Below are 57,671 nucleotides of genomic sequence, written 5' to 3'. Positions count from 1 at the left end.
AGCGCGTGTCCCGCCGCGACACGCCGCACATTCGGCGGTGGGACGATGAAAGCCGTGCACAAAGCCGCGCACGACGGCACGGCCGGAGAGGACGGGCCGGAGAGGACGGGCCGGAGAGGACGGGCCGGAGAGGAAGGGCCGGAGGGGACGGGTGTCAGGCGAAGGTGCGGCCCGTCAGGCGCTCGTACGCCTCGATGTAGCGGGCGCGGGTGCGCTCGACGACGTCGGCGGGCAGGGCCGGGGGTTCCGACCGCCGGTCCCAGCCGGCGGCGTCGGAGGTCAGCCAGTCCCGGACGAACTGCTTGTCGAACGAGGGCTGTGCCTGCCCGGGCGCGTACAGGGCGGCGTCCCAGAAGCGTGAGGAGTCCGGCGTGAGCACCTCGTCGCCCAGGGTGATGCGGCCGGTGGACGGATCGAGGCCGAATTCCACCTTCGTGTCGGCGAGGATGATGCCGCGCTCGCGGGCGATCGCCTCCGCCGCGGTGTAGATGTCGAGGGTGAGGGAGCGCAGCTGGGCCGCGGTGTCGTCGCCCACGGTCATGACGACGGCGTCGTAGGTGATGTTCTCGTCGTGTTCGCCCACCTCCGCCTTGGCCGACGGCGTGAAGAGCGGCGGGTCGAGCCGGGACCCGTCCACGAGGCCCTCGGGCAGCGGCAGGGAGCAGACGGTCCGGGACTGCCGGTACTCCAGCAGCCCGCTCCCGGTCAGGTAGCCGCGCGCGATGCACTCGATGGGGTACATGACGAGCCGGCGGCAGATCATCGCCCGGCCCTCGACGGCGGCGGGCACGCCCCCGGCGGTGTCGGAGGCGAGCACGTGGTTCGGGACCCCGGCGAGCCGCTCGAACCACCAGAGGCTCAGCTGCGTGAGCACGCGGCCCTTGTCGGGGATCTCCGTGGCCAGGACGTGGTCGTAGGCACTGATGCGGTCGCTGGCCACCACGAGCACGACGTCGTCCCGTCCGTCCTCCGGCTCGTACAGGTCCCGGACCTTGCCGGAGTAGACGTGGCGCCAGCCCGGCAGGTCCGGGTGCGCCGGCGCGAAGGTGCTCATGCCGTGGCCGCGGCGGGGCCGACGACCCTGATCCCCGACCGGGAGGCCTTCAGGGCGATGTCCGTGCGGGACTGCCCGCCCGCGAGGTCGATCCGGCCCAGGCTCTCGTAGGCGGTGGCCCGCGCGTCCTCCAGCGAGTCCCCGAGCCCGACGACGGCGAGCACGCGGCCCCCGGAGCTCACCACCTTGCCGTCCCGCAGGGCGGTGCCGGCGTGCAGGATATGCGCACCCTCCACCTGTGCCGCCCGCTTCAGTCCGCGCACGCGCCGGCCGGTGATGGGGGTGTCGGGATAGTTCTCGGAGGCGAGGACGACGGCGACGGCGGTCTGGGGCGACCAGTTGAGCGGGTCGATCTGGTCGAGGGTGCCCTTCGCGGCGGCCAGCAGCACCCCGCCCAGCGGCGTGGTGAGGCGCGCGAGGACGGCCTGCGTCTCCGGGTCCCCGAAGCGTGCGTTGAACTCGATGACGCGCAGGCCGCGCGCGGTGAGCGCCAGGCCCACGTAGAGGACACCGGCGAAGGGCGTGCCGCGGTGCGCCATCTCGTCGATCACGGGCTGCGCCACGCGGGTGAGAACCTCCTCCACGAGCCCGGCCGGCACCCACTCGAGCGGCGAATATGCGCCCATGCCGCCCGTGTTGGGGCCCTCGTCGCCGTCATGGATGCGTTTGAAGTCCTGGGCGGGCGCCAGCGGGACCACGGTGCGGCCGTCGGAGAGCACGAACAGGGAGACCTCGGGACCGTCCAGGTACTCCTCGATGACCACGGTACCCCCCGCCGCGAAGCACGCGGACGCGTGGGCGCGGGCCTCGGCGAGGTCGTCCGTGACCACTACTCCCTTGCCGGCGGCGAGGCCGTCGTCCTTCACCACGTAGGGGGCGCCGAACGTGCAGAGCGCCTCGTCGGCCTCCTCGTCCGTGGCGGCGACGCGGGCCATAGCGGTCGGCACGCCGGCGGCGGCCATGACCTGCTTGGCGAAGGCCTTGGAGGCCTCGAGCTGCGCGGCGGCGCGCGTCGGCCCGAAGACGGGGATGTCGGCGTCGAGCAGGGCGTCCGCCACGCCGGCCGCGAGCGGGGCCTCGGGTCCGATCACCACGAGACTGGATCCCAGCCGGCGGGCCAGCCCGACGACGGCGGCGGGATCGTCCGCGTCGATGTCGTGGGTGGGCACGTCCTGGGCGATGCCGGCATTGCCGGGCGCCGCATGCACCTCCCGGACGAAGGGGTCGGCCACCAGGGCCCGGACGATGGCGTGTTCGCGGCCGCCGGGGCCCAGTACAAGAACCTTCACAGTCCACCAGCGTACTGGAGGGGCTCACGACCGGACACAGGAATCGCGCCTGTTACGGCACACGGTGCGACCCATACGGCCCCCGCGCCTCTCCGAATACGTCGCATGAGCAACCTTCCCTCGCCCGGCCGCGGCGCCACCCCGCTCGCGGCGCTCGCCGGCATCGTCGCCGCCGGCGTGGTGCTCGGCGTCGCCGAACTCGTCGGCGCCTTCTTCCGGGCGAGCGCCACCCCCGTCATCGCCATGGGCTCCACCTTCATCGACTTCACCCCGCCCTGGCTGAAGGACTTCGCGATCGCGACGTTCGGGACCAACGACAAGACGGCGCTGCTCGTCGGCATGGGCATCACCATCGCGCTGCTGGCGGCCGTCCTCGGCATCGTGGCGTTCCGACGGTGGGCGCTCGGCGTCGCCGGGGTGCTGTTCATGGGCGCCGTCATCCTGGCCTGCGTCCTCACCCGGGCCGGCGCCTCCCTGCCCGACGGCCTCCCGACGGTCGTCGGCACGGCCGCGGGACTGCTGGCGCTGCGCGGGCTGATCGGCCGCCTGCGGCGCACCGCGGTGGGCCCCGCGGCCGGGAGCGCAGGGACGGACGATGCCGGCGCCCGGACGGGTGCGGGCATCCGGGAGGTCGCCGGGACCGACGCCGCCGGATCCGGCGCGACGGCGCTGCGGACCCCCGGTGCACCGGCGGGCACGACGTCGCGCCGCAGGTTCTTCGCCGCCGCGGGGGTCACCGCCGTCGTCGCCGCTGCCGCTGCCGGCGGGGGCCGGCTGCTGGCGCAGGCACGCAACGACGTCGCCGCGCTCCGCGAGGGCCTCCGGCTGCCCGCTCCGGCCAGTCCCGCACCGGCGCTGCCCGCCGGGGTGCAGTCGCCCGTGGCGGGCGTGACGCCCTTCGTCACCCCGAACGACGACTTCTACCGGATCGACACGGCGCTCAGGGTCCCGCAGCTCACGACCGACGACTGGGTGCTCAGGGTGCACGGCATGGTGGAGGAGGAGTTCGAGCTCTCCTTCCAGGACCTCCTGGACGCCGACCTCGTCGAACGCCACATCACCCTCACCTGCGTCTCCAACCCGGTGGGCGGCTACCTCGCCGGGACCGCGAAGTGGCTCGGCTATCCGCTGCGCGAGGTCCTCGCGCGGGCTCGCCCCCTCGACGGCGCGGACATGGTCCTGTCCACGAGCTCGGACGGCTTCAGCGCCTCCACGCCCCTGCCCGTGCTGCAGGACGACCGCGACGCCCTCCTTGCCGTCGCCATGAACGACGAGCCGCTGCCAGCGGAGCACGGCTTCCCGGTCCGCATGGTGGTGCCCGGGCTGTACGGGTACGTCTCGGCGACCAAGTGGGTGGTGGACCTCGAGGTCACGCGCTTCGCCGACCGGACGGCGTACTGGACGGACCGCGGCTGGGCGGAGAAGGGCCCCATCAAGACGATGGCGCGCGTGGAGGTCCCGCAGTCCTTCGCACGGGTGGACGGCGGGACCGTGATGCTCGGCGGCGTCGCCTGGTCCCAGCAGCGGGGCATCACGGCAGTGGAGGTCTCGGTCGACGGCGGCGCGTGGGAACCGGTGACACTCGCCACCGAGGCCTCGGTGGACACCTGGCGCCAGTGGTCGCACGAGGTCGCGCTCGAGCCCGGACTGCACACGGTCAGGGCGCGGGCCACGGACGCCGTGGACGGCCTCCAGACCGAGGAACGCGCGGACACCGTCCCGGACGGCGCGTCCGGATGGCAGTCCGTGCAGTTCACCGTGGCGTAGCGTCCGTCCCCTCGGACCTCGCAGCGGATGGGGGATACTGGCATCATGCCCTCCACCTTCACTACGGCCGACGCCGTGGACTTCGCCGTCCTGGAACGCAACGGTTTCATCGAGTCCCGCCACGTGGGGGCCGCCGTCGTCCTCGCCGCCGACGGCTCCATGGTGACCGAACTCGGGGACGTCACGAGCCCGATCTTCCCGCGCTCCACGCTCAAGCCGTTCCAGGCCCTGGCCAGCATGAAGGCCGGGGTCCCGCTGCGCGGCCCGCAGGTCGCCCTCGCGGCGGCCAGCCACGTGGCCAGCAGGGAGCACATGGACGTGGTGCGGACCATGCTCGACGCCGCCGGCGTCACCGAGGACCACCTGCAGTGCCCGGAGGACTGGCCGCAGGACGAGGACGCCCGCAACGAGCTCGTCCGCAGCGGCACGGGCAAGCAGCGCATCGCGTTCAACTGCTCCGGCAAGCACGCGGCGTTCCTGTGGGCGTGCACGGAGAACGGCTGGGACACCGACACCTACCTCGAGCCCACGCACCCGCTGCAGCGCTCCGTGGCCTCCGTCATCGAGGAGTACACGGAGGAGTCCGTGGCCGCCTGGGGCGTGGACGGCTGTGGCGCGCCCGTCGCCGCCGTGTCGCTGACCGGCCTCGCCCGCGGGATCGGGAAGATCGCGAAGGCCCCCTCCGACAAGCACGCCGACGCCCGCGCGGCGACGATCGCGACCGCGATGCTGGACTACCCCTGGGCCGTCCACGGCCACGGCATGGAGAACTCCGTGGTCATGGAGGACCTCGGCGTGCTCACCAAGAGCGGGGCCGAGGGCGTCCTCGTCCTCGCCGCCCCGACCGGCGCCTGCCTGGCCCTGAAGGTCCTCGACGGCAACGCCCGCGCCGCGACCCTCGTGGGCCTCACGCTCCTCGCGGCGTCCGGCGCGATCGATGCCGACAGGGTCGGGGCCACCCTCGAGAAGGTCGTCTCCCCGGTCCTGGGCGGCGGCCGCTCCGTGGGCAGCCTGCGTCTCGCGGCCCCCGTCCTGGCCCTCCTCGACTAGGGGCGGCGCATGGCACGACGACGCATCGCCGGCGAGGACGGCCACCGCGCCCTGGCACGGGTGGCCGACGGCTCGGCCGGCCGGCCCGACCTCGCCATGGCGGTGCGGTTCACCCTCGAGGAGCTCGCGGAGCTCGCCCCCGGGAACAGCGTCGAGGTGCGGGTCCCCCCGTTCGGCGTCACCCAGTGCGTGGAGGGGCCACGCCACACCCGTGGCACGCCGCCGAACGTGGTGGAGACCGACGCCGCCACGTGGCTCGCGCTGGCCACCGGGGCCACCGCCTGGCCGGACGCCGTCGCCGCCGGCAAGGTGGCGGCCTCCGGCCAGCGCGCAGACCTCAGCGCCTGGCTGCCCCTCGTCGGGCGCCGCCGGTGACCGGTGATGCGGGCGCGGACCTGACGCGGTCGGGCTCCGCGGCCGCGTCGGCACCGGAGCGGGCGCCCGCCGCCGCACCCGGGGGTCCGACGCCGGCCTCCCGCCGGCGAGGGGCGGACAGCCCCGACCGGACGGCGCGGGACCGCTCCTCCACGCCCTCCTCCCTGCGGAACCGTAGGGCCGCGGCGGTGCTCCGGCAGCCGCCCGCCGCGTGGCTCACCGGTGTCGCGGCCGCCCTCCTCTACACCGTCTTCTCGGTCACGCAGTGGAACCGGCTGGACGCGCCGTCCTGGGACCTCGGGATCTTCACGCAGCTCGCGAAGGCCTACGCCGGCCCCGGCGCCCCGATCGTCCCCATCAAGGGCGAGGACTTCAACCTCCTGGGCGACCACTTCCACCCGCTGCTCGTGCTGCTGGGACCCGCCTACGCGCTCGCGCCGTCGGGCCTGACCCTCCTGATCGTGCAGAACCTGCTCTTCGGGCTGTCCGTGGCGGTCGTCGCCCGCACCGGCATGCGCATCCTCGGGTCCGCCGCCGGGCTCGCCGTCGGCATCGCCTACGCGCTGTCCTGGGGCCTGCAGTCGGCCGTCGCGGCGCAGTTCCACGAGATCGCGTTCGCCGTGCCGCTGCTGGCCCTGAGCCTGGAGGCGGTGCTGGCGCGGCGTGTGCTGCCCGCCGTCCTGTGGGGCGGGCTGCTCGTCTTCGTGAAGGAGGACCTCGGGGTCACCGTCGTGGCCCTCGGGCTGGTCCTCGCCTGGCGGCTCCGGAGCGTGGCCGGCCTGTGGCTCGCGGCCTGGGGTGCGCTGTGGCTGGTCCTCTCGGTGCGCGTGATCCTGCCGGCGCTCAACACCGCCGGGCAGTACGACTACGCGGACCGGATCGACGCCGGCGCGATGATCGCGGACCCCGCGGGCGCCGTCGTCGGCCTCCTCACCGGCACCGCGAAGCACGAGACGCTCCTGCTGCTCCTGCTCGCCGGCGGCGTCCTGTTCCTCCGGTCGCCGCTCGGCCTCGTCCTCCTGCCCACGCTGCTGTGGCGGTTCGCGTCCGGCCAGGAGGTGTACTGGGGGCCCGAGTGGCATTACAGTGCGGTCCTCATGCCCGTGCTCTTCCTCGGCCTGGTGGACGGCGTGCACTCCCTCCGGACGAGCCGCCGCCGCTGGGTGCGGTCCGCCGCGCTGCTGGGAGTCCCTACCGCCGTCGCCGCCTGCCTCGTCCTGCTGCCGGGCCGGGCGTTCGCCGTCCTCGCCGACCCGGCCACGTACCGGCAGTCCGACCGCTGGGGTGCCGCCCACCGCATGATGGACCTCGTCCCCGAGGGCTCCACGGTGGAGAGCGGCGTGGTCCTCATGGCCTACCTGGTGCCGGAGACCCGCGTGTACTGGCTCGGCAACACCAATCCCCCGCCCGACTACCTCGTCGTCGACGCCGAGGACTGGAGCTGGGGCGCGACCCGCCCGGCCGACGCCGAGGCCCACGCCGAGCAGCGGTTCCCGGGAACCGACTACACCGTGGTGTTCGACGAGGCGGGCTACCAGCTCGTCCGGCTGGAACGCTGACGCCCGGTAGCCTTAAAGCATGACCCCCGAGCAGCCCGCGCCGCCTCCCTCCCCCGACCAGCCGGATCCGCGGCGCGAGGATCCGGTGCCCGCCGAGGGCGCACGTCCCGCGGAGGCCGCACCCGCCACGCCGCCCGTCCGCGAGGTGACCGTCCGCCGGGCGCCGAAGTTCGTGCCCTTCATGATGCTCGGCGCCGTCCTCGGGTTCCTCGTGGCCCTGGTGCTCGCCTACACCGGGCCGGTGGACCCGACCCTCACGCGCGAATCGGTCCTCGGGTTCTTCACCGTGGCCTTCGCCCTGCCCGGCGTCCTGCTCGCCGCGCTGCTGGTGCTCGTCATCGACCGCCGCAGCGTCAGGCGTGCCGAGCGCGCGCGGGCGGAGCGCACGGACGACTCCGCCTGAGGTCCTCCGCCGGACACTGCTTACAGCGCGGCCCCGGGTGACGACAGTAGGGACCGATGGGGGCCATCGAGCCGGAGAAGAGGACTGTGCCATGAAGGCATTCGCATGTGGAGATGTTGTACCGGGCTGCGAGGCCCGCTGGGTCTGCAGCACCGAGGACGAGGTGCTCGCCCAGGTCGGCGCGCACGCGGCGTCGGCGCACGGCCTGACGGAGATCACGCCCGAGCTCGTCGGCGCGGTCCGCGGCAGCATCGTCGCCGTCTGATCCCCCTCCCGATGGCGGCCCCGGGCCAGGCGACGGCCGCGCAGGAGGTCTCCGAGCTCGCCGCCGCGTGCCTCGGTGAGGGCATCACCTCCGCCTACCAGCCCATCATCGACACCGTCCGCGGCACGGTGGTCGGCTACGAGGCGCTCGTGCGCTTCCCCGGATACGCGGAGAGGAATCCCGAGGTGTGGTTCGCGCGTGCGCGGCGGCAGGGGTGCGCGGCGGCACTCGAGGCGGCAGCGCTCCGCAGCGCCTTCGTGCACCGGGCGGCCCTCCCGGCGAACTGCTTCCTCACCGTCAACGTCTCCCCCGCCCTGCTCTCCTCGCCCCTGGTGCGGCAGGTCTGGGCCGAGCAGGGGAACCTCGCGGGCGTCGTCGTGGAACTGACCGAGCAGTCGCCCATCGAGTCCTACCTCGCCCTGGAACCCCACCTGGACGCGCTGCGTGCGTCCGGCGCCCTGATCGCGGTCGACGACGCCGGGTCCGGCTACGCGGGCCTGCAGCACCTGCTCGCCCTGCGGCCCGCCATCATCAAGATGGACCGGGAGCTCGTACGCGACATCGACACGGACGAGGCCAAGCGTGCCCTGATGGAGATGATCGGGCTTTTCGCCGGCCGGGTGGACGCCTGGCTGCTCGCCGAGGGCATCGAGCGGGTCGAGGAACTCGACACCCTCGCGGCCCTCGGGGTCCCCCTCGTGCAGGGATACCTCCTGGGCCGGCCGGCGCCGCCCTGGCAGGACCTCGACCCCGACCTCGCGCTCCGCCTGGCCGCCCGGGAGCGCGGGACCACCGCGTCGACGGTGCGCGGCGTCGTCGAACCGGCGGCGACGGCGCCCTCCCCGGGCGCGGCGGCGGCCCTGTTCGACGGGAACCCGCACCTCACCGACGTCGTCCTCCTCGACGGGCGGAGGCCGCAGGCGGTCCTCACCGAGGACGCGGCGCGCCTCGGCGTCGTCACCACCGGCCTGGTCGTCAACGTGGACACCCCGATCGGCGAGGCCCTCACGCGCTCCGTCACCCGGGAGGCGGCCTCCCGCTTCGCCCCGCTGCTCGTGACGGACAACGCGGGACGGTTCGTCGGGATCGCCCGGATGGAACGGCTGATCGGGAAGCTGGCCGGCACGCAATAGGCGCACCCGGAAGAGGGGCGGCCGACCGCGTCGTGAGAGAATGGCGGCATGCTGCGCGGCGACGGACAACTCTCCCACGATCTTCTTCCCGGCGAAAAAGGGCCGCAGGACGCCTGTGGCGTGTTCGGCGTCTGGGCCCCGGGCGAGGAGGTGGCCAAGCTCGCCTACTACGGTCTGTACGCGCTGCAGCACCGCGGCCAGGAGTCGGCGGGCATCGCCACGAGCGACGGCCGCCGCATCAACGTCTACAAGGACATGGGCCTCGTGTCCCAGGTCTTCGACGAGGCCACGCTCAACACCCTGACCGGCCACATCGCCGTCGGCCACTGCCGCTACTCCACGACCGGCTCCTCCCACTGGGCCAACGCGCAGCCGACCCTCGGCGCCACCGCGGCGGGCACCGTGGCCCTCGCCCACAACGGCAACCTCACCAACTCGGCCGAGCTCTACGAGATGGTCCTCGCACGCCACGGCAAGCCGCGCGCCGGCGAGATGGCGCAGGGCAACACCACGGACACCGCCCTCGTCACCGCGCTCCTCGACGGCGACGACGACCGCTCCCTCGAACAGACGGCCCTCGCCCTGCTGCCGAGCATCCGCGGCGCGTTCTGCTTCGTCTTCATGGACGAGGGGACGCTCTACGCGGCACGGGACACCTACGGCGTGCGCCCCCTCGTCCTCGGCCGCCTCGAGCGAGGGTGGGTGGTCGCCTCGGAGCAGGCCGCGCTCGCCACCGTCGGCGCGAGCTTCATCCGCGAGATCGAGCCCGGCGAGTTCATCGCGATCGACGAGGACGGCGTGCGCAGCAGCCGCTTCGGTGCCCCCACCCCCGCCGGGTGCGTCTTCGAGTACGTGTACCTGGCGCGGCCCGACGCCGCCATCGCCGGGCGCTCCGTGTACGACGCCCGCGTGGAGATGGGCCGTCAGCTCGCCCGCGAGAACACGGCCGACGCCGACGTCGTGATCCCGGTCCCCGAGTCCGGGACGCCGGCCGCCGTCGGCTTCGCGGAGGAGTCCGGGATCCCCTTCGCGCACGGCTTCGTGAAGAACGCGTACGTGGGCCGCACCTTCATCCAGCCCAGTCAGACGCTCCGCCAGCTCGGCATCCGGCTCAAGCTCAACGCCCTGGAGTCCGTCATCCGCGGCAAACGCATCATCGTGGTGGACGATTCGATCGTCCGCGGCAACACGCAGCGCGCCGTCGTCCGGATGCTGCGCGAAGCCGGCGCCGCGGAGGTCCACGTCAAGATCTCCTCGCCGCCCGTGCGCTGGCCCTGCTTCTACGGCATCGACTTCGCGTCCCGGGCCGAGCTCATCGCGAACGGTGCGGCGATCGACGAGATCAGCAAGTCCGTGGGCGCCGACAGCCTCGCCTACATCTCCGAGGACGGCATGATCGACGCCACGCAGCAGCCCCGCGAGCGCCTGTGCACGGCCTGCTTCACCGGGACGTACCCGATCGAGCTGCCCGGCGGCGACCGCCTGGGCAAGAACCTGCTCGAGCGCACGGACCCCGCCGACCGCTCCGGCGCCGTGGGCTGCGATCCGGGGCCGGACGCCGAATTCGAAGCCGTACTGACCGTCGACGACAAGAAAGAGCGGGTATGAGCGCCCCCAACCCCATCACGTACGCCAGCGCAGGAGTGGACGTCGAGGCGGGTGACCGCGCCGTCGAGCTCATGAAGGACGCCGTCCGGGCCACGCACGGCGAGCAGGTCATCGGCGGGGTCGGCGGTTTCGCCGGGCTCTTCGACGTCTCCCGCCTCCTCACCTACACCCGGCCGCTGCTCGCGACGTCGACCGACGGCGTGGGCACCAAGGTGGCCATCGCGCAGGCCCTGGACATCCACGACACCATCGGGTTCGATCTCGTGGGCATGGTCGTGGACGACATCGTGGTGGTCGGCGCGGAGCCGCTGTTCATGACGGACTACATCGCGTGCGGGAAGGTGGTCCCGGAGCGCATCGCGGACATCGTCCGCGGCATCGCGGCCGCCTGCTCGGTGGCCGGCACCGCCCTGGTGGGCGGGGAGACGGCGGAGCACCCGGGGCTGCTCGGTGAGCACGAGTACGACGTCGCCGGCGCGGCGACGGGCGTCGTCGAGGCGGACCGCGTCCTCGGACCCGAGCGTGTCCGGGCCGGCGACGTCGTGATCGGCATGGCCTCCTCCGGCCTGCACTCCAACGGCTACTCCCTGGTCCGCCGCGTCATCGGCGAGGCCGGGTGGGCGCTGGACCGCCACGTCCCCGAGTTCGGGCGGACGCTCGGCGAGGAACTGCTCGAGCCCACGCGGGTCTACGCCTCGGACTGCCTCGCCCTCGCGCGGGACGACGCCGCGCAGGTGCACGGGTTCAGCCACGTCACCGGCGGCGGCCTCGCCGCGAACCTCGCCCGCGTGCTGCCCCGCGGGCTGGAGGCCACCGTGGACCGCTCCACCTGGGGCTTGCCGCCGGTCTTCACGACCGTCTCCCGGCTCGGCTCCGTCCCCCTGCCGGACCTCGAGCGCACCCTCAACCTCGGCGTCGGCATGGTCGCGATCGTGGGGGCCGCGGGCGCCGACGCCGCCCTGGCGCGGCTGGACGCGGCCGGCGTGCCGTCCTGGGTCATGGGCGGCGTGCAGGTCGCGGACGGCGGGAGCACCGACGGACCCGACTACGTCCAGGGCGCCAAGGGCGTGGACGGCGGCTCGGTGCGGCTCGTCGGCGGCTACGCCTCCTGATCCACATCGCCGACGACGAAGCCCCTGCCCTCCGGAGAGGACAGGGGCTTCGCTGCTGCCGGGGTGGCGCGGGACGGGTCACGGCCTCCCGGGCTGCTTGCGGGTCACGACGACGTCGAACGAGCTGGTCCGGGTGTTGCCGGCTTCGTCCGTGGCGGTGCACGTGACCGTGGTCGTGCCGATGACGAAGCGCGAGCCCGGTGCCGGAGCGCAGTCCAGCGGCACCTCACCGTCGAGGGTGTCGATGGCGGACGGTAGCGAATACTTCACCTTCGCGCCGCTGACGCCGTTCGAGACGGCCTGGACGTCCGACCGGTCGGCGATCCGGGGCGGCAGGACGTCCGCAGGCCGGGCCGGCAGGCGGGACGGGTCCACGATGCCCCAGTAGGCCGGGGTGGCCTGCAGCGCGTCGTCGAACGGGAGGGGCTGTTCCCAGGGGCGTGCCATGGGCCAGGTGCGCAGCCAGGTGCGGGCGTTGCTGATGCCCCAGAAGGTCACCGAGTCCACGGATTCGTCATGGTCCCGCAGCATCGCGAACAGGTCGCGGTAGTAGTAGCCCACCTCGGCCGCCGCATCCGCGTCGTCCTCGAACGCCGGACTGTACGGGTCCTGGGGGGCACCGCTGACATCGGCGCCCGTATTCTCCGTCGAGGCGTTCACGTCGAGTTCGGTGATGGCCTGCAGCAGCTCCGGGTCCAGACGCTCCACCGCCACGATGGAGTCCTCGAGCCACTCCACCGGCCGGGCGACGTCCACGTGGGCCTGGTGGCCCACCCCGTCGATCGGCACGTCGCGTGCCTGGAGGGCGCCGATCAGCGAGAGGTAGTCGGCGCGCTTCTCCGGCATCTCGGTGTTGTAGTCGTTGATGAACAGGGCCGCGTCGGGGAAGTAGCGGTCGGCGAGGCGGAAGGCCTCGTCCACGAATCCCTCCCCCAGGACCTGGAACCACCGGCTGTCCCGCATGTCGTGCGGGTTGGCGGTGTCGCCGTCGGCGATGACCTCGTTGACGACGTCCCATGCCCAGACGGGGCTGTCCCCGTCGGGGTAGCGGGCATCGATGTGGTCGGCGATGCCCTTGATGTGGGCTTCCATGCGGGCCTTCAGCAGGGCCTGGTCTGCGGGACTGTTCGTCAGGTCGCGGGTGCCGTCCTTGAAGAACCAGGCCGGGGTCTGCGAGTGCCAGGCGAGCACATGGCCGTAGACCTTCACGTCGTTCGCGTCGGCGAAGTCCAGGAGCTGGTCCAGCTGGGTGAAGGCGAACCGGCCTTCGACCGGCTGCACGCTCTCGGGCTTGCCCGCGTTCTCGGGGGTGATGGCGTTGTAGTGCTGCCGGAGGAGGTCGGCCGCCGTCCCGACGGTCTCGCGCGCGTCGACGGCGACCCCGACGTGTTCGATCCCGTCGGACCCGAGCACATCCTTCAGCCCAGGGAGGTCGGCCTGGACCGGCGTCTCGACGATCGGCGCGAGGCTGAAGTCGTCCAGCAGGAAGTCCGTTCCGGCCGGGCCCTCGACGTACACCTGGGCCCTGTCGGCCGCTGCGCCGAGCGTGTAGGTGCCCCTGAGCTGCGTCCAGGCGTCGGCCGAGACGGACGCGCCCGCACCGGCCACGCCCTCGTAGGCGCTTCCCGTGCCGTTGTCGCGCTGCACGGAGACCTTGAGGGAGGCGGGCGCCTCCCCCGGAGCGAGTTTCGCCCAGACGGACACCTCCACCGCCGTGCCGACGGGCAGGTCCGCCGTGACGTCGAGGGCGGCGCCGTGCCAGGGCTGGGTGCGTCCGGTGACGAGCAGGCTGCCCGTTCCCGTGCGCGCATCGGTATCGGGGGTCACCCGGACGCCGTCGCCCCGGGCCGTCCAGCCGTCCGTCCCGGCCTCGAAGCCGGAGGTGATCCCCGCCGGCGCGTCGGTCGTCCCGCCGCGCGGCAGGGTGAACGTCCAGCCCTCGGCCAGCTTCTCCTCGACGACGGTGGTGACCGCCTTGACGGTGTTCGAGCGGTCCCCGCCGCCGTCGTGCGCGAGCACCACGGCACCCGGGGTGAACGCCCTCCGGAGGTTCGCGGTCAGCGTCGCTTCGCTGAGGTCGTTGCCGTCCCAGTCGGCGATGACATTGCCGAGACCCAGGGGCTGCATGCCGAGCGCGGCCGCGACCTCACCCGTGGCGCCCCAGCTGCCGTTCGGCGCCCGGAAGTAGGGCACCGGCAGGGCGGGATCGCCCGCTGCGTCACGGATGATGCGGAGGTTCTCCTTCAGGTCGGTCTCCACCTGCGCCTGCGTCCACGAGCCCATGTCGGCGAAGGACGTGCCGTGGTTGCAGAGCGTGTGCCCCTCGGCCACGATGCGACGCAGCAGCTCGGTACCGCCCGGGGCCTGGATGTTGCGCCCGACGAGGCAGAAGGTCGCGGTGACGCCCTTGTCTCCCAGGAGGTCGAGGAGGGCGTCGGTCTCGCCCGGATTGGGACCGTCGTCGAAGGTGAGGGCGACGGCGTTCCCGGTGCCGCGAGCCGCAGCGAGCGGGGTGGCCGTGGGGTTCGTGGCGCCGCCCGGGACGAAGGCGGGGTCCGGCGTGGGCTGCCAGGCGCCGCCGTCGCCCGGCCCGGCGGTCCCGGTGATCATGACGTCGTCCACGAGGTAGTCGTACGGTGCACCGAGGTCTCCCGTTCCGAGGTAGGCGCGGAGCGCGGCCGGGTCCGCGCCGGCGGGGGCGTTGAAGGTCCCGGTCACCGTGGTCCACGCATCGGCGGAGACCGTGGTGTTCCCCACCCAGGTGTAGGCGGGTTCGACGACGAAGCGTGCCGACGTCGTCGTCCCGGGAGCGGCGGCCAGTCTCACCTGCGCGGAGAAGGTGTAGGTGCCGCCGGCCTGCAGGAGGTCGGCGGGCGTCTTCACGCCGTCGTAGTCGTTGGCCCTGCCCTGCACCAGCAGCGCCTTGTCGCCGTCGGCGTCGACCACCGACAGCGCGGCCCCGCCGTTCCGGACCAGCGGCCCGAAGGCGCCGTCCTCGAAGTCCTCGGCGAGGAGTACTGCGGGCTCCTCGCCGTACGCGGCCGGCAGCGCCAGCGCGCCGGCTCCGGCCAGCAGGCCGACGGCCGTGGCGCCCGCGACCAGACGATGCCGTCCCATGGTTCTCCCTGTCGTGTCGTCGCTCATGGTCAGCGGTTGCCGCGTCCGGGAGACGCCTGCTCGAGGGTGTCCTGCAGCGCGTAGTAGGCGGGCTTGCGGGTGAAGTCGTCCCACATGACCGTCGCCTCGCCCTCGCCGCTGAAGAACACGGGCACCCAGGAATACTTGTCGGTGAACCCCCAGATGGTGAAGGAATTGCACTCGTCCACGTTGACGCACGCCTCGAGGGCGCGCTGGTAGTAGCCCGCCTGCGTGGCGAGCTGGGCGTCCGTGGGTGCGGTTCCCGCAGCAACGTCCATGCGCACGTCGATCTCGGTGATCGCCGTCTCGAGGCCCAGGTCGTCGAAGCGCTGGAGGTTGGCCTGCAGGTCGCCCGGGAATCCGTAGCGCGTGCTGAGGTGGCCCTGGATGGCGAAGCCGTCCACGGGGACGCCCTGGGCCTGCAGCCGCGGGATCAGTTCGAGGTAGGCGTTGCTCTTGGCGTTGATGCCCTCCACGCCGTAGTCGTTGAAGAACAGCGCGGCCTCGGGGTCCGCCTCGTGCGCCCAACGGAACGCATCGGCGATGATCTCCGGGCCCAGTTCGCGGATCCAGATGTTGTCCGTGGTGCGCAGCGTGCCGTCCCCGTTGAAGATCTCGTTGGCGACGTCCCACTGCTGGATCTTCCCGGCGTACCGGCCCACCACGGTCTGGATGTGGTCCTTGAGGATCGCGCGGAGCTCGTCCTTCGTGAAGTCACCCTCCTCGAGCCAGGCGGGGTTCTGGCTGTGCCAGAAGAGGGTATGGCCGCGGACCACCTGCTTGTTCTGCTGCGCGAACTCCACGATCGCGTCCATCTCGGCGAACCGGTACGTGCCCTGCTCGGGGTGGACGAATTCCCACTTCAGCTGGTTCTCGGGCGAGACCGAGCTGAACTCCGCGGCGAGGCGGTTCCGGTAGTCCTGGTCGAAGGTGAAGGGATCCGGATACGGCTGGGTCTCGTGGTGGCCGCCGCCGGCGACGGCGGTGCCGATCTCGAGGTCCTGCGGGGCCACCCAGCGGAGGGTGTCCTTCTTCTCGATGCCGTGCGGGCGGGGCGCCTGGTGCTGCCCGGCGAGGGCCGGCGCAGCGGCGGGAAGAAGCATGGCCGACGCGAGGACTGCCGCGGCGAGGGATGGACGAACCTGCATGAGCTCTCCTTTGAGGTACGTGAGGACGGATCCGATCGGGGGACCGAAACGTTTCCGGAAGTTTCCGGAAATACCGTTGCTGTAGGTTAGGAACACCGCACCCGGGAGGTCAAGGGTGCGGTGATATCCGACCCCGGGGGTGCCTCATTGCAGCCTCGGGGCTTCCCGAGGAGGACGCCGTGCAGGACAATGCCCACCCTGCGGTGACGATCTCCGACATCGCGTCCGCGGCGGGCGTGTCGATCCCCACGGTGTCCCGCGTCCTCAACGGCCGGTCCGATGTCGCCCCCGCCACCCGGGAGCGCGTCGAGGTGCTGCTGCGGGAATACGGTTACCGGCGGCGCGGAGCGGGACCCTCGGCATCCTCGGGGCTCGTGGACCTCGTGTTCAACGATCTCGACAGCCCCTGGGCGGTCGAGATCATCCGGGGCGTCGAGGAGTCGGTCAACGCGGAGGGACTGTCCGTGGTCGTCTCGGCGATCCACCGCCGCGGGGGCACCGAATCGACGCGCAAGTGGCTCGACACCCTGGCGGCCCGGGCCAGCGACGGGGCCATCCTGGTGACGACCGACCTGGATTCGTTCCTGCATGCGGAACTGAAGCGCCTGAACCTCCCGCTCGTCGTCGTCGACCCGGCCGGAGTGCCCGACCTCGAGTTGCCGACCATCGGAGCAACCAACTGGACGGGCGCCGTCACCGCGACGGAGCACCTTCTCCAGCACAACCACCGCCGGATCGCGTTCGTGGCGGGGCGCCCGGGCCTGTGGTGCAGCAGGGCGCGCCTCGACGGCTACCGGGCCGGGCTCGACGCCGCCGGCATCGCCTTCGACCCGGCGCTCGTCGTCGGCGGCGACTTCGACTACGCCTCCGGATTCTCCGCCGGCACGGAGCTCCTCGCACTGGCCGACCGGCCGACCGCCGTCTTCGCGGCGAGCGACCAGATGGCCCTCGGGGTGTACGAGGCGGCGCGCCAGCAGGGCCTGCGCATCCCGGACGACCTCAGCGTCGTCGGCTTCGACGACCTCCCCGAGGCCGGCTGGGCCTCCCCGCCCCTGACGACCGTCCGGCAGCCCCTCTCCGAGATGGGGAGCCTCGCGGCCCGGACCCTCGTCCGGCTCGTGCGCGGCCAGTCGGTCGAGAGTCCGCGTATCGAGCTCTCCACGCGGCTGATCCAGCGCGCGAGCGTCCGGGCTCTGCACGGAGAACGCAGCACTTGACTCCGGGGTCAAACCTAATATGTTTGTAACCACAACATATTAGGCACACACCTTCTGGAGCACTCAATGACGATCGAGCCCACCCGTGACGACAAATTCTCCTTCGGCCTCTGGACGGTGGGCTGGGAGGCCCAGGACCAGTTCGGTTCCGCGACCCGCCCGCCCCTCGACGCCGTCGAGGCCGTCCACCGCCTGAGCGACCTCGGCGCCTACGGCATCACCTTCCACGACGACGACCTCTTCCCCTTCGGCTCGAGCGCCGGCGAGCGGCAGGCGCAGATCGACCGCCTCAAGGGAGCCCTCGACGCCACCGGACTGATCGTCCCCATGGTGACGACGAACCTCTTCAGCCACCCGGTCTTCAAGGACGGCGGCTTCACCAGCAACGACCGCGGCGTCCGCCGCTTCGCCCTCCGCAAGGTCCTGGACAACATCGACCTCGCCGCCGAACTCGGCGCCACGACCTTCGTCATGTGGGGTGGCCGTGAGGGCAGCGAGTACGACGCCGCCAAGGACATCCGTGGCGCCCTCGAGCGCTACCGCGAGGCCGTGAACCTGCTCGGAGACTACGTCACCGACAAGGGCTACGACATCCGCTTCGCGATCGAGCCCAAGCCGAACGAGCCCCGCGGCGACATCCTCCTGCCCACGCTCGGGCACGCGATGGCCTTCATCGAGACCCTCGAGCGCCCGGAACTGGTGGGCATCAACCCCGAGACCGGCCACGAGCAGATGGCGGGCCTGAACTTCACGCACGGCATCGCGCAGGCCCTCTACCAGGGCAAGCTGTTCCACATCGACCTGAACGGCCAGCGCAGCATCAAGTTCGACCAGGACCTCGTGTTCGGGCACGGCGATCTGCAGAACGCGTTCTCGCTCGTGGACCTGCTGGAGAACGGCGGCCCGGCGGGCGGCCCGTCCTACGACGGGCCGCGCCACTTCGACTACAAGCCCAGCCGCACCGAGGACATGGACGGCGTGTGGGACTCCGCGGCCGCGAACATGCAGACCTACCTGCTGCTCAAGGAACGCGCGGCCGCGTTCCGCGCCGACCCAGAGGTCCAGGCAGCCCTCACGGCGTCCCGGGTGTCCGAGATCAACGAGCCCACGCTCAACGCCGGCGAGGGCTACGAGTCGCTGCGCGCCGACCGCTCCTCCTACGAGGACTTCGACGCGGACGCCTACTTCAACGGCAAGGGCTTCGGGTTCGTGAAGCTGCAGCAGCTCTTCATCGAGCACCTGCTCGGGGCCCGCTGACCCATGGCCCTCGTTGCCGGCGTCGACTCCTCGACGCAGAGCTGCAAGGTCGTCGTCGTCGACACCGTCACGGGCACCGAGGTCCGTACCGGCCGTGCCCTCCACCCGGAGGGCACGGAGGTGGACCCGGAGGCCTGGTGGCAGGCGCTGCGCACCGCGCTGGACGCCGCGGACGGCCTCGGGGACGACGTCGACGCGCTCGCCGTCGCCGGCCAGCAGCACGGGATGGTGCTGCTCGGCCGGGACGGGAGGGTCCTCCGTGACGCGCTGCTGTGGAACGACACCCGCTCCGCGGGCGCCGCCCGGGACCTGATCGGCGAACTCGGCCTCGCGGAGATCGTCTCCCGCACGGGGTCCGCGCCCGTCGCGTCCTTCACCGCCACCAAGGTGCGCTGGGTGCGCGACGCCGAGCCCGACGTCGTCCCGGCGATCGCCGCCGTGGCACTCCCCCACGACTGGCTGACCTGGCGGCTGCGCGGATTCGGGCCCGACGGCGAATCGCCGCTCGGGCCCGTGCTCGAGGAGCTCGTGACCGACCGCTCCGACGCGAGCGGCACCGGCTACTGGAACCCGGCAGCGGATGCGTACGACCTCCCGCTGTTCGAGCACGTGCTCGGCCGCCCGGCCCGCGAGGCGCACGGGACGCACGGGACACATGCCGCGGACCCGGGGGCGGTGATCCTCCCCCGGGTCCTGCCCGCGGACCGGACCGCAGGCGCCGTGCATCCCTCCCTCACGGCAGCGGGCGATCGGCGCATCCTGCTCGGCGCAGGCGCCGGCGACAACGCGGGTGCAGCCCTCGGGCTCGGCGCGGAGGAGGGCGACGTCGTCGTGTCCCTCGGCACCAGCGGCACGGTCTTCGCCGTCGCCGCCGAACCCGTGGCGGATGCCGGCGGCGCCGTCGCCGGGTTCGCCGACGCCGGCGGCCTGTTCCTGCCGCTCGTGGCCACCCTCAACGCCGCGCGGGTCCTGTCCTCGGCGGCGGGGCTGCTCGGCGTGGACCAGGGCGGCTTCGCGGAGCTGGCCGTCACCGCGGCGCCGGGCTCGGACGGCGTGGTCCTCGTGCCGTACTTCGAGGGGGAGCGCACCCCGAATCTCCCGACGGCGAAGGCCAGCGTCCACAACCTCAGTATCGCGTCCGCCACGCGGGCGAACCTGGCCCGGGCGGCGATCGAGGGCATGCTGTGCGGACTGGCCGATGCCCTGGACGCGGTCCGCGCCGCGGGGGTGCGGCCGCGCCATCTGCTGCTCATCGGCGGCGCCGCGCAGAACGCCGCCGTGCAGGAGGTGGCGGCGCAGGTGTTCGACCTGCCGGTCCGCGTCCCGGCCCCCGGCGAATACGTGGCGCGGGGGGCCGCGGTCCAGGCCGCGTGGGTCATGACGGGCTCGCGGCCGTCATGGTCGGTCGACGCCGCCGACCGCCCCATCGACCACCGGCCGCTCATCCGCGAGCAGTACCGGACAACGGTGGGGTCCCTCCGGTTCTGAGGTCCGCCCGAACGCCGCGAGGCACCACCCGTCGGGTGGTGCCTCGCGGCGGTCTGCGGTGGTGCGGGGTCTGCTAGACGCGGGCCCTGTGGTCGATGCCGACCTGGTCGACCTTGCGGTGGAAGTGCATGCCGGCCTTTCCGCCGAGGATCGCCGCGATCAGGGGGATGAGGACGGCGATGGCGAGACCGATGAGTCCGCTCGTGGTGAGGGCACTGCCGTCCACGGGGATGCTCGGTGCGCCGTCGAGGCTGGACAGTACGTTGAACTGGTCACCGGCGACGGCGGCGAGGATCGCCAGGACGACCGCGACGATGATGCCCCACAGCCAGACGGCGAGACCCTGCTTGGCGCCGTCGAAGCGCGCCATCCGCCCCGCGACGTAGCCGCCGCAGTAGTAGGCGACGAACAGGATGATCGCCAGGACGATCCCGCTGACGATGCCGATCGTGCCGGCGTTCTCGGTGGCCTGGTTCGCTGCGTCGCCCGCCGTGCTCGCCGAGGAGGCCCCGATGCCGACGCCGACCGCCGTCGCGAGGGCGCTGAGGATGACCGTCAGGCCGATCGCGGTCAGCCAGCCGAAGAACGCCGAGCCGAACTTGATCCCGCCGAACTGCTCCTTCTCCGCGGCTACGATGTCGTTCCGGCGACCCCTCGGGGTGCTCGCTCCTGCTGTGTTCTCTGATGCCATGATGCTGGTCCTCCTCGATAGTCGGGATGATCATGCCGTGCACGGTTCCCACCGCCGGACAACATAATCAGTCTGCTTACTATCGTGGTGGACAGCGCCGGCGTATGCAACCCGTCACGTGGGGTCGACACGGGCACCGCGCCCAGTCCGCGCCACCCTCCCGTCCGGGGAGCGCGCCTGATCGGCGGCACCCCCCGAGGCGCTGGATACGATAGGGCGAGGCGACGCGCAGGAGGCTCCTGCAGGACGAAGGAGGATCCGGAACAGTGCGGTCACTACCCGGCGGGGCGAACGGTACCGAGGGGCTGCGCGCCCAGCACCTCTCCCAGATCCTCACCATGGTCCATCGTGGCGGCCCCCTGTCCCGGGCCGAACTCACCCGGCGCAGCGGATTCAACCGTTCCACGGTGGGTGCCCTGGTCTCGGCGCTCACCGGGAAGAACCTCGTCCGCGAGACCGAACCGGCCGTCGGCGGCCGGGTGGGCCGCCCCAGCCCGATCGTGCAGGCGAACCCGGGCGTGGCGGTGATCGCCGTCAACCCGGACATCGACGCCCTGACGGTCGGTGTCGTGGGGCTCGGCGGCCACGTCCACGCAAGGGTCCGCCGCGAGACCCCGGGCGTCCCCTCGCTCGAGGACGCGGTCCGGCTCACCGGCGAGATCGTGGCGGGCCTGCATCCTGCCCTCGCCGGACTCGACCGGGTGCTCGGCGCGGGGATCGCGGTGCCCGGACTCGTCAACGCGGACACGGGACGCGTGCTCGTCGCGCCGCACCTGGGCTGGCACGACGTCGACCTCACGGGTCCCTTCGGCAGCGCCCTCGGGCTCCCCGCCGTGGCGGCCAATGACGCATCCCTCGGATCGCTCGCGGAGAGCATCTTCGGTGCAGCGCTCGGCGTCGGTGACGCGCTCTACCTCAACGGCAGCGCCAGCGGCATCGGCGGCGGCATCGTGAGCGGGGGCGCGCAGCTGGTCGGCAGCCGGGGGTACGGCGGCGAACTGGGTCACACGCTCGTCAGCCCGGGCGGACGGGCATGCCACTGCGGCCGTGCGGGTTGCCTCGATGCCGAGGTCCGCCTCGAACGGCTGCTCGGGGCGGCGGGCCTGGACGGTGGGGGCATCGAGGCCCTCGAACGCGTGCTGGCGGGCGACCCGCCCGAGGCGGTGCGGGCGGAGGCCGACCGACAGCTGGATCTGCTCGCCGTCGCGCTCACGGACTTCGTGAACATCTTCGACCCGGACCTGATCGTCCTCGGCGGGTTCCTCGGAGCGCTCGTGGAATGGCGGGGCGGCCGGCTCGCCGACGCCGTCAACACGGGCTCCCTCGCCGGGCGGGTCACGGTGCGGCGCGCGGCGCTCGGACCGGAGCTCCTGCTCGTCGGCGCCGCGGAGCTGGCCTTCCGGCCCCTCCTCGCGTTCCCGGCCTGACGCCGGTATTCGGCGGGACAGTGCCGTCCGGGCACGCAGGACGGCACACCGTCCCCGAGGGGTCGATGCGCCGTATGGTTCTGAAGGTGCCGGTCGGCAGAGCCGACCGACGGAGGAATGCCGGCCCGGATCAGCCGGTGCGGCGCGAGCCGCTCTCCTCGCCGTCGTCGTCGAGTTCGTCGGCGTACTTGTCCGCATACTCCGAGTAGTCGGGCTCGACCGGCTCGAGAGGCTCCGAACGCCGGGTGGATGCGCGACTGCCCGGGCCTGTGAGCTCTCGCTGCAGTGCCGAATAGTCCGTGGCCGGGCTGAAATACTTCATGTCCCTGGCCTGCTTGGTAGCTTTTGCCTTTTGACGGCCGCGCCCCATGGCGTGACCCCCTTTGTGCGTCGATCCGAGGTGGTCACTGGGGCACGAGGCCCAAGGCTGCAGCGAGGCCCCGGAGTATTTGGTCGATTTGTCGTAAGTATAGGTTACATGTTTTCGAAGGCACCCGAGTGCGCGGCCGCCAGGCCCCCGCGAAGGGCCCGTCGACCACCGGGGCACGGTCCGTGCCACAGAATCTCCCCCGGACCGTCTTCTTCGGAGGTGATCTTGGATAGAGTCGACTCGACGTCGGAATGCCGGCCATGGTATCGACCATCCGGCCAGGAGTGCAAGGAGACAACGGCCCACCATGAGCAACGAGGAGCAGGTGCCGGGGGATCCCCGTGAGGAGCCCGGCCACGAGCCCGGACCGGACGCTGCCGACGGCTCGGGAGACATGGAGGACGCCGCCGTGCTGGACCCGGACACCGTGGTCCTCGACGAACCGGACATCTCCGGCGAGACGCTGGAGCCCGAACTGACGGTGGCGCCGGGCAGCCTCGACCTCGAGGAACCCGCCCTCGAGCCGGCGCGGATCAGCCCCGAGGTCGCGGAGGCGGCGTCGCTCGACGACGCCGCCGCGGAGGCCCGCGCCGTCGCGGCCGAGGCCGAGGAGGCGGGGACCCTGGTGGGCGGTCCGATGCCGCCCGACGCCCCGTCCGTCAAGGCCGCCCCGGACGGGACCGCGCCCGCGGGAGGGACCGCCGGAGATCAGGACGACCCGGCGACGGGCCGCGTGGACGAGGACGGACCGACAGCGGGAACGACGGCGGGTCACCCGGCCGATGGCCCCCGCGCGGTCCCTCCGCAGGGCGGCGCCCCCGGCGCGGAACGCCTCGGCGCCCATCCCGGCAGCCTTCCCAGACGCACCGGATCCTCGGCGCCCGGGGCCTCCCGCGAGACCCCGGACGGCGACCGCGCACCCCGCGCGGGGTGGGTCCCGACGCCTCCGGGCGAACCGGGCGGCGAACCGGCGGGCGAGGTCCACCCGAAGCGGGACCGCGCCCGCCCCAGGAGCGGCGTCCTCCCGCTCGCGCTGCTCGTCGGCGGCGCCCTCCTCCTGCTCGGGCTCCTCGTCTGGCTCCTCGTCTCGCTGCTCGGCGGAGGGCAGGACGAGGGCCGGGTGGATCCGTCGTCGCTCGCGGCCGGGGAATGCCTCGCGGAGTTCACGGACATCACGGAGGAGGCGGTCCTGGTCGACTGCTCGGAGCCGCACAACGCGCAGCTCGTGGCGAGCGAGAACTACGCCGACGACGCCGAGTTCCCGGGACGCGACCAGCTGGGGCTGCGCGCCGAGGCGGCGTGCGCCACGGCCTCGTCCAGCATCGACCCCGACGTCCTCACCGAGGACCTCCGGGTCACGCTCCTGCATGCCACCCCGACGGAGGGCACCTGGGCGGACGGCGACCGCCGCGTGGACTGCTTCGCGGTGGTCGAGGACGGCGGCCCGGTCAGCCGAAGTTTGCTGATGCCCTGACCCGACCGACGGCACCCGGGCGTACGAGGGGGCATGTGGGCCCCCTCGTACGCCCGGCCGGATCAGCGGACGGCGTGCACCACCAGGCCGCCGGCCTCGGGCCCGGCCCCGCCGAGCGCGTCCCCGTCCGGCGCCGGGCGGTCGACGAGGACGGTGTCGCCGTCGACGATCTCCCCGGCCAGGATGCCCTTCGCCAGCCGGTCGCCGATCTCGCGCTGCACGAGCCGACGGAGCGGACGGGCGCCGTACGCCGGGTCGAACCCGGTGAGGGCCAGCCACTCGCCGGCCGCCGCCGTGACGTCGAGCTCGAGCCGGCGATCGTGCAGCCGGTCGGCGAGCGCCCTGACCTGGAGATCCACGATCCTCGAGAGCTCATCCAGGCTCAGCGGGTCGAAGACCACGACGTCGTCGAGGCGGTTGAGGAACTCGGGCCGGAAGTTCGCGTTCACCGCGGACATCACGGCGGCGCGCTTCGCGGCGTCGTCGAGGGCCGGGTCCACGAGGAACTGCGAGCCGAGGTTGGACGTGAGCACGAGGATGACGTTCCGGAAATCGACCGTGCGCCCCTGCCCGTCGGTCAGCCGGCCGTCGTCGAGCACCTGCAGCAGCAGGTCGAAGACCTCCGGGTGCGCCTTCTCCACCTCGTCCAGCAGCACCACGCTGTACGGGCGGCGCCGCACGGCCTCCGTGAGCTGGCCGCCCTCCTCGTAGCCCACATACCCCGGAGGGGCGCCGACGAGGCGGGCCACCGAGTGCTTCTCCGAGTACTCGGACATGTCGATCCGGACCATCGCCCGCTCGTCGTCGAACAGGAAGTCCGCGAGCGCCTTCGCGAGTTCCGTCTTGCCCACGCCCGTGGGCCCGAGGAACAGGAAGGACCCGGTGGGCCGGTTCGGGTCCGAGACACCGGCCCGGGCGCGCCGGACGGCGTCGGACACCGCCGCCACCGCCCGCTGCTGCCCGATCAGCCGCGCGCCGATGGCCTGCTCCATGGCGAGCAGCTTCTCGCTCTCGCCCTGGAGCATGCGGCCGGCCGGGATGCCCGTCCAGGCGGAGATGACCTCGGCGATGTCGTTCGCGGTGACCTCCTCCGCGACCATCAGCTCGGGGGCGTTCGCCGTCTGCTCCTCGGCGGCCTGGGCCTCGCGCAACTCGCGCTCCACGCGCGGGATCTCGCCGTAGAGGATGCGCGACGCCGTCTCGAGGTCGCCCTCGCGCTGGGCGCGGTCGGCCTGTGAGCGCAGGTCGTCGAGGGAGGCCTTCAGGTCACCCACGCGGTTCAGGCCCGCCTTCTCCGCCTCCCACCGTGCATTCAGGGCGTTGAGCTCCTCCTGGCGGTCGGCCATCTCGGCCCGCAGGGCCTGGATCCGCTCGAGGGACGCCTCGTCCTTCTCGCGGGAGAGGGCCATCTCCTCCATGTGCATGCGTTCGAGGGAGCGGCGCAGCTCGTCGATCTCCACGGGGGCCGAGTCGATCTCCATGCGCAGGTGCGAGGCGGCCTCGTCCACGAGGTCGATCGCCTTGTCCGGGAGCTGCCGTCCGGGGATGTAGCGGTGGGAGAGCGTCGCGGCGGCGACGAGGGCGGAGTCCGCGATGGAGACCTTGTGGTGCGCCTCGTAGCGCTGCTTCAGCCCGCGCAGGATGCCCACCGTGTCGGCCACGGACGGTTCGCCCACGTAGACCTGCTGGAACCGGCGCTCGAGCGCCGGGTCCTTCTCGACGTTCTCGCGGTACTCGTCCAGCGTCGTCGCGCCGATCAGCCGGAGCTCACCGCGCGCGAGCATGGGCTTGAGCATGTTGCCGGCATCCATCGACCCCTCGGACGCGCCCGCCCCCACCACGGTGTGGAGTTCGTCGATGAAGGTCACCACCTGCCCGTTGGAACCCTTGATCTCCTCGAGCACGGCCTTCAGCCGCTCCTCGAACTCACCGCGGTACTTGGCGCCCGCGATCATCGAGCCGAGGTCCAGGCTGATGAGCCGCTTCCCGCGGAGGGACTCGGGGACGTCCCCGGCGACCATGCGCTGCGCCAGCCCCTCGACGACGGCGGTCTTGCCGACGCCGGGTTCGCCGATGAGCACGGGGTTGTTCTTGGTGCGGCGGCTGAGCACCTGCACCACGCGGCGGATCTCGGCGTCCCGGCCGATCACCGGGTCGAGTTTCCCGCTGCGGGCCACCTCGGTGAGGTCGACGCCGAATTTCTCGAGCGCCTGGAACGTGTTCTCGGGATCCGGCGTCGTCACCCGCTTGTCCCCCCTCACGCCGGGCAGCTCGGCGGCGAGCGCCTCCCGGGTGAGGCCGACGGACCGGAGGACGCCGCCGGCCGCTCCCCCGTCCGCCGCCAGGGCCAGCAGGAGGTGCTCGGTGGACACGAACTGGTCCCCGAGCGTCTCCGCCTCCTGCTGCGCGGCACTGACCACCTGCAGGGCGCCGCGCGAGAACTGCGGCTGCGCGACGGACGAGCCGGACGACGACGGCAGGGCCTTGATCGCGGAGCTCGCCTGGACGCTCACGGTGTCGGGATCGGCGCCCGCCGCCCGGAGCAGGGCGACGGCGATGCCGTCCCGCTGGTCGAGCAGCGCCTTGAGGAAATGCGGCGGCTCGATCTGGGCATTGCCCGCCGTGGACGCGTTCATCGCAGCGGCTGACAGCACCTCACGGCTCTTGGTGGTGAAGTTGGTATCCACGCGCGGTTCCTTTCCAGTTCGATGATCGATGCGGCTGTTGCCTTGAGTGTACTCGACTCAACTTTCGGCGTCGCCCCGCTATTCCGGGTTCCGGAGGCCTCGCGGCGCCGGCGTAGAGCATGCAACGGCCATCGGTCCAGATGTGATCGGGATCAACTTTTTCCCGGCCCCCGGTATTGCCCTTGTAGCGTTGATTGCCCACGGGGAATGTTCCTGGACGCCGCCTGCCCGCATTCCGGTTGCTGCGCCCGGACCGTTCCGCCCCCACGAACAGCGCCCGCCGCGGCGCCGACGAAAGGGACGACATGAGTCAGACTGCCGATGCTCCGCCCGGGACCGGGACGGGAGGCGAGGATCCCCCCGCCGCCACCGATGCCCCCAGGACCCGCGTCAACTGGACCGTCTTCATCGGTTCCGCCACCGGGATCCTCGCCATCACCATCTGGGCCATGGCCGACGCAGCCGGCGCCGAAGCCGTCATCGGCTCGCTGGTCGCCTGGGTCTCCACCAACATGGGGTGGTACTACTTCCTGATCGTCACCCTCGTGGTGGTGTTCGTCCTGGTCCTCGCCCTGACCCGCGTGGGCAAGACCAAGCTGGGCCCGGACCACTCGAAACCCCAGTTCAGCATGTTCACCTGGGCGTCGATGCTCTTCGCCGCCGGTATCGGCATCGACCTGATGTTCTTCGCGGTGTCCGAGCCCGTGACGCAGTACCTGGCTCCCCCGCAGGGCGACGGCAGCACCGTCGAGGCCGCACGGCACGCCCTGGTCCTCACGCTCTTCCACTACGGCATCACCGGCTGGGCGCTGTACGCCCTCATGGGCCTCGCCCTCGGCTACTTCGCCTACCGGCACAATCTGCCCCTGAGTATCCGCAGCGCGCTCTATCCCATCTTCGGCAAGAAGGTCGACGGCCCGCTCGGCCACGGCGTGGACATCGCCGCCCTCCTCGGCACCATCTTCGGCATCGCGACCTCGCTCGGCATCGGGGTCGTGCAGCTGAACTACGGGCTGAGCCTCATGTTCGGCCTGCCCGAGAACGTCTCGGTGCAGATCGGGCTGATCGTCGTCGCCGTCCTCATGGCGACGGTCTCCGTCCTCTCGGGCGTCGAGAAGGGCATCCGCAGGCTCGCGGAGCTGAACGTCCTGCTCGCCCTGGCGCTGATGGTGTTCATCCTGGCCAGCGGGAAGACCAGCTTCCTGCTCGACGGCATCATCCAGAACACCGGCGACGTCCTCAGCCGCTTCCCGGCCATGACGCTGGACACCTTCGCCTACGACCGGCCCGGCGACTGGCTGCAGGGCTGGACGCTCTTCTTCTGGGCGTGGTGGATCGCCTGGGCGCCCTTCGTGGGGCTCTTCCTCGCGCGCATCTCGCGCGGCCGCACCATCCGCCAGTTCGTCCTGGGGACGCTCCTGGTGCCCTTCACGTTCATCCTGCTGTTCATCTCGATCTTCGGGAACAGCGCCCTCGACATCGTGATGAACGGCAACGCCGCCTTCGGGGAGACGGCGATGGCGCAGCCGGAGCGGGCCTTCTACGGCCTGCTCGAGCAGTACCCTGCAGCGCCGCTCATCATCGGCATCGCGACCTTCACGGGCCTGCTCTTCTACGTGACCTCCGCCGATTCGGGGGCGCTCGTCATGGCGAACTTCACCAGCCACCTCAAGGACGCCGAGGCGGACGGGCCCAAGTGGCTGCGCCTGTTCTGGGCCGTCGTGACCGGCCTGCTGACGCTCGCGATGCTGACCGTGGGCGGCGTGACCGCGCTGCAGAACGCGACGATCATCATGGGACTGCCCCTGTCGATCCTGCTGCTGTTCATCATGCTCGGGCTGTACCGGGCCCTCCGCGTGGAGATCTCGCTGGCGGACAGCTACCGGGCGAGCCTGCCGGGCATCATCTCGGGACGGAGCACGGGCGGACCCGCGGCGCGCACCTGGCGGCAGCGGCTCAGCCGCGCCATGAGCTACCCGGGCCCGCGGCAGGCCAACCACTTCGTGGACACGGTCGCGCTGCCGGCCCTGCAGGAGGTCCACGACGAGCTGCGCGCGCAGGGAGCCGACGCCGCCCTGGCCACCGACGTCGTCGAGCCCTGCGGGATCCGCCACGTGGATCTCCAGGTGGAGCTCGGCGACGAGCGCCCGTTCAAGTACCAGATCTACCCCGTCCAGTACGACGTGCCGTCCTACGCACGCGGCGACGCCTCGATGGACGCGAAGTACTACCGCATGGAGGTCTTCTCCCTCGAGGGGAGCCACAGCTACGACCTCGCGGGCTACAGCAGGGATCAGGTCATCACCGATGTCCTGGACCACTACGAGACCCACCTCGAATTCCTCCACCTGAACCGGGCGGTGCCGGGCAACACGGCCTTCACCGAGGATCAGGCGGCCAGGGACAACTGGGAATCCGATTTCGCACACCAGGAGGACACGAAGTGACCGAAGCACCATCCGCGGCAGCGCCCGCAACCCTGTTCATCGACGGCACCTGGGTCCCCGCGTCCGACGGCGGCACCCGCACCATCAGCTGTCCGGCCGACGGCTCGTTCGTCGCCGAGGTGTCCGAGGGCACCCGGGAGGACGCCGAGCGGGCCATCGCGGCCGCGCGGCGCGCATTCGACGGCGGCGAATGGGCCTCCGTGCCCGCCCCGCAGCGCGGAGACTTCCTCCTGAAGGTGGCCGCTGAACTGCGCGCCCGCAAGGACGAGTTCGCGCGGGCCGAGACCCTGGACACCGGGAAGCGCCTCGTGGAGAGCGAAATCGACATGGACGACATCGCCGACTGCTTCGCGTACTTCGGCAAGCTCGCCGGGCAGGACGCCGGCCGCATCGTCGACGCCGGCAACAACAGCGTGGTCAGCAGGATCGTCTACGAGCCCGTGGGCGTCTGCGGCCTCATCTCCCCGTGGAACTACCCGCTGCTGCAGGCGGCCTGGAAGATCGCCCCGGCGCTCGGCGCCGGCTGCTCGATCGTGCTCAAGCCCAGCGAGCTCACGCCGTCGACCGCCATCCTCATGATGGACGTCCTCGACACGCTCGGGCTCCCGAAGGGCGTGGCGAACCTCGTCCTCGGCCCCGGCGCCGTGGTCGGCGCGCCGCTCTCGGAGAGCCCTGACGTCGACATGGTGTCCTTCACCGGGGGCCTGGAGACGGGACGCACCATCGCCGCGGCCGCGGCCGGCACCGTCAAGAAGGTGGCCCTGGAACTCGGCGGCAAGAACCCGAACATCGTCTTCGCGGACGCGGACTTCGACGCCGCCCTCGACAACGCGCTGAACGCGGCGTTCGTGCACTCCGGCCAGGTCTGCTCGGCCGGCGCGCGGCTCCTCGTCGAGGAGCCCATCGCCGAACGCTTCACCGACGAACTCGTGCGCCGCGCCCGGCAGATCCGGCTCGGCGGCCCGTTCGACGAGGCGGCAGAGACCGGCCCCCTGATCTCGGCCGCGCACCGCGACAAGGTCACGGCCTACGTGGAGAAGGGGATCGCGGAGGGAGCGCGCGTGCGCTGCGGCGGCACCTGGGGCGAGGGCGACCTGGCGTCAGGCTTCTACTACACGCCGACCGTGATCGACCAGGTGACGCGCGGGTCATCGGTCCTCGTGGAGGAAGCCTTCGGGCCCGTCGTCACCGTCGAGACGTTCAACGGCGAGGACGAGGCCGTCGAACTGGGCAACGACACCCACTACGGGCTCGCCGGCGCCGTGTGGAGCCAGGACGCCGGGAAGGGCCAGCGTGTCGCGGCCCGCCTGCGCCACGGCACCATCTGGATCAACGACTTCCACCCCTACCTGCCGCAGGCGGAGTGGGGCGGCTTCAAGCACTCCGGCATCGGCCGCGAACTCGGGCCCACCGGCTTCGCGGAATACCAGGAGGCCAAGCACATCTACCACAACATCGACCCGGCGGTCACGGGCTGGTTCGCGGCCCGGACCGAGGAGGAATCCGCATGAGCACCCCCGAAGAGCAGCTGCAGAAGACCGAGTTCGACTACGTCGTCGTCGGCGGCGGATCCGCCGGAGCGGCCGTCGCCGCGCGCCTCAGCGAGGACCCCGACGTCGAGGTGGCCCTCGTCGAGGCAGGACCGGACGACCGCGGCGAGGAGATCATCCTCCGCCTCGACCGCTGGATGGAACTGCTGGAGTCCGGGTACGACTGGGACTACCCGATCGAACCGCAGGAGAACGGCAACTCGTTCATGCGCCACGCGCGCGCCAAGGTCATGGGCGGGTGCTCGAGCCACAACTCGTGCATCGCGTTCTGGGCGCCGCGCGAGGACATCGACGAGTGGGAGGAGCGGTTCGGGGCCACCGGCTGGAACGCGGAGACGGCGTACGCGCTGTTCAAGCGGCTCGAGCGGAACGAGGACGCCGGACCCGAGGCCCCCCACCACGGCGACAGCGGCCCGGTCCACCTGATGAACATCCCCCCGGAGGACCCCTCGGGGCAGGCACTGCTCGACGCCTGCGAGCAGGCGGGCATCCCCCGGACGCGGTTCAACACCGGCGAGACGGTCATCAACGGAGCCGGCCTGTTCCAGATCAACCGGCAGGCCGACGGCACCCGGGCCTCCTCGTCCGTGTCCTACATCCACCCGATCATGGACCGCCCCAACTTCACGCTGCTCACGGATTTCCGGGCACGGGAGCTGCGGATCGACGGGGACGACGTGTGCACCGGCGTCGACGTCGTGGACAGCGTCGTCGGGCGCACGCACGCGCTGACGGCGCGGCACGAGGTCATCGTGTCCACCGGCGCCATCGACACGCCGAAGCTGCTCATGCTCTCCGGGATCGGCCCGGCCGCCCACCTCGAGGAGCACGGCGTGCGCGTGCGCGTCGACTCCCCCGGCGTCGGCGAGCACCTGCAGGACCACCCCGAGGGCGTGATCCAGTGGGAGGCGAAGAAGCCCATGTCGCAGACCTCCACCCAGTGGTGGGAGATCGGGATCTTCACCCCCACCGAGGACGGGCTCGACCGGCCGGATCTCATGTTCCACTACGGGACGGTCCCCTTCGACATGCACACGCTGCGGCAGGGCTACCCGACCACGGAGAACGGCTTCTGCCTCACGCCGAACGTCACGCACGCGCGCTCACGTGGCACGGTCCGGCTCCGCAGCCGGGACTTCCGCGACAAGCCGATGGTGGATCCGCGCTACTTCACCGACCCGCACGACATGCGCGTCATGATCGCCGGCATCCGCAAGGCCCGCGAGATCGTCGCCCAGCCGGCCATGGCCGAATGGGCCGGGCGGGAGCTGTACCCCGGGACCGAGGTGCAGACCGACGAGCAGCTCCAGGACTACATCCGACGGACCCACAACACCGTCTACCACCCGGCCGGGACGGTGCGCATGGGCCCTTCGGACGACCCCATGTCCCCGCTGGATCCCGAGCTGCGTGTGAAGGGGGTCCGGAACCTCCGGGTCGCGGACGCCTCGGTCATGCCCGAGCTCACCACCGTGAACCCGAACATCACCACCATGATGATCGGCGAACGCTGCGCCGACCTCGTGAAGCAGGCGCGCGTCCTCGCGGGCAGCGCCGGGACGGTCGCGACCGCGTAGCCGCCTGGGCCGCCGCGACGCCCCGCCCGGCACGCCGCTGCCGCGGCGTGGGCGGGGCGTCGCGGTGATCTCGGACATAATGGGCCGCATGGGGAAACTGCTGCGTGCCACGTCCGTCCTGACCACGGTCGTCCTCGGGCTGACCCTCGCGGCCTGCACGGACGGCCGGCCGACGGCCCAGGACGCCGCCGGCACGCTGGCCGAGGGACTGTCCCGGCTCGACGTCGGAGGCTCGGCGTTCGTCTCCGCGGAGCCCGCCGAGGTGACCGCGGCCCTCGCCGGCATCACCGAGGGCTTCGCCCCGGAACCGCCGCAGGTCACGGTGGCCGGCGTCGAGGAGACCGGCGAGGACACGGCGACGGCGACGCTGGAGTACGTCTGGGACCTCGACGCGACCGACTCCGACTGGACCTACACGACGACGGCGGACCTCACGCGCGTCGAGGACAGCTGGCAGACGGCCTGGGACCCCGGCCTGTTCGTCCCCGACCTCCTGCCCGACGAGACGCTCAGGCTGACGCGCGTGCCCGGCGACCGCGGCGACATCACGGGCGCGGGCGGCGCCGTCATCGTCACGCAGCGGCCCGTGATCCGGGTGGGCATCGACAAGACCCAGGTACCCGAGGCCCAGCAGGCCGCGTCCGCCCGCGCCCTCGCGACGCTGCTCGACCTCGACCCCGCCGCCTACGCGGAGCAGGTGTCCGCGGCCGGCGCGGAGGCCTTCGTGGTGGCCCTCGTACTGCGCGACGACGCCGACCGCACCGTGACCGACGCGCAGATCGACGCCGTCCCGGGAGCCCTCCGGCAGGCGGACACCCTCGAACTCGCCCCCACCCGTACCTTCGCGCGCGAGCTGCTCGGCGGCGTCGGAGAGGCCACCGCGGAGCTCGTGGAGCAGTCCGACGGCGACCTCCGGGCCGGCGACGTCACCGGCCTGTCCGGCCTGCAGCTCCAGCACGATGCCCGCCTTGCCGGCACCCCCGGCCTGTCGGTGACCGCCGTGCCGGCCGGTGACGCGCAGACCGCCCCGAAGAGCCTCTTCACCACCGCCCCCGTGGACGGCGAGGACCTCGCCCTCACCCTCGACCCCCGGCTGCAGAGCCTCGGCGAGGAGGTGCTCGCGGACGAGCCGTCGGCGTCGTCGATCGTGGCCGTCCGCCCCAGTACCGGCGAGATCCTCGCGGCCGCCAACGGGCCGGGCAGCGAGGGCCTGCAGACGGCGCTCCTCGGCCAGTACCCGCCGGGCTCCACGTTCAAGATCGCCACGAGCCTCGCGCTGCTGCGCACGGGGTTCACGCCACAGACGCCCACCGAGTGCAGCGAGGAGGTCGTGGTGGACGGTCGGGGGTTCAACAACGCCGGCACCTTCCCTGCGGAATCCCTCGGGACCATCCCGCTCCTCGAGACCTTCGCGCAGTCCTGCAACACCGGCTTCATCTCGGCACGGGACGAGGTCGGCCAGGCCGACCTCGCGAGCGCTGCCACCGATCTCGGCATCGGCGTCGAGACGGGTATCGGGACGCCCGCCTTCTTCGGCGCCGTCCCCAACGAGGCGGAGGGCACCGCCCACGCGGCCGCCATGATCGGCCAGGGCGAGGTGCTCGTCTCACCCCTCGCGCTCGCCGTCATGACGGCGTCCGTGGGCGCCGGCGAACGCGTCACCCCGACCCTCCTCGCACCCGGCTCCGCCGGCTCCCCCTCCGGGTCGCCGTCCGGGTCACCGTCCGCCGCGGGCGAGTCCCCGTCCGCCGCACCCTCCGCTGCCGGTCCCTCCGGCACCGCGTCCCCGAGCGCCGCACCCACCGGGACCGCGGCCCCGAGTGCGTTCACCGCGGCGGAATCCGCGACGCTGAAGACGCTCATGGGCGCCGTCGTGTCCCAGGGCGGCGCGCAGCTGCTGCAGGATGTCCCCGGGCCCGCCGTCCTGGCCAAGACCGGCACCGCCGAGTTCGGCAGCGAGACTCCCCCGCGTACCCACGCGTGGGTCGTCGCCCTCCAGGGAGACCTCGCCGTCGCCGTCTTCGTCGAGGAGGGCGAGCTGGGCTCCACCTCCGGCGGGCCACTCATGCAGGCGTTCCTCACCGGAGCCGCCTCCTAGGAACCACGGGCCCGCGGCGCGCGGGCCATCCACGTCGACGGTTTGGGGGTCGGACCAGCACGGTGCACGCAACAGCCTGATTCTGCTCCGGCGCGCACCCGCGCCGCCGGGGCCTTCTCGAAGACCATTGAAAGGGTCGCAAGTGGATCTCACGTTCCCGCTCATCATCGGCGCGGTGGTACTCCTCCTCCTCGTCGTCGTCGCCGTCGTCCTCGCCCGGATGGCGCTGCACATCGCCAGCCCGGACCAGGCGCTCATCATCTCCTCCAAGGACAGCAAGGGCCAGCCGGACCCGGACAGCCAGCGCGTCGTCTTCGGCCGCATCTTCATCAACCCGTTCGCCCAGCGGGCCTACCCGCTGTCCCTGGCCTCCCGGCAGGTGTCCCTGCGCATCGAGGGCATCTCCAAGAACGGCATCAAGCTCCACCTCACGGGTGTCGCGCAGGTCAAGGTGGGCGGGGACGCCGACGCCGTCCGCAAGGCCGCCCAGCGCTTCCTCAACCAGCAGGAGGCCATCGACCACTACACGCAGGAGACGCTGTCCGGTTCGCTGCGCTCCATCGTGGGCACCCTGACCGTCGAATCGATCATCCGGGACCGCGCCACCTTCGCCAAGAGCGTGAAGGAGGAGGCGGAGCACTCCATGCACAACCAGGGGCTGGAGATCGACACGTTCCAGATCCAGTCCGTGGACGACGACTCCGGGTACCTGAAGAACCTCGGCCGCCCGGAGGCCGCCCTCGCCGAACGCAACGCGAAGATCGCCGAGGCGCGGTCCATGCAGGAGTCGGAGCAGGCACGCGCCCTGTCCGACGAGCAGGTGGCCCTCGCGCAGCAGCAGCTGATCATCCGCCGCGCGGAACTCAAGGAGGAGGCCGACGCCCGCCAGGCGCGGGCGGACGCCTCGGGTCCGCTCGCCCACGCGGAACAGCAGGAGCAGGTCATCATGCGCGAGCAGCAGGTGGCGCAGCGGCGCGCCGAGCTGCGCGAGCGCGAACTCGACACCGAGGTGCGCAAGCCCGCGGACGCCGAGAAGTACCGGCTGATCCAGCAGGCCGACGCGAAGCTCGAGGAGCGCCGTCGCGCCTCCGAGGCGACCGAGATCGAGGCGCGCGTGGATCTCGCCCGCCGCAAGCTCGTCGCCGAGGGCGACCGCGTGGCCGCAGAGGCCGACGCCGCCGCGAACACCGCGCGCGGCACCGCCGAGGCGTCCATCAACGAGGCCAAGGGCCGGGCGGATGCCGCCGTCATCGCGTCCCGCGGTGACGCCGAGGCCGGGTCCGCGGAAGCCCGCGGCAAGGCGGAGGCCGCGGGGATCGCCGCGCAGGCGGAGGCCTACGAGAAGTTCAACCAGGCCGCCATCCTGTCGAAGGTGCTCGAGGTCCTGCCGGCCATGGCCCGGGAGATCGCGGCGCCGATGTCAGCGATCGACACCATGACGGTGGTCTCCAACGACGGCGCGAGCCAGCTCAGCAAGAACGTCTCGAGCGGGGTCCACCAGACCACGCAGATGGTCAAGGACACCACCGGGCTCGACATCATCGCGCTGCTCGGCGACCTGCTGAAGAACGCGGACAAGCCGGGCCGGAACGGGTCGTCGCCGGTCCACGGCTCTCCGACGGACTGACCGACCGGGGACGGGCCCGCTGCCGGATCACCGGCGGCGGGCCCGTCCCGGGCAGGTCAGCGGTACGTCTGCAGCGAGGGCCCCTGGGAGGGGACGATGACCTTGCCGAGCGGTGCCAGCGACACGGGGATCAGCTTCAGGTTCGCGATGCCCAGCGGAATGCCGATGATGCTCAGGAACATCGGGATGGCCGTGAGCACGTGGCCGATGGCGATCCAGATACCCGCGACGAGCACCCAGATCACGTTCCCGATCGTGGACCATGCCCCCATGCGGACGTCACGGTTCACGACGGTCTGGCCGAACGGCCACAGCGCGTACACGCCGATCCGGAACGACGCGATGCCGAAGGGGATGGTCACGATCAGCAGGCAGCAGATCACGCCCGCCGCGAAGTAGCCGAGCGCGAGCCAGATGCCGCCGAACAGGAGCCAGATGATGTTCAGGAGTGCGTTCATCCGGCCATTGTTCCGTACCCCGTGCACTCCCGCACCACCCGGGACGCGTGAGGCCCCCTCCCCGGACGGGGAGGGGGCCTCATCGACGCGGTGAGTGCTAGCGCGGCCGGCGGTCGTTCGACGCCGGGGCGCTCGCCCTGCGGGAACCGCCGGAGCGGCGGGCACCCTCGGACCGTGCGCCCTCCGCGCGGGGGGACGACGGCGCGTGGCTGCGCTGGCCCCCGGCGGCGGGAGCCCCGGGAGCGGGGCGGCGGACGGCGTCGCCCACGCGCTGTCCCGACGCCGGACGGCGGCTGCGCGACGTCGTCTCCGACGCGGTGCGCGGCTCCTCGGTGCGACGGCGGGACCCGCCCGACGCGCCACCGGAGTCGCTGCCGAAGCGGGGTGCCTGCGGCTGGTCCTTGCGGCGCTCGGCGCGGTTGCCCTGCGCGGACTGGGGATCGGCGGAGACGCGTCCACGACCACCGCGGCCACCCCGGCCGCCCGCGGTCGGTGCTGCTGCACCGCGGCGGGCCCGCTTGCGCTCCGCGTTCGCGCCGGTGGACGTGCCCTGCCCACGGGCGGCCTCACGGGAGGCGAGGAGCGCCGCACGGGTGCGGGGATCGATCTTCTCCGCGACGTCGCCGGTCAGCGACAGGACCAGGGGCGAGCTCGCCTTCACGTTCTCGAACGCGACGTCGACCCCTGCAGCCTTCATGAGCTTCTGCACCTCGGACTTCTGCTCGGGCAGCGTGATCGTGACCACGGTGCCCGACGAGCCGGCGCGGGCCGTCCTGCCCGAACGGTGCAGGTACGCCTTGTGCTCCGTGGGCGGGTCCACGTGGACCACGAGTTCGACGTCGTCGACGTGGACGCCGCGCGCGGCGACGTCGGTGGCGACGAGCACGCGGACGTCACCCGAGGAGAACTCCGCGAGGTTGCGGTCGCGGGCGTTCTGCGACAGGTTGCCGTGCAGGTCGACGGCGGGGATCCCGGCGTCGGTGAGGGTCTTGGCGAGCTTCCGCGCGTGGTGCTTGGTGCGCATGAAGAGCAGGCGGCGGCCCGAGCCGGAGGCGAGCTGGACGATCAGCTGCTTCTTCTGCGTCTGGTCGCCGATCAGCAGCACGTGGTGGTCCATCGTGGTGACCGCGGCCTGCGGGTCGTCGACGGAGTGGGTGACCGGGTTGGTCATGTACCGGTTGACCACCTTGTCCACGCCGTTGTCCAGGGTCGCAGAGAACAGCAGGCGCTGGCCGTCGGCCGGGGTGGTGTCGAGCAGTTTCTTCACGACGGGGAGGAAGCCGAGGTCCGCCATGTGGTCGGCCTCGTCGAGGATGGTGATCTCCACGGACTCGAGCGTGATCAGCTTCTGGCGCATCAGGTCCTCGAGACGCCCCGGGCAGGCGATGACGATGTCGACGCCGGCGCGCAGGGCCTTCTCCTGGCGCTGCTGGGAGACTCCGCCGTAGATGACGGTGGTGTTCAGGCCCAGTTCCTTGGCCAGGGGCTCGACCGTGGCGTTGATCTGGGTGGCGAGCTCACGCGTGGGGGCGAGGACCAGGGCCAGGGGGCGTCCGGGCTTGCGGCGGTAGGCCGCCTCCTGCTCGGCGAGGCGCGCGACCATGGGGAGGGCGAAGGCGAGGGTCTTGCCCGAGCCGGTGCGGCCGCGTCCGAGGACATCGCGCCCGGCCAGGGAGTCGGGAAGCGACTTGACCTGGATGGGGAAGGGTTCGGCGATTCCCTGCGCGGCGAGGTTCTCGACCAGCGCTTTGGGCACACCGAGGGCAGCAAAAGTAGTCATGTGAAGTACACGAGCTTTCTTCTCATCTTCCCCGGCACCGGTTGGCGCGGGGGTTCGCCGAAGAAGAGTCAGACAGTGTCCACCGAGCTCGCGATCCTGCGAGCTGGATGCGGGACAAAAGAATGCGTTCTATCGACGCAGGCTGCGCACTGTACTGGATAGCACGGTACCGGGTGACGCTGTACTGAATGACGCCAGTACTGGCTGACATCATCAGCCGTGCGCAGGCAAGTTCCTCGACTTTACCAGTCGGGACGCCGGAAGACCGCATCGCGGCTGCGGCGGCATCGCTGCCGACCTTCGCTGAGCATCGGCTTCGCGGTGCGGACGCTGCCGCAGGTACGAGTGCGCGTCAGGGCCGCTGTGACGGGGTGGGCAGTGCACGCCAGATGGTGGAGAAGGTAAGCGTCACAGCGTCGACGGCAAGGAGTGCGCTGTCGACAGACCGAAGCCGGGCTCGTGCCGGTTCCGGTAGCCACACGTCGGTCTTCTTGTGGAGCGGGAGCATGCGCAGCTCGAGACCTGTGCCGACGGCACCGTCGATCACATCAAGATCAATATGCCACGCTGTGCCATCCCAGAACCTATCGGCGACGGGGGCTCCGTCGACGAGGAGCTCCGCAACGTCCCCGGCCCAGTCGATACGAAGCGTGCGTCGCAGGCCCTCGGCGGGCGTGCCCACATCACCGAGGGACCAGATTCCTGCCCGCTCGACGAACTGCTCCTCGCGGGGGGCCGCCGGCCGCACGGCCGAGCCACCGTATCGCCGCAGTGGCTCCGAGGCCTCCTGTCGCCAGGAGCCGGCTACCAGGGACAGGCCGGCGCGACGGGCCGCCTCGGAGTGTTGCGGCTCCAGCGGAACCGGAACCCACTTGCCCTGCCACGCCGTCAGGGACGGCCGCGCCGAGGACCGCACTGAAAGTGCACCGCCCTCAGTCCAGAGGGGCTCGTCGCACAGCACGAGTTGGCGGGCACCATCCTCGAGTAGCCAGACACGATCAGCGTCCTGGCTACCGATCACGAGCACCGTGGCCGAACCACGAGCGCTGCTCAGTTCAACGAGCCCACCAGTGGCACTGTCAATTCGAGCTCGTCCGCCATCGGCCCTGAGGCCGTCCACAAGAACCGCTACGTCATCGGGTAGACCGAATGACACGTCGATGTCCTTTTCTGCCACGAGGACAAGCGTCGCCCCGATCACGGTGAGGATGGATGCTGTTGCCCAGTCGATGCGGATTCCGCCGACCTCAATCCCTAACGGCCAGTGTCCGATAGTCCCCGCCGGGATGGTCAGATCTGTCCCGACGCGGACAGTGCGTGTGGGTAGCACGACGTCGAACGCGACACCATCGCACGACGGCAGGGGAACATTCGGCTGGTGCCAGTTGATGAACAGGACCCCGAAGGATCCATCGGAGCGGACGGTCCACCGCAAAGTCGAGCAATCGAAGGGTATCTGCGGAACAGCATCAGGAAAACTCGTCGACATGGTTGCGATCTGCGCTCCGAAGCTGTGCAGGAAAGCGTGCTGGCGCCGGAGCGCAGCATGACTCGGCCCGAGCTGCCCTGCCGCACCCACCGCTGCGTGGAAGTCATAGTCGAACACGGGGAGGTCGTTGGGATAACCAGAATCCTGTGATTCCTGAAAGCCCGTTTCACCACGGGGATTCATACCTCCAGCGAACATGTAGTAGCCCTGCCAGGCCGAGCCGCTGGCCAGCTTCGCGTGCGCGACCGCCGCGATGTCATCCCCCGATGGAACGATGCGCCGGTGGTAGGTGGTTGCCATTCCCCCACCCAGCTCGCAGCAGGCAGGGGGGAACGTTTCGTCACGATCGCGGAGTTCGACGGACGCGGCGTCGACGCCCCTCACGTCTGCCCCTACGCCCGGGTCGTCCCAAATCGTCGACATGAAGTAGTGCTGACGAAACGTGACGTCCCATGGGGCATCGGCGTCGACCCAGAATCCGTCCCCGTACCCGGAGTACAGGGGGAACACCTGACCCGCGGGAAGTTCTGCCCCGCCCCAAGCTGTCGCCGTGTAGAACGGAGCGTGCAACCCAGCAGAACGGGCGAGTTCACGCAGCGTGGCCAGATGGTCGGGTTGGTCGTACAGCTCGTTCTCCAACTGAATGGCAAGCAGGGGACCACCGCCGCCGCAGAGCCCGCCAAGCTGTTCACCGAGTGCCTCGAACCACGGCTCGACGAGATCGAGGTAGCCGGGATCATCTGTGCGGTGCTTCACAGGAGCGTGTTGCACCCAGTCGGGAAACCCTCCATTGCGCACTTCGCCATGCGCCCATGGACCGATGCGGAGGACGACTCGGAGACCGAGCTCGGCACAGAGCTCGACGAACGCCGCCACATCCAGGTTTCCGTCAAAGCTGACGGAGTCCCGCTCTGGTTGGTGGTGGATCCAGATGATGTAGCACGAAATGACATCGATACCCCCGGATCGCATGAGCAGAAGCCTCTCCCGCCATCGTTCGCGGGGCACACGTGAGTAGTGGATTTCTCCTGAGACAGGAATCCAGGGTTCACCGTCCAGCGAGATGTGGCGCGACGAGATCGAGATTCTGCTGGCCGGCGGGACATCCGCTTGCAGTGCCGGCTCCACCGCCCGCGCCGGCCACGGCTGATGTGTGGCCCGCAGCACGTGCGTGTTCATCGAGGTTGATGATCGCGTCATGGTGCTTTGTTCCTCAGGTGTGTTGCCGAAAGCTCGATGCCCTTGGCTGAGCTCCCGTGTATGTGTTCTGGGATTCGCGTCACGCCCGCTCGGCGCACCCGCCTTCCCTAGAGTTGATCCTCGAGGTGGAAGACCTCGTCCAGACGGACGAAGCCCTCGTCGGGGCGGCCGTCGAGCGCCAGGAAGAACGGGCCCATCTCGGCCTGCCATCGGGCGTTCACCTCGGTCGCGGCCATGGCGGCCTGCGACGCAGCGAAGTCCTCGCATTCCACGTACCCGATGAGCATGCCGTCGGGGCGCAGGAACAGCGAATAGTTGTTCCATCCGGTATCCGTGAGAGCCCTCGCCATGTCGGGCCAGATGGCCGCGTGCCGGGCCCGGTACTCGGGGATGCGCTCCGGGCGGACCTGCAGCTGGAAGCACACGCGCTCCATTGGTATCTCCTTGGCTGGTGGGGTGATGGGTCAGAGGGCCACGCGGCGATACTCGAACCCGAGGAGGGACGCCGCTGCCTTGACGTCGACCGCGCGGTGCCCGACATAGAGCCCAGTAGCAAGAATGAATCGTTTCAGAAGCACGATTCATATCGAATACTAGGCCCGGGCCACATCACCGTCAACAGCCTCGGCCCGGGCCGTCAGCCGCGGCTGCGGACTGCCCCTCGCCCGGCCAGCAGTCAGCTGAGGGAAGGGGCTCTTGCCCCGGTACTCCCGCGCTCCACCAGCTCCGGGTCGAAGATGACCTGCCGCCGCCGCGAGGGAGGCCCCTCGATCTCCTCGAGGAGGAGCTCCACCGCTGTCCGCCCGATGAGTTCCGTCGGCTTGCGCACGCTCGTGAGGGGCACCACCGTGGAGGCGGCGAAATCGATGTCGTCGTACCCGATCAGTGCCAGATCCTCGGGAATCCGCAGGCCCCGGATCAGCAGGACCGCCTGCATGACGCCGATGGCGAGGAGGTCGTTGGCGCAGAAAATGCCATCCGGCAGCTCCTCGTGCCGGCGCTGGGCGATCACCTCCCCGACATCCCGACCGGCCAGGACAGTCATGGCATCGGCGTCGAGGACCTCGAGCTCTGCGCCGTCGTACTCCTCGACCGCCTGGCGCGCGCCCGTCAGGCGGTCCGCCACCTGGCGGTAGTCGGCCGTTGTGCCCACGAACGCGATGCGCCGTCGGCCCGCTTCGAGCAGGTGGCGCACGGCGATGTAGCCGCCGGCGACGTCGTCCACCGACACCGAGCTGCAGCGCCGCTGCGGATCCACGCGATCCACGAGCACCACGGGCGTGCCGCGCCGGCTCAGCCCCTCGATGCGTGGGCCCACGTCCCCGACGGGTGAGATGAGCATGCCCTGCATGCGCTGCTGCTCGAAGACGTCGATGTACCGGGCCTCCCGACCGGCATCCTGCCCGCTGTCCCCCAGCACCACCGTGCTGCCGTGCTCGGCGGCGCAGTCCTCGGCGGCCCGGGCCAGCGAGGAGAAGAACGGGTTGCCGACGTCGAGCACGATCAGGCCGATGGTGCGGCTCTGGCCGGCCCTCAGCTGCCGGGCGGCATCGTTGCGGACGAAACCGAGGGCGTCGATCGCCTCCTGGACGCGTTCCCTCGTCGCTGCAGAGACCCGCGCGGGGTGGTTCAGCACGTTGGACACCGTCCCGATGGCCACCCCTGCGCGGTCGGCGACATCCTTGATGCTGATCGGTCGGCTGTCCATGAGTACCAGGCCACCTCGAAGCTCGGGTCCGGCGGCGGCGCCGTCAGGACTGTTGACACTCGGTCTCCAGCAAGGATAGCTTTGAAACGTGCCAATGAAACGATTCAAAAGCACGGCAATTCCTCTTCCCCCTCGGACCCGCCTCCGGGCGCAGGGGGAACCCCGAGAACCGCCGCACAGGTGTGATGGAGCACCCGGCGGCCACCGCACTGGAGAGAGCACATGACTGTCATCGACGATATCTCGGCGGAGCTGGGCCAGCTCGCCATCGAAGTGCCCTCCTGGGCCTACGGCAATTCCGGCACCCGCTTCAAGGTGTTCGCCACGCCGGGCACCCCGCGCACCGTCGAGGAGAAGATCGCGGACGCCGGCATGGTCAACCGGCTGACCGGTCTTGCCCCGAGCGTCGCCCTGCACATCCCCTGGGACAGGGTGGACGACTACGGGGTCCTCGCCTCCTACGCGGCGGACCACGGTATGCGGCTCGGCACCATCAACAGCAACACCTTCCAGGACGACGGCTACAAGTTCGGCAGCCTGACGCACAGCGACGCCGCGGTGCGGAACAAGGCCATCGACCACATGTACGAGTGCATCGAGGTCATGAATGTCACCGGCTCGCGGGACCTGAAGATCTGGCTCGCGGACGGCTCCAACTACCCGGGCCAGGCCGATATGCGCTCCCGCCAGGACTGGCTGCAGGACTCCCTCCGCAAGGTGTACGACCGTCTCGGCGAGGACCAGAGGCTGGTCCTGGAGTACAAGTTCTTCGAGCCGGCGTTCTATCACACGGACGTCCCGGACTGGGGCACCTCCTACGCGCACTGCCTGCAGCTGGGCGAGAAGGCCCTGGTCTGCCTCGACACCGGACACCACGCGCCGGGCACCAACATCGAGTTCATCGTGGCGCAGCTCATCCGCCTCGGGAAGCTCGGCTCCTTCGACTTCAATTCGCGCTTCTACGCGGACGATGACCTGATCGTCGGTGCCGCCGATCCGTTCCAGCTCTTCAGGATCATGGCCGAGGTGGTCCGCGGCGGCGGCCTGGACCCGGCGAACGGGATCGCCCTGATGCTCGACCAGTGCCACAACCTCGAGGAGAAGATCCCCGGGCAGATCCGCTCCGTGCTGAACGTCCAGGAGATGACCGCGCGTGTCCTGCTCATCGACCGTGCCGCACTGACCGCGGCGCAGGAGTCGGGCGACGTGCTCGGCGCCAACGCCCTTCTGATGGACGCGTTCTACACCGATGTTCGTCCCGGCCTCGCCGCCTGGCGTGAGTCGAAGGGCCTTCCCGCGGATCCGATGGAGGCCTACCGCGAGAGCGGTTACCAGGAACAGATCAACAGCGAACGACAGGGCGGCCAGCAGGCCGGATGGGGAGCATGAGCGTGACGACGACGACAGGGTCCGCGACCACCACCCCAACGAACGGCGTAGCCGCTATTTCCACCCATCCGACGGTCGACGAGCTCATCGCACGCTCCAATCGGCTCGGTGCCGACAAGCGCACCACGAACTACGCCGGCGGCAACACCTCCGCCAAGGGTATGGGCGTGGACCCGGCCACCGGTGAGGACGTCGAACTGCTCTGGGTCAAGGGCTCCGGTGGTGACCTCGGGACGCTCAAGGAGTCCGGGCTCGCCGTTCTGCGCCTGGACCGCCTACGGGCACTGCGGGGCGTCTACCCGGGGGTGGAGCGTGAGGACGAGATGGTCGCGGCCTTCGACTACACCCTGCACGGCAAGGGCGGTGCCGCGCCGTCCATCGACACCGCCATGCACGGCCTCGTGGACGCCGCGCACGTGGACCATCTGCACCCCGACGCCGGCATCGCGATCGCCACGGCGGCCGACGGCGAGGCACTCACCGAGGCGATTTTCGGATCCAGGGTCCTCTGGGTGCCCTGGCGCCGTCCCGGTTTCCAGCTCGGACTCGACATTGCCGCTCTGAAGGAGGCCAACCCCGAGGCCATCGGCACGATCCTCGGCGGGCACGGCATCACCGCCTGGGGCGACACGTCGGCGGAGGCCGAGGCGAACTCGCTGGAGATCATCGAGACTGCTGAGCGCTACATCGCCGAGCACGGCACGGCCGAGCCCTTCGGCCCCGCCCTCGATGGCTACGCCGCACTGCCCGAGAAGGAGCGCCGCGCGAAGGCAGCGGCTCTCGCCCCAACCATCCGCGGCCTCGCCTCCGCGGACAGGGCGCAGGTGGGCCACTTCACCGACGACCCCCGCGTCCTGGACTTCCTCGCCTCCGCCGAGCACCCGCGCCTCGGCGCCCTCGGCACCAGCTGCCCGGACCACTTCCTGCGCACCAAGGTCAAACCGCTCGTCCTCGACCTCCCGGCCGGCGCCGACGTCGAGAGCTGCCTCGAGCGCCTGCGCGAACTGCACACCGCGTACCGTGCGGACTACGCCGCGTACTACGCCCGGCACGCGACGCCGGACTCCCCCGCCATGCGGGGAGCCGACCCGGCGATCGTACTGGTGCCCGGCGTCGGCATGTTCTCCTTCGGCGCGAACAAGCAGACCGCCCGCGTGGCCGGGGAGTTCTACCTCAATGCCATCAACGTGATGCGCGGCGCAGAAGCGATTTCCAGCTACTCCCCCATCGAGGAGGGCGAGAAGTTCCGCATCGAGTACTGGTCCCTCGAGGAGGCCAAGCTCGCCCGGATGCCGAAGCCGAAGTCGCATGCGGGGCGCATCGCGCTCGTGACGGGAGCGGCGTCGGGCATCGGCAAGGCCATCGCCACCCGCCTGGCCGGCGAAGGCGCGTGCGTGGTCATCGCGGACCTGAACATCGACAGCGCGACCGCCGTGGCCGAGGAACTCGGCGGTCCCGACGTCGCCGTCGGCGTGCAGGCGGACGTCACGGATCCGGCCCAGGTGCAGGACGCCGTGAAGGCGGCGGTGCTGGCCTTCGGTGGACTCGACCTCGTGGTGAACAACGCCGGCCTGTCCATCTCGAAGCCGCTGCTCGAGACCACGGAGAAGGACTGGGACCTCCAGCACAACGTCATGGCGAAGGGCTCCTTCCTCATGTCGCAGGCCGCCGCGAAGGTCCTGATCGAGCAGGACATGGGCGGGGACATCATCTATATCTCGTCCAAGAACTCGGTGTTCGCCGGCCCGAACAACATCGCCTACAGCGCCACCAAGGCCGATCAGGCCCATCAGGTACGCCTCCTCGCCGCCGAACTCGGCGGCTACGGCGTCCGCGTCAACGGCATCAACCCCGACGGCGTGGTCCGCGGCTCCGGCATCTTCGCCGGCGGCTGGGGCGCCAAGCGGGCCGCCGTCTACGGCGTGGAGGAGGACAAGCTCGGCGAGTACTACGCCCAGCGCACCCTCCTCAAGCGCGAGGTGCTGCCCGAGAACGTCGCCAACGCCGTCGCCGTCCTGACCAGCGCCGAACTCTCGCACACCACGGGGCTGCACATCCCCGTCGACGCCGGCGTCGCCGCCGCGTTCCTGCGCTGACATGGATGCCGGTTCGACAGCGGTCTTCGTGGCCGTCGACATCGGGGCGTCCTCGGGGCGGGTGATCCTTGGCAGGATCACCCGCCCCGAGTCCGGCGGAACAGCAGCGACGCCCCGGATCCAGATGGAGGTCGTGCACCGGTTCCCCAACGGCGTCGTCACCCTCGACGGGCATCTGCGGTGGGACTTCGATGCGCTCCTGGAGGAGGTTCTGGTCGGGCTCACCGAGGCGGCGAGAGTCTCGAACGCCCAGGGCGAGCGGGTCATCAGTATCGGGATCGACACCTGGGCCGTCGACTACGGCCTGGTGGACCCGGCGGGTGACCTGACGGCTCAACCGGTCAGCTACCGGGACGACCGCACTCGAGCGACCATCGACCAGGTACACCGACGGATCGATCAGGCACGCCTCTACAGCACGACGGGCCTGCAGTTCCTGCCCTTCAACACGGTCTACCAGCTCGCGGCAGAGAAAACGCTGGACGGGGTCCAGGCCCTGCTGATGCCCGACCTGCTCGCCTACCGGCTCACCGGTGAGCGCCGCACCGAATCCACGAACGCCTCCACCACGGGATTGTTCGATGCAGTGGCCGGCGAGTGGGCCACCGAGATCCACGAGGCCCTGGGGCTCCCCAGGGACCTGTTCCCGCCCCTGGTGGAGGCAGGTCGATCCATCGGTGCCCTGCTCCCCGGGGTAGCCGAGCGCACCAAGCTGCCGGCATCGACGCAGGTCGTCGCCGTCGGATCCCACGACACCGCATCAGCCGTCGCCGCGGTACCCGCCCAGTCGCCGCAGTTCGCCTACATCTCCTCGGGAACATGGTCGCTGGTCGGGCTGGAACTACGGCACCCGGTCCTGACGGAGGCGAGCCGGGCCGCGAATTTCACGAACGAGCGCGGCGTCGACGGAACCATCCGCTACCTGCGCAACGTGGGCGGCCTCTGGCTCCTGAGCGAATGCCAACGCACCTGGACGGAGCAAGGCATGGACGAGCCGCTCACCTCCCTCCTCACTGCCGCAGCCGCCCTGCCGGCGGGCGGACCGCAGGTCGACGTCGACGACCCTGCCTTCATCGCTCCCGGTGGCATGCCGCAACGTATCCAAGAGGCTGCCGTCGGTGCCGAACACAGTGCCCCGGGTCGGCCCGCAGCAATCGTTCGGTGCATCCTCGACAGCCTGGCGCTCGGCTACGCACGAACCATCGCCGACGCTGAGCGTCTCACCGACGCACGAGTGGACGTAGTGCATATCGTCGGAGGCGGATCCCAGAACCAACTCCTCTGTCAGCTGACAGCCGACGCCACCGGCAAGCCGGTCATCGCAGGGCCGGTCGAAGCGACGGCGCTCGGCAACCTCCTCATCCAGGCCCGGGCCGGCGGTCAGATCGACGGCGACCTCAGCAGCCTGAGAGACCTCGTGGCAGCAGGAAGGGAACCGGCTTACTACGAGCCACGCCGCACGGCACCGCCCAGCACTGCAGACCTCACATCCGTCCCCCTTGGAAGGACCATCGCGTGATCAAGCGCCAACTTCCCGTTCCGGCCGAACTGCTCGAACTCATGCAGTTCAAGAAGATCGAACTCAACGGCAAGAAGCGCCGGCTGGACTCCGCGCTGACCATCGCGGACCTCCGCACGATCGCGAGGCGCCGCACCCCGAAAGCCGCGTTCGACTACACCGACGGCGGTGCCGAGGGCGAGCTGTCCCTGAACCGTGCCCGGCAGGCGTTCGAGGACATCGAGTTCCACCCCTCGATCCTCCGTCCCGCCGAACACGTCGACACCTCGGTGGAGATCCTCGGCGGACCCAGCGCCCTCCCGTTCGGAATCGCACCGACCGGATTCACCCGCCTCATGCAGACCGAGGGCGAGACCGCCGGCGCCGGCGCAGCAGCCGCCGCCGGCATCCCCTTCACCCTCTCCACCCTCGGCACGACCTCGATCGAAGGCGTCAAAGCAGCGAACCCCACCGGACGCAACTGGTTCCAGCTCTACGTCATGCGCCAGCGGGAGATCTCCTACGACCTCGTCAAACGCGCCGGCGAGGCCGGCTTCGACACCCTCATGTTCACCGTCGACACCCCCGTGGCGGGAGCCCGCCTGCGCGACAAGCGCAACGGCTTCTCCATCCCGCCCCAGTTGTCGATCGGCACCATCCTCAACGCCGTGCCCCGCCCCTGGTGGTGGGTCGACTTCCTCACGACCCCGAGACTGGAATTCGCGTCCCTGACCGACACCGGCGGCACCGTCGGGGACCTGCTGAACGCTGCCATGGACCCGACCATCAGCTACGACGACCTCGCCATCATCCGTGACCTGTGGCCCGGGAAGATCCTCATCAAGGGCGTCCAGAACGTCGAGGACTCGGTGCGCCTCGTGGAGATGGGCGTCGACGGGATCATCCTGTCCAACCACGGCGGCCGCCAACTCGACCGCGCTCCCATCCCGTTCCATCTTCTCCCGCGGGTCGTCCGCGAGGTCGGATCCGACGCCACCATCATGGTCGACACCGGCATCATGAACGGCGCCGACATCGTCGCCTCCATGGCACTCGGCGCGAAATTCACCCTCATCGGCCGCGCCTACCTCTACGGGCTCATGGCCGGAGGCCGCCAAGGCGTGGACAGGACCATCACGATCCTCCGCGACGAGATCGAGCGCACCATGCGCCTCCTCGGCGTCTCCCACCTCGGCGAACTCGAGCCGAAGCACGTCACCCAGCTCACCCGCCTCATGCCCATTGCCGCAGCACGGAGTGAAATTCAGAGCGCGGTCCCCGGGTAGGCGGACCAGCCACCCCCACCCGGTGCCGAGCCCCGCGGGACAGGCCGCTGGCGGTAGCCTTGGGAGTGATGGATCCTCATGTACAGACCCCCGACCAGCCGCACCGCACCCAGCCCGTGTCCTTCGTCCGGCGGGGCTCCCGCCTCCAGGGCAGACGACGCGAGGCCTGGGACGAACTGGCCGAGGCCTTCCTCCTGGAGGTCCCGCGCATCGAGAACGCCGATACGTCCGTGGCACCCGGCTTCGTCCTCGACGTCGAGGCCGCCTTCGGGCGGTCCGCGCCGCTCGTCGTCGAGGTGGGGTCCGGCCTCGGTGAGGCCATCACGCATGCGGCCGAGCTCGATCCCGACCGCGACTACCTGGCCCTGGAGGTCTACCGTCCCGGGCTCGCCCAGACCATGCTGCGCATCAGCCAGAAGGACCTGACGAACGTCCGCACCGCGCAGGTCAACGCCGCGGAGGCGTTCGCCGGGATGATCCCGGCCGCCTCGGTGTCCGAACTCTGGACCTTCTTCCCCGACCCCTGGCACAAGGCCCGCCACCACAAGCGCCGGCTCGTGAAGGAGGAGTACGTCGAGCTCGCCGCCCGCGTCGTCGCACCCGGCGGGCTGGTCCGCATGGCGACCGACTGGTCGAGCTACGCCGTGCAGATGCGGGCGGTCCTCGATGCCAGCGAGGCATTCGAGAACCTGCACGCCGGCGAGCGGCGCGGCGCGGACAGCCCGCTCACCCAGGTCTGGGAGAGCGGCGTAGAATCGGTGGTCGGCGGCGCCCCCGTGCGGGAAGGCCGCGACCCGGTGAGCACCGGGAACACCGGCGTCAACGAGGGGACGGACACCCTCGGCGGCTGGGCTCCCCGCTTCGACGGCCGCCCCCTCACCAGCTTCGAGAACAAGGCCATCCAGGCCGGACGCACGGTGTTCGACCTCACCTACCGCCGCCGCTGAGCGGCCGCCAGCACCGGGGGATGCAGGAATCATGGGTATTTTCAGTCGCCGCAGGACGTCCGCCCGGAGGGCCGGGACGGATCCGATCGAGGCCTTCTGGCGGTGGTGGGCCGACGACGGCGAGGACCTGCTGACCGACGCCACGCGGGCCGGGGACTTCGACGCCTACGTGGAGGTCATGACCCGGCGCGTCCGGGCGATGGCGCGCGGACTCGAGTGGGAGACCCGGACGGGCACCGGATCCGAGCACACGCTCTGCGTCTCCAGCGGCGGCGACGCGTCGCTGCGCCCGGTGGCGGAACGCTGGTACCGGGCGTCCCCGCCGCCGGGCCCGCGCTGGGACTTCGTGCCGGCGCGCAGCGCCAAGCCGGACATGCTGGAGTCGACCATCACCTACCGCGGCCGGACCTTCGACCTCCGCCGGACCCGCGTGCATGCCGCGGTGACCCGTGCGGGCGACGGCTTCATCGTCTCGGTGTACAACCCCGGCTTCACCGGGCAGTGGGACGACGAGTACGGGCTGTGCGTCCTGCTCCTCGAGTGGCTGCTCGGCGAGGACGACGTGGAACGCTGGGTGCGCCGCATCGACTGCATCGTCCACGACGTCGTGGACAGCATCCCCGCCGCGGAGCTGCCGGCCCGGGTGGCGGACCTCGCCCGCACCCTGCCCGCGCCGAGCTGGCTGCTCATGCAGGGCACGCTCGGGGCGGGTGATCCGATCCTCGTGCGGGTCCGGCGCCCGCTGCGCTGGATCGACCACCCGCGCTTCGACCTCCACACGGCGCTGCGGGTGCCGTTCGACGCCGACGAGCAGGGCCTTCCCCGCCCCGCGGCGTTCGATGCCCTGAACGACCTCGAGGATTCCCTCGTGACGGCCCTCGGGATCCGGGGGATGCTGGTGGCCGCCGAGACGTCCCGGGGCGTGCGGACCTTCCACTTCTACTCCGACGCGGAGGACCAGAACGGGCGGGACGTGCTCGACGCCGCGGCCCGCGAGCAGCGCACCGTCACCGCGAAGCACACCCTCGATCCCGGCTGGAAGAGGGTCCGGGACTTCGCCTGACGGCCCTGGCCCGGAGCGCACAGGCACGGCGGGGCAGGCGGTCGGCGGGAGCGCTCAGCGGGCCGGCGGTGGGGTCAGAACGACGACGACGGCAGGTCCCGTTCGCCGTCACGGATCGCGCCGACGATGCGTCCTGCGACGTCCACCGGGTCCTTCCCCTGCGGCAGCCTCGGTGCGTCGCCGGCGATCGGGCGGGTGGCGAGGCCGGTCTCGGTGTGGGGCGGACGGGCGTCCAGCACGCGGACCCCCTGCCGGCGCAGCTCCAGCGTCAGCGCCTTCCCGTAGGCGCTGAGCCCCGCCTTGGTGGCCGAGTACGCGGCCATGCCCGCCGTCGGGCTCTCCGCAACGACGGCGCTGATCTGCGCCACGAAGGAATCCTTGCCCAGCCTCGGCCCGACGTCGCGCATGAGCCGCATCCAGCCGAGCAGGTTCACGAGCACGAGTTCGTCGAGGGTGTCGTCGTCGACCTCCAGGGCCGGCCCGAACGCGACGACGCCGGCGGCGAACACGACGCCGTCGAGTTCCCGACCGTAGACCTCCGCGGCGATGTCCGCGGGCCCCGACGGCCTGGCGAGGTCCGCGGCGACGGTCCCGACGACGGCCTCACCCAACTCGTCGGCGAGGTCCGCCAGCTTCTTCTCCGAGCGGCCGGACAGCGTCACCCTGGCCCCCTGGGCGACGAGCTGCCGGGCCAGTTCCGTCCCGAGGACTCCGGTGGCACCGACGACGAGGACGTGGGAACCACTCAGCTCAGTCATGGCCAGAGTCTAGCAACGCCCGCTACGCTTCCCCGGGGGCGGGACCCGGGGACCTGGCGGTGCTGCGCGGGATCAGTGGGCTGCGGGCGGGTAGCGCCGCGCGTTCCTCCGTTTGAGCGCCTCGAGCTCCTGCTGTGTCGCGGCTTCGGCCTCGAGTTCCTCGAAGGCCTGCTGCAGGCGCGGGGACGACGGATCGGTCCAGGAGAGCTCCTCGCGCGCCTGCGCCTGGGCCTCGAACCGCCGCACCTCGAGTTCGGCGTTCCGGCGTGCGGCGTCGATCGCCGCCGCGTCCCGCGAGGAGGAGGCGAGGGCGTCGTGCACGCCGATGGCGGCCTGCGCGGCAGCACGCCGGGCCAGCATGGCATCGTACTCCATGGCGTTCTGCTGCACGCGCTGCTCGAGCCGCCGGACGTCCTGCTGGAGCGTGCGGGACTGCTCCTCCGCCTCCCGGAGCTGCCGGGTGAGCGTCTCCAGCCGTCGGCGGGCGGTCATCGACTCCCGGATCGCGGCCCGCGCGGCGTCGTCGTCCCCCCGCTGGACTGCGGCCGCGGCCGCTGCTTCCACCCGGTTGAGGTAGGCGGCGGCGTCATTGGCGGCCAGGCCCACCCGGTGATGGTGCGCGGCGACGTCCGCGGCGCCGCGACGCGCCTGGTCCAGCAGCGAGTGCTGCGTCGCCTGGGCGTTCTGCGCCTGGACCCTGGGGTCCTGCTTCGCTTCGACGGCCGCATTCCGGTTGGCCCGCACGATGCGCGTGATGCGGCGTTTGATCGACATTGCTCGGACCCCCGGCTGGTTGGTGTGTGGTTATCTTCTCGAACCTCTCATCACGACTGCCCGCTCCCGTAGCTGTCCCGCCAGGCGCCCATGGCCGAGATCTCGGTGCGCAGACGGGTGGTGGCGCGCTCGAGCTGCAGCGTGTCGATGGACCGGGAGGTCTGCAGGAGGCTCCGGCGCAGGTCGGCGGACAGTTCGTCGAGGGCCTGCGCCTGGGCGGACAGGTCCCTGGTCCACTCCTGCTTGAGCGCCCGGTTGGGCTCCCGGTCCGCGGCGCGCAGCATGTTCTCCAGGGCAGCGGCCGCCTGGTCGATCTCCGCGGCGGCCCGCGGCAGGTCACCCACCGGGCGGCCCTGCGCCTTCGCCTCCGACAGGGCGAGGTGCGTGGCGCGCGAGGACCGTGCGAGGTTGCCGATCAGCCGGGCGGGCTCCCGGGTCAGCGGATCCGGGGAGTACGCGCGGGCGGCCAGCATGCTGCGCTCCCGGGTGCGCTCGATGATGCGGGAGCTCCTGACCTTCCGCACCATGACCCATCCGGCGACGCCCGTGCCGGCGCCGAGGGCGAGGAGCACCCCGAGACCGACGGCGAAGGCTTCGACGAGCTCCTCAAACATGACGGTGTCCCGAGATGTGGTTCATCCATCCAGTCTGCCCGGCTCCCCTGACAAATTCCACCCGTCAGGGGTTATCCCATCCCCGGCGGGCGGGGGCCAGGACGCCGGGAAGACGCCACACCGCGACCCCCGGGCCGCGGCCCGAGATCACGAGCGCGTCCTCCGCCTCCTCCGCCGCGGCACGCCGGGGATCCGGGCCGACCGGCCGGGCGTCCGCCCACGGGCCGGGCAGCAGGTCGAGTGGCACCCGGACGCCGTCGTGGTCCGCCCGGGCGGCCACGACCACGAGGCTCTCCTCCGCGTGTTCACGCGCGAACACGACGACGTCGGGCGTCGCGGCCAGCCAGCGCACCGCCCCGTTGCGCAGGGCCGGGGCGTCGCGGCGGAGTGCCGCCAGGTCCGCGATCAGGGCGCGCGCGTCGGCGGGCCGGCGGTCGAGGTCCTCCCACGGCATGGGCGTCCGGGCGTCCTCGCCGTTGGTGCCCCGCAGTCCGAACTCGTCCCCGGCGAAGAGCGTGGGCAGCCCCGGCAGCAGGAAGGCGAGGGCGAGACCGACGGCGGCGCCGCCGTCGATCATCACCGAGGAGGCGCGCGCGGTGTCGTGCGTGTTCAGCGCCGTCATGTTCTGCGAGCGGACCCGCCACGAGAACCCGGAGGACAGCGCCGTGTGCGTGGCGACGAGGTCGCCGCCGTCGATCCGGGGGACGCCGGGGGCGGGCGTGCCGAAGAAGTTGATGCCGGCCGTGGCCTGGTCCCCACGGGCCAGCCACTGCCAGAGCGGGCGGGTGAAGTTGGAGTAGGTCATGCCGCCGTCCCACGTGCGCCTGGAGAGGTCCTCGGTGGCGTCGCCCGTCGACTCGGCGAGCAGCATCAGCCCGGGCCTGACGGCGTCCATGGTGCCGCGGATGAGCCCGGCGACCTCCCGGTTGAGGTCGACGTTCCCGTGCCGCCCGGTCATGTTGGCGACGTCGATGCGCCACCCGTCGAGGTTGTAGGGCGGGAGCAGCCACTTCGCCACCACCGAGTCCGGGCCCTCGACGAAGCGCCGGCGCAGTTCCACGGAGGACCAGTCGAGCTTCGGCAGGCTCGGGACACCGAACCAGCTGGCGTACTCCGTGCCGTCCTCGCTGAAGTAGTAGAAGGCGGCCTCCTCGCAGGTCGGATCGGCGGCCGCCTTCAGGAACCAGTCGTGGGCGTCGCCGGTGTGGTTGACAGTGAGGTCCCCGAGGACGGCGAGGCCGCGGGCGTGGGCGGCCTCGACCAGCCGGACGAGGGCGGCGTTCCCGCCGAGGAGCGGATCGACCTCGTCGAAGGTCGAGGCGTCGTACCGGTGGTTGGACCGTGCGGGGAAGAACGGCGTCAGGTACAGGACCGTCGCGCCCAGTGACCGGATGTGGTCGAGGCGGTCGACGATGCCGTCGAGGTCTCCCCCGTAGACCTGCCGGGGCGTCAGCTCCCCGCGGGGCTGCACCGGCTCGTCCCAGGCGCAGCCGACCGCCCAGTCGGGCAGGGCATCGAGCGGCACGGCCGCGGAGGACCGCGCGAAACGGTCGGGGAAGACCTGGTAGATCACGGCGTCGCGCGCCCACGGTGCGGGCGCCAGCCGGCAGTCGATCCGGAAGTCGTCGCGGTCGGGGGTGTCCCGGCGGGACGGGCCGACGGCGTTGAGCCACCGGAGCACGGGCCCGTGGTCACCCGGCAGCTCGAAGAGGAACCGGTAGCGGAGGGTGGGGTTGACGGCGGTGACCCGCGCCTCCCAGCACGCCCAGGCGCCGTCTCCCGCCTCCCCCGGGAGGCGCCGTGCCTCGTCGTAGTGCCCCTCGCCGTCCCGGACGGACCGCACGAACACCCGTCCGGGCGCCCCCCACCGTACCGGGACCCGCACGCGCACCGCCAGGCTGTCGCCCACCGCCGGTGACTGGTCCGGCACGTACAGGGGCGAGCCGTCGTGGTGGGGCGCGAGGAACGGATCCTGCACGGATCAGCCCTTGACGGAGCCGGAGACGAGACCGGTGGTGATGTACTTCTGCAGGAAGAGGAACAGGGCCATGACCGGCACGGCCGCGAGTACCGCGCCGGCCGCGAAGACGCCCCAATTCTCCGACCGCTGCTGCGCCACGTAGGAGTAGAGGCCGACGGCGAGGGTCTGCGAGTCGGGGTCGGTCAGCACCACGCTCGCGATCACGAACTCGCTGCTCAGGCCGATGAACGCGAGGAGCCCCACGACCGCGAGGATGGGCGTGACGAGCGGCAGGATGATCGTGAAGAACACCTGCACGTGGCTGGCACCGTCGATGCGGGCGGCCTCGTCGAGGGACTTCGGGACGGTGTTGAAGAACCCGTACATGAGGTACGTGTTCACGCCCAGCGCTCCGCCGAGGTAGACCATGATCAGGCCGAGCTGGCTGCCGAGACCCAGCCACGGGACCACGTCGGTGATGGCGTTCAGGAGCAGGAAGATGGCGACGACGGCGAGCAGCTGCGGGAACATCTGCAGGATCAGCAGCGAGAGCAGGCTGACGCGGCGTCCCTTGAAGCGCATGCGGCTGAACGCATAGGCGGCGAGGGCGCCCAGGAACACGGTGGCCGCGGACGTCACCACGCCGATGATCATGGTGTTCACGAACCACCGCCCGAAGGGCCTGTTCGGGTTGGTGAACAGGGCCTCGAAGTTGCCGGTGTCGAACCTGCTGAACAGCACGTTCGAGCCGGCCATGGTGCCGTTGGAGTTGAGCGCGGCGGACAGCACGTAGAGCAGCGGGAACACTGCGAAGAGGGTGGTCAGCACGCCGACGACGTGCCGCCAGCCCTTGCGCCTGAACCACTGGCCGAAGGTGCGCCGGCGCTGCTCGGGGGCCCGGTGGGACCCGGTGGGCGCCGGGGCGGGGGTGACTGCCCGGGGATCGGTGAACGTGGTCATCAGTTGATGTCCTCCAGAGCCTTGGTCTGCCGGAAGCTGACGGCGGAGATCACGGCGACGATGATGAAGATGATGATGGACAGGGCGCTGGCCAGTCCGTAGTCGCGGCCCACCCCGGTGCCGAACGCGATCTCGTAGACCATGGTGATCAGGATGTCGGTGTGGCCGATGTTCGCCGTCGTGCCCGAGAAGCGGGGGCCGCCGTCGGTGAGCATGTAGATGACGTTGAAGTTGTTGAAGTTGAACGCGAAGCTCGCGATCAACAGCGGCGCGACCGAGACCAGCAGCAGGGGCAGCTTGATGGCCGCGAAGATGCGCCAGGCGCTGGCGCCGTCCATGCGGGCGGCCTCGTCGACCTCCTCGGGCAGGGACTGCAGGGCCCCGGTGCACACCAGGAACATGTACGGGAAGCCGAGCCAGAGGTTCACCACGAGCACGCTGACCTTCGCGAGCAGCGGATCCGTCAGCCACGGGATGTCCGCGCCGCCGAAGAAGGTGTTGTTGACGAAGCCGAACTCGGGATTCAGCAGGCCGGACCACACGAGGCCGGCGAGGAAGGCCGGGAAGGCGTAGGGCAGGATCATCAGGATGCGGTAGATCCGCTTGCCACGGAGGTCCGGCAGGTTGAAGGCATTCGCGAGGAACAGACCCAGCGCGAACGTGGACAGGACGGACACGATCGCGAAGGTGAAGGTCCACAGGACCACCTGCAGCAGCGGTCCGCGGATGTTCGGGTCCGTGAACGCCTTCACGAAGTTGTCGAAACCGACGTTGATCTTCCAGCCGGTGCTCAGCTGCTCGCCGTCCTCGGACCGGAAGGACCCCTCGCCCGTGTCGGAGTAGGTAGTCCCGGTCTCGAGGTCGGTGAACGTGCTCGTGGCCTCGTCGTAACTCAGCGCCGGGCGGTAGACGTAGGCGTTGGAACCGTCGCTGGTCTTGAGGCTGCCGTCCTCCGGGTCGTCCGAGAACGGGACGGTGATGGCGAGGATGTCCGCCTGGTTCGCGAGGACCTCCCCGAACTGCAGCGTGCGGTAGCCGTCGAGCTCCACGCCCTTGCCGGTGCCGTCGGTGACGGCGTCGTCGGCCTCCTCGAGCGGCACGCCGGTGGTGCCCACGGACACCGCGCCATCGGGATCGGTGGCGAGCAGGTGGTACTCGCCGTCACGCTCGAGGACGGCGACCCGGTAGGCGGGGGAATCCGGGACCCGCTGCTGCGCGGAGAGCTGGATGGCGTTGACGGCGTCGTCCTTGGTGCTGTTGTGGCCGTCACCGTAGTTGGTGAAGGCGACGTAGCCGCTGTAGACCATGACGAACACCTGGAAGACCACCAGGAAGAAGATGCCGGGGGCCAGGTACTTCGCCGGCAGGCCGCCGCGGCGCAGGTAGATCCAGTTGACGAGGATCGTCACCGCCGCACCGACGAGGAGGATGACCCATTTCTCCTGCAGGAAGAGCGTGATGAGGACGTAGACCGCGAAGGCGTCCACGAGGCCCAGCAGCACGATCTTCGCGAGCAGGCCGAGGGTCGAGTCGGAGCGGACGGCTGTCTTCGTGGGAGGACGCGTTGCGGCCGGGCCGGGAGGGGCCGATGTGAGCATGGCGGAGGCTTTCGGTGATCGGCACGGACGGCCGCTGCTGTGGTGCCGCCACCCCGCAGGGTGGCGATGAAAAGGGTGGCGCCCGTCGCCGGAGCGACGGGCGCCAGGGAACTGCGGGTACTGCGGGTACTGCTGTGCTACTGCGCGGCGATCTTCGCCTCGATGTTGCTCACCATGGTGGTCCAGGCTTCGGCGGGGTCGCCGTCGCCCTTGATGAGCGCGAGCTCGGTTCCTCCCCAGTCGGCCCAGACGGCCTGCATCTCGGGCAGCGCGGGCATCGGG

Annotated in this window: 44 protein-coding genes (1 of these 44 cut by a window edge); 25 read left to right on the top strand and 19 right to left on the bottom strand. The window is 71.1% G+C overall.

Annotated elements, in window-relative coordinates; all coding sequences use genetic code 11:
• Positions 1-154 precede the first annotated feature (154 nt).
• Together ACSGDB_RS12065 and purD are read right to left on the bottom strand one after the other, a co-directional pair.
• Positions 155-1,054 (bottom strand): phosphoribosylaminoimidazolesuccinocarboxamide synthase, encoded by a 900-nt coding sequence (locus tag ACSGDB_RS12065; protein ID WP_434995001.1) that lies wholly within the window; start codon positions 1,052-1,054, stop codon positions 155-157.
• Entirely contained in the window at positions 1,051-2,343 is a 1,293-nt protein-coding gene (gene purD / locus ACSGDB_RS12060; protein WP_434995000.1) for a phosphoribosylamine--glycine ligase, read from the bottom strand. Before purD ends, ACSGDB_RS12065 begins: the two co-directional genes overlap by 4 nt.
• Positions 2,344-2,448: 105 nt before the next feature.
• Between purD and ACSGDB_RS12055 the strand changes: the two genes are divergently transcribed.
• From ACSGDB_RS12055 to purM, 9 genes are all read left to right on the top strand, one after another.
• Positions 2,449-4,110, top strand: a complete 1,662-nt coding sequence (locus ACSGDB_RS12055) for a molybdopterin-dependent oxidoreductase (RefSeq protein WP_434994999.1) — start codon at positions 2,449-2,451, stop codon at positions 4,108-4,110.
• Positions 4,111-4,155: 45 nt separating this feature from the next.
• Complete coding sequence (locus ACSGDB_RS12050) at positions 4,156-5,160, top strand: asparaginase (RefSeq protein ID WP_434994997.1); 1,005 nt, start codon at positions 4,156-4,158, stop codon at positions 5,158-5,160.
• 9 nt (positions 5,161-5,169) lie between these two features.
• Positions 5,170-5,535, top strand: a complete 366-nt coding sequence (locus ACSGDB_RS12045; RefSeq protein WP_434994995.1) for a sterol carrier family protein — start codon at positions 5,170-5,172, stop codon at positions 5,533-5,535.
• On the top strand, positions 5,532-7,094 hold the full coding sequence (locus ACSGDB_RS12040) for a DUF2079 domain-containing protein (protein WP_434994994.1): 1,563 nt from the start codon (positions 5,532-5,534) through the stop codon (positions 7,092-7,094). Before ACSGDB_RS12045 ends, ACSGDB_RS12040 begins: the two co-directional genes overlap by 4 nt.
• 19 nt (positions 7,095-7,113) lie before the next feature.
• Positions 7,114-7,497, top strand: a complete 384-nt coding sequence (locus tag ACSGDB_RS12035; RefSeq protein WP_434994993.1) for a hypothetical protein — start codon at positions 7,114-7,116, stop codon at positions 7,495-7,497.
• A 91-nt stretch (positions 7,498-7,588) separates the two neighbouring features.
• Entirely contained in the window at positions 7,589-7,762 is a 174-nt protein-coding gene (locus ACSGDB_RS12030) for a DUF1059 domain-containing protein (protein ID WP_199277058.1), read from the top strand.
• Positions 7,763-7,773: 11 nt separating this feature from the next.
• Positions 7,774-8,895 carry an EAL domain-containing protein gene (locus ACSGDB_RS12025; protein ID WP_434994992.1) on the top strand — a complete coding sequence of 374 codons (1,122 nt, stop codon included), beginning with the start codon at positions 7,774-7,776 and terminating at the stop codon, positions 8,893-8,895.
• A 48-nt stretch (positions 8,896-8,943) separates the two neighbouring features.
• Complete coding sequence (purF, locus tag ACSGDB_RS12020) at positions 8,944-10,503, top strand: amidophosphoribosyltransferase (RefSeq protein WP_434994991.1); 1,560 nt, start codon at positions 8,944-8,946, stop codon at positions 10,501-10,503.
• Positions 10,500-11,615, top strand: coding sequence for a phosphoribosylformylglycinamidine cyclo-ligase (gene purM, locus ACSGDB_RS12015; protein ID WP_434994990.1), 1,116 nt, complete (start codon positions 10,500-10,502; stop codon positions 11,613-11,615). Before purF ends, purM begins: the two co-directional genes overlap by 4 nt.
• Before the next feature lie 78 nt (positions 11,616-11,693).
• Here the strand turns inward: purM and ACSGDB_RS12010 are convergent, their stop codons facing one another.
• Positions 11,694-14,732, bottom strand: coding sequence for an endo-1,4-beta-xylanase (locus ACSGDB_RS12010; RefSeq protein WP_434994989.1), 3,039 nt, complete (start codon positions 14,730-14,732; stop codon positions 11,694-11,696).
• Between the two features lie 29 nt (positions 14,733-14,761).
• Positions 14,762-15,901: an endo-1,4-beta-xylanase gene (locus ACSGDB_RS12005; RefSeq protein ID WP_434994987.1), complete on the bottom strand. Its 1,140-nt coding sequence runs from the start codon at positions 15,899-15,901 to the stop codon at positions 14,762-14,764.
• A gap of 179 nt (positions 15,902-16,080) precedes the next feature.
• Between ACSGDB_RS12005 and ACSGDB_RS12000 the strand changes: the two genes are divergently transcribed.
• The 3 genes from ACSGDB_RS12000 to ACSGDB_RS11990 all read left to right on the top strand — a co-directional run bounded on the left by ACSGDB_RS12000 (position 16,081) and on the right by ACSGDB_RS11990 (position 19,863).
• Positions 16,081-17,118 carry a LacI family DNA-binding transcriptional regulator gene (locus ACSGDB_RS12000; protein ID WP_434994985.1) on the top strand — a complete coding sequence of 346 codons (1,038 nt, stop codon included), beginning with the start codon at positions 16,081-16,083 and terminating at the stop codon, positions 17,116-17,118.
• 66 nt (positions 17,119-17,184) lie between these two features.
• On the top strand, positions 17,185-18,375 hold the full coding sequence (gene xylA / locus ACSGDB_RS11995) for a xylose isomerase (RefSeq protein ID WP_434994983.1): 1,191 nt from the start codon (positions 17,185-17,187) through the stop codon (positions 18,373-18,375).
• Positions 18,376-18,378: 3 nt separating this feature from the next.
• On the top strand, positions 18,379-19,863 hold the full coding sequence (locus ACSGDB_RS11990) for an FGGY family carbohydrate kinase (protein WP_434994982.1): 1,485 nt from the start codon (positions 18,379-18,381) through the stop codon (positions 19,861-19,863).
• Between the two features lie 73 nt (positions 19,864-19,936).
• On the opposite strand, the gene ACSGDB_RS11985 is transcribed toward ACSGDB_RS11990, so the two are convergent.
• Positions 19,937-20,554 (bottom strand): hypothetical protein, encoded by a 618-nt coding sequence (locus tag ACSGDB_RS11985; protein ID WP_434994981.1) that lies wholly within the window; start codon positions 20,552-20,554, stop codon positions 19,937-19,939.
• A 266-nt stretch (positions 20,555-20,820) separates the two neighbouring features.
• Between ACSGDB_RS11985 and ACSGDB_RS11980 the strand changes: the two genes are divergently transcribed.
• Positions 20,821-21,981: an ROK family transcriptional regulator gene (locus ACSGDB_RS11980; RefSeq protein ID WP_434994979.1), complete on the top strand. Its 1,161-nt coding sequence runs from the start codon at positions 20,821-20,823 to the stop codon at positions 21,979-21,981.
• A gap of 130 nt (positions 21,982-22,111) precedes the next feature.
• On the opposite strand, the gene ACSGDB_RS11975 is transcribed toward ACSGDB_RS11980, so the two are convergent.
• Positions 22,112-22,351, bottom strand: a complete 240-nt coding sequence (locus ACSGDB_RS11975; RefSeq protein WP_434994977.1) for a DUF3073 domain-containing protein — start codon at positions 22,349-22,351, stop codon at positions 22,112-22,114.
• A 307-nt stretch (positions 22,352-22,658) separates the two neighbouring features.
• On the opposite strand from ACSGDB_RS11975, the gene ACSGDB_RS11970 reads away from it, so the two are divergent.
• A complete protein-coding gene (locus ACSGDB_RS11970; protein ID WP_434994975.1) occupies positions 22,659-23,825 on the top strand; it encodes a septum formation family protein in 1,167 nt (388 codons plus the stop codon).
• 62 nt (positions 23,826-23,887) lie between these two features.
• Here ACSGDB_RS11970 and clpB read toward each other — a convergent pair whose 3' ends face one another.
• Positions 23,888-26,512, bottom strand: a complete 2,625-nt coding sequence (gene clpB / locus ACSGDB_RS11965; protein WP_434994974.1) for an ATP-dependent chaperone ClpB — start codon at positions 26,510-26,512, stop codon at positions 23,888-23,890.
• Between the two features lie 305 nt (positions 26,513-26,817).
• On the opposite strand from clpB, the gene betT reads away from it, so the two are divergent.
• From betT to ACSGDB_RS11940, 5 genes are all read left to right on the top strand, one after another.
• Positions 26,818-28,959: a choline BCCT transporter BetT gene (gene betT / locus ACSGDB_RS11960; protein ID WP_434994972.1), complete on the top strand. Its 2,142-nt coding sequence runs from the start codon at positions 26,818-26,820 to the stop codon at positions 28,957-28,959.
• A complete protein-coding gene (locus tag ACSGDB_RS11955) occupies positions 28,956-30,470 on the top strand; it encodes an aldehyde dehydrogenase family protein (protein WP_434994970.1) in 1,515 nt (504 codons plus the stop codon). Before betT ends, ACSGDB_RS11955 begins: the two co-directional genes overlap by 4 nt.
• Positions 30,467-32,086, top strand: coding sequence for a GMC family oxidoreductase (locus ACSGDB_RS11950; protein WP_434994969.1), 1,620 nt, complete (start codon positions 30,467-30,469; stop codon positions 32,084-32,086). The genes ACSGDB_RS11955 and ACSGDB_RS11950 overlap by 4 nt, the downstream gene beginning before the upstream one ends.
• Positions 32,087-32,174: 88 nt before the next feature.
• Entirely contained in the window at positions 32,175-34,184 is a 2,010-nt protein-coding gene (locus tag ACSGDB_RS11945; protein WP_434994967.1) for a penicillin-binding transpeptidase domain-containing protein, read from the top strand.
• A gap of 142 nt (positions 34,185-34,326) precedes the next feature.
• A complete protein-coding gene (locus ACSGDB_RS11940; protein WP_434994966.1) occupies positions 34,327-35,811 on the top strand; it encodes a flotillin family protein in 1,485 nt (494 codons plus the stop codon).
• Between the two features lie 56 nt (positions 35,812-35,867).
• On the opposite strand, the gene ACSGDB_RS11935 is transcribed toward ACSGDB_RS11940, so the two are convergent.
• From ACSGDB_RS11935 to ACSGDB_RS11915, 5 genes are all read right to left on the bottom strand, one after another.
• Positions 35,868-36,269 (bottom strand): YccF domain-containing protein, encoded by a 402-nt coding sequence (locus ACSGDB_RS11935; RefSeq protein WP_434994965.1) that lies wholly within the window; start codon positions 36,267-36,269, stop codon positions 35,868-35,870.
• 97 nt (positions 36,270-36,366) lie between these two features.
• Positions 36,367-38,049 (bottom strand): DEAD/DEAH box helicase, encoded by a 1,683-nt coding sequence (locus ACSGDB_RS11930; RefSeq protein WP_434994963.1) that lies wholly within the window; start codon positions 38,047-38,049, stop codon positions 36,367-36,369.
• 352 nt (positions 38,050-38,401) lie between these two features.
• Positions 38,402-40,738 (bottom strand): beta-galactosidase, encoded by a 2,337-nt coding sequence (locus ACSGDB_RS11925; protein ID WP_434994961.1) that lies wholly within the window; start codon positions 40,736-40,738, stop codon positions 38,402-38,404.
• A 107-nt stretch (positions 40,739-40,845) separates the two neighbouring features.
• A complete protein-coding gene (locus tag ACSGDB_RS11920) occupies positions 40,846-41,172 on the bottom strand; it encodes an L-rhamnose mutarotase (protein ID WP_434994959.1) in 327 nt (108 codons plus the stop codon).
• A 242-nt stretch (positions 41,173-41,414) separates the two neighbouring features.
• Positions 41,415-42,446, bottom strand: coding sequence for a LacI family DNA-binding transcriptional regulator (locus ACSGDB_RS11915; RefSeq protein WP_434994958.1), 1,032 nt, complete (start codon positions 42,444-42,446; stop codon positions 41,415-41,417).
• Positions 42,447-42,668: 222 nt separating this feature from the next.
• Here ACSGDB_RS11915 and rhaI point away from each other — a divergent pair, with 222 nt between their 5' ends.
• The 6 genes from rhaI (at position 42,669) to ACSGDB_RS11885 (ending at position 50,725) form a co-directional block, all read left to right on the top strand.
• Positions 42,669-43,835 carry an L-rhamnose isomerase gene (rhaI, locus tag ACSGDB_RS11910; protein WP_434994957.1) on the top strand — a complete coding sequence of 389 codons (1,167 nt, stop codon included), beginning with the start codon at positions 42,669-42,671 and terminating at the stop codon, positions 43,833-43,835.
• A 56-nt stretch (positions 43,836-43,891) separates the two neighbouring features.
• Positions 43,892-45,931 carry a bifunctional aldolase/short-chain dehydrogenase gene (locus ACSGDB_RS11905; protein WP_434995117.1) on the top strand — a complete coding sequence of 680 codons (2,040 nt, stop codon included), beginning with the start codon at positions 43,892-43,894 and terminating at the stop codon, positions 45,929-45,931.
• A gap of 1 nt (position 45,932) precedes the next feature.
• The gene (locus tag ACSGDB_RS11900; RefSeq protein ID WP_434994956.1) at positions 45,933-47,450 is read left to right on the top strand and encodes a rhamnulokinase; all 1,518 of its coding nucleotides are present in this window, start codon (positions 45,933-45,935) and stop codon (positions 47,448-47,450) included.
• On the top strand, positions 47,447-48,715 hold the full coding sequence (locus ACSGDB_RS11895) for an alpha-hydroxy acid oxidase (RefSeq protein ID WP_434994955.1): 1,269 nt from the start codon (positions 47,447-47,449) through the stop codon (positions 48,713-48,715). Before ACSGDB_RS11900 ends, ACSGDB_RS11895 begins: the two co-directional genes overlap by 4 nt.
• 68 nt (positions 48,716-48,783) lie before the next feature.
• On the top strand, positions 48,784-49,662 hold the full coding sequence (trmB, locus tag ACSGDB_RS11890) for a tRNA (guanosine(46)-N7)-methyltransferase TrmB (RefSeq protein WP_434994954.1): 879 nt from the start codon (positions 48,784-48,786) through the stop codon (positions 49,660-49,662).
• A 31-nt stretch (positions 49,663-49,693) separates the two neighbouring features.
• Positions 49,694-50,725, top strand: coding sequence for a DUF695 domain-containing protein (locus ACSGDB_RS11885; protein WP_434994952.1), 1,032 nt, complete (start codon positions 49,694-49,696; stop codon positions 50,723-50,725).
• Positions 50,726-50,799: 74 nt separating this feature from the next.
• Here the strand turns inward: ACSGDB_RS11885 and ACSGDB_RS11880 are convergent, their stop codons facing one another.
• The 7 genes from ACSGDB_RS11880 to ACSGDB_RS11850 form a co-directional block, all read right to left on the bottom strand.
• Positions 50,800-51,483 (bottom strand): SDR family NAD(P)-dependent oxidoreductase, encoded by a 684-nt coding sequence (locus ACSGDB_RS11880; protein WP_434994951.1) that lies wholly within the window; start codon positions 51,481-51,483, stop codon positions 50,800-50,802.
• Positions 51,484-51,555: 72 nt separating this feature from the next.
• The gene (locus ACSGDB_RS11875; RefSeq protein WP_434994950.1) at positions 51,556-52,257 is read right to left on the bottom strand and encodes a PspA/IM30 family protein; all 702 of its coding nucleotides are present in this window, start codon (positions 52,255-52,257) and stop codon (positions 51,556-51,558) included.
• Positions 52,258-52,307: 50 nt separating this feature from the next.
• Positions 52,308-52,871, bottom strand: coding sequence for a hypothetical protein (locus ACSGDB_RS11870; RefSeq protein ID WP_434994949.1), 564 nt, complete (start codon positions 52,869-52,871; stop codon positions 52,308-52,310).
• Positions 52,872-52,935: 64 nt separating this feature from the next.
• Positions 52,936-54,849, bottom strand: coding sequence for an alpha-amylase family glycosyl hydrolase (locus ACSGDB_RS11865; RefSeq protein ID WP_434994948.1), 1,914 nt, complete (start codon positions 54,847-54,849; stop codon positions 52,936-52,938).
• 3 nt (positions 54,850-54,852) lie between these two features.
• Positions 54,853-55,791 (bottom strand): sugar ABC transporter permease, encoded by a 939-nt coding sequence (locus tag ACSGDB_RS11860; protein WP_434994947.1) that lies wholly within the window; start codon positions 55,789-55,791, stop codon positions 54,853-54,855.
• Positions 55,791-57,389, bottom strand: coding sequence for an ABC transporter permease subunit (locus tag ACSGDB_RS11855; RefSeq protein ID WP_434994946.1), 1,599 nt, complete (start codon positions 57,387-57,389; stop codon positions 55,791-55,793). Before ACSGDB_RS11855 ends, ACSGDB_RS11860 begins: the two co-directional genes overlap by 1 nt.
• 137 nt (positions 57,390-57,526) lie before the next feature.
• A protein-coding gene (locus ACSGDB_RS11850) for a sugar ABC transporter substrate-binding protein (RefSeq protein ID WP_434994945.1) crosses the window boundary here: on the bottom strand, positions 57,527-57,671 show its 3' portion. 1,154 nt of this gene lie beyond the right edge of the window; only the last 145 of its 1,299 coding nucleotides appear in the window; its start codon lies beyond the right edge, outside the window; it ends in the stop codon at positions 57,527-57,529.

Origin of the sequence: Arthrobacter sp. Ld5, assembly GCF_051172775.1 — a bacterium.
In the GTDB taxonomy this organism is placed as follows: Bacteria; Actinomycetota; Actinomycetes; order Actinomycetales; family Micrococcaceae; genus Arthrobacter_D.
The sequence above is the reverse complement of the archived record's forward strand: the minus strand, read 5'-3'. Positions and strand labels throughout refer to the sequence as shown.

Excerpts from the sequence above, each read along its gene's own strand:
- ACSGDB_RS11975 (WP_434994977.1), bottom strand. The coding sequence starts at position 22,351 with ATGGGGCGCGGCCGTCAAAAGGCAAAAGCTACCAAGCAGGCCAGGGAC.
- ACSGDB_RS12065 (WP_434995001.1), bottom strand. The coding sequence starts at position 1,054 with ATGAGCACCTTCGCGCCGGCGCACCCGGACCTGCCGGGCTGGCGCCAC.
- ACSGDB_RS11970 (WP_434994975.1), top strand. The coding sequence starts at position 22,659 with ATGAGCAACGAGGAGCAGGTGCCGGGGGATCCCCGTGAGGAGCCCGGC.
- trmB (WP_434994954.1), top strand. The coding sequence starts at position 48,784 with ATGGATCCTCATGTACAGACCCCCGACCAGCCGCACCGCACCCAGCCC.
- ACSGDB_RS11875 (WP_434994950.1), bottom strand. The coding sequence starts at position 52,257 with ATGTCGATCAAACGCCGCATCACGCGCATCGTGCGGGCCAACCGGAAT.
- purF (WP_434994991.1), top strand. The coding sequence starts at position 8,944 with ATGCTGCGCGGCGACGGACAACTCTCCCACGATCTTCTTCCCGGCGAA.
- ACSGDB_RS11930 (WP_434994963.1), bottom strand. The coding sequence starts at position 38,049 with ATGACTACTTTTGCTGCCCTCGGTGTGCCCAAAGCGCTGGTCGAGAAC.
- xylA (WP_434994983.1), top strand. The coding sequence starts at position 17,185 with ATGACGATCGAGCCCACCCGTGACGACAAATTCTCCTTCGGCCTCTGG.
- ACSGDB_RS12045 (WP_434994995.1), top strand. The coding sequence starts at position 5,170 with ATGGCACGACGACGCATCGCCGGCGAGGACGGCCACCGCGCCCTGGCA.
- purM (WP_434994990.1), top strand. The coding sequence starts at position 10,500 with ATGAGCGCCCCCAACCCCATCACGTACGCCAGCGCAGGAGTGGACGTC.
- ACSGDB_RS12005 (WP_434994987.1), bottom strand. The coding sequence starts at position 15,901 with ATGCAGGTTCGTCCATCCCTCGCCGCGGCAGTCCTCGCGTCGGCCATG.
- ACSGDB_RS11945 (WP_434994967.1), top strand. The coding sequence starts at position 32,175 with ATGGGGAAACTGCTGCGTGCCACGTCCGTCCTGACCACGGTCGTCCTC.
- ACSGDB_RS12050 (WP_434994997.1), top strand. The coding sequence starts at position 4,156 with ATGCCCTCCACCTTCACTACGGCCGACGCCGTGGACTTCGCCGTCCTG.
- ACSGDB_RS11885 (WP_434994952.1), top strand. The coding sequence starts at position 49,694 with ATGGGTATTTTCAGTCGCCGCAGGACGTCCGCCCGGAGGGCCGGGACG.
- ACSGDB_RS11900 (WP_434994956.1), top strand. The coding sequence starts at position 45,933 with ATGGATGCCGGTTCGACAGCGGTCTTCGTGGCCGTCGACATCGGGGCG.
- ACSGDB_RS11855 (WP_434994946.1), bottom strand. The coding sequence starts at position 57,389 with ATGCTCACATCGGCCCCTCCCGGCCCGGCCGCAACGCGTCCTCCCACG.
- ACSGDB_RS12055 (WP_434994999.1), top strand. The coding sequence starts at position 2,449 with ATGAGCAACCTTCCCTCGCCCGGCCGCGGCGCCACCCCGCTCGCGGCG.
- ACSGDB_RS12030 (WP_199277058.1), top strand. The coding sequence starts at position 7,589 with ATGAAGGCATTCGCATGTGGAGATGTTGTACCGGGCTGCGAGGCCCGC.
- ACSGDB_RS11880 (WP_434994951.1), bottom strand. The coding sequence starts at position 51,483 with ATGACTGAGCTGAGTGGTTCCCACGTCCTCGTCGTCGGTGCCACCGGA.
- ACSGDB_RS11920 (WP_434994959.1), bottom strand. The coding sequence starts at position 41,172 with ATGGAGCGCGTGTGCTTCCAGCTGCAGGTCCGCCCGGAGCGCATCCCC.
- betT (WP_434994972.1), top strand. The coding sequence starts at position 26,818 with ATGAGTCAGACTGCCGATGCTCCGCCCGGGACCGGGACGGGAGGCGAG.
- ACSGDB_RS11915 (WP_434994958.1), bottom strand. The coding sequence starts at position 42,446 with ATGGACAGCCGACCGATCAGCATCAAGGATGTCGCCGACCGCGCAGGG.
- ACSGDB_RS12035 (WP_434994993.1), top strand. The coding sequence starts at position 7,114 with ATGACCCCCGAGCAGCCCGCGCCGCCTCCCTCCCCCGACCAGCCGGAT.
- ACSGDB_RS12010 (WP_434994989.1), bottom strand. The coding sequence starts at position 14,732 with ATGGGACGGCATCGTCTGGTCGCGGGCGCCACGGCCGTCGGCCTGCTG.
- ACSGDB_RS11870 (WP_434994949.1), bottom strand. The coding sequence starts at position 52,871 with ATGTTTGAGGAGCTCGTCGAAGCCTTCGCCGTCGGTCTCGGGGTGCTC.
- ACSGDB_RS11985 (WP_434994981.1), bottom strand. The coding sequence starts at position 20,554 with ATGGCATCAGAGAACACAGCAGGAGCGAGCACCCCGAGGGGTCGCCGG.
- rhaI (WP_434994957.1), top strand. The coding sequence starts at position 42,669 with ATGACTGTCATCGACGATATCTCGGCGGAGCTGGGCCAGCTCGCCATC.
- ACSGDB_RS12025 (WP_434994992.1), top strand. The coding sequence starts at position 7,774 with ATGGCGGCCCCGGGCCAGGCGACGGCCGCGCAGGAGGTCTCCGAGCTC.
- ACSGDB_RS11925 (WP_434994961.1), bottom strand. The coding sequence starts at position 40,738 with ATGACGCGATCATCAACCTCGATGAACACGCACGTGCTGCGGGCCACA.
- ACSGDB_RS11935 (WP_434994965.1), bottom strand. The coding sequence starts at position 36,269 with ATGAACGCACTCCTGAACATCATCTGGCTCCTGTTCGGCGGCATCTGG.
- ACSGDB_RS11950 (WP_434994969.1), top strand. The coding sequence starts at position 30,467 with ATGAGCACCCCCGAAGAGCAGCTGCAGAAGACCGAGTTCGACTACGTC.
- ACSGDB_RS11860 (WP_434994947.1), bottom strand. The coding sequence starts at position 55,791 with ATGACCACGTTCACCGATCCCCGGGCAGTCACCCCCGCCCCGGCGCCC.
- ACSGDB_RS11990 (WP_434994982.1), top strand. The coding sequence starts at position 18,379 with ATGGCCCTCGTTGCCGGCGTCGACTCCTCGACGCAGAGCTGCAAGGTC.